The sequence below is a fragment of the Brevundimonas sp. genome, assembly GCF_003248455.1.
GTDB lineage: Bacteria > Pseudomonadota > Alphaproteobacteria > Caulobacterales > Caulobacteraceae > Brevundimonas.
Genome location: NZ_QFNM01000005.1, coordinates 111,401 through 167,550, shown reverse-complemented (window position 1 = coordinate 167,550; position 56,150 = coordinate 111,401). Strand labels below are relative to the sequence as shown.

Annotated in this window: 52 protein-coding genes (2 of these 52 running past the window's edge); 22 read left to right on the top strand and 30 right to left on the bottom strand. The window is 66.9% G+C overall.

What is annotated here, in order from left to right; genetic code table 11:
* Positions 1-485, top strand: the 3' portion of a protein-coding gene (locus DI624_RS03515; RefSeq protein WP_291536040.1) for a TIGR02466 family protein. Its footprint begins 127 nt before the window's first position; only the last 485 of its 612 coding nucleotides appear in the window; its start codon lies beyond the left edge, outside the window; it ends in the stop codon at positions 483-485.
* 165 nt (positions 486-650) lie between these two features.
* Here the strand turns inward: DI624_RS03515 and DI624_RS03510 are convergent, their stop codons facing one another.
* Together DI624_RS03510 and DI624_RS03505 are read right to left on the bottom strand one after the other, a co-directional pair.
* Complete coding sequence (locus DI624_RS03510; RefSeq protein ID WP_291536039.1) at positions 651-1,550, bottom strand: enoyl-CoA hydratase-related protein; 900 nt, start codon at positions 1,548-1,550, stop codon at positions 651-653.
* Positions 1,551-1,618: 68 nt separating this feature from the next.
* Complete coding sequence (locus tag DI624_RS03505; RefSeq protein WP_291536037.1) at positions 1,619-3,211, bottom strand: carboxyl transferase domain-containing protein; 1,593 nt, start codon at positions 3,209-3,211, stop codon at positions 1,619-1,621.
* A gap of 216 nt (positions 3,212-3,427) precedes the next feature.
* Between DI624_RS03505 and rpsF the strand changes: the two genes are divergently transcribed.
* The 6 genes from rpsF (at position 3,428) to alr (ending at position 10,225) form a co-directional block, all read left to right on the top strand.
* Positions 3,428-3,814, top strand: a complete 387-nt coding sequence (gene rpsF / locus DI624_RS03500) for a 30S ribosomal protein S6 (protein WP_291536056.1) — start codon at positions 3,428-3,430, stop codon at positions 3,812-3,814.
* Entirely contained in the window at positions 3,811-4,062 is a 252-nt protein-coding gene (gene rpsR, locus DI624_RS03495) for a 30S ribosomal protein S18 (RefSeq protein ID WP_291536055.1), read from the top strand. Before rpsF ends, rpsR begins: the two co-directional genes overlap by 4 nt.
* 1 nt (position 4,063) lies before the next feature.
* Positions 4,064-4,648 carry a 50S ribosomal protein L9 gene (rplI, locus tag DI624_RS03490; protein ID WP_055754943.1) on the top strand — a complete coding sequence of 195 codons (585 nt, stop codon included), beginning with the start codon at positions 4,064-4,066 and terminating at the stop codon, positions 4,646-4,648.
* A 329-nt stretch (positions 4,649-4,977) separates the two neighbouring features.
* A complete protein-coding gene (locus tag DI624_RS03485; RefSeq protein WP_291536035.1) occupies positions 4,978-7,461 on the top strand; it encodes a TonB-dependent receptor in 2,484 nt (827 codons plus the stop codon).
* A 173-nt stretch (positions 7,462-7,634) separates the two neighbouring features.
* Positions 7,635-9,125 (top strand): replicative DNA helicase, encoded by a 1,491-nt coding sequence (locus tag DI624_RS03480; protein ID WP_291536033.1) that lies wholly within the window; start codon positions 7,635-7,637, stop codon positions 9,123-9,125.
* A 38-nt stretch (positions 9,126-9,163) separates the two neighbouring features.
* Positions 9,164-10,225 carry an alanine racemase gene (alr, locus tag DI624_RS03475; protein WP_291536031.1) on the top strand — a complete coding sequence of 354 codons (1,062 nt, stop codon included), beginning with the start codon at positions 9,164-9,166 and terminating at the stop codon, positions 10,223-10,225.
* On the opposite strand, the gene DI624_RS03470 is transcribed toward alr, so the two are convergent.
* Complete coding sequence (locus DI624_RS03470; protein WP_291536030.1) at positions 10,219-10,848, bottom strand: Yip1 family protein; 630 nt, start codon at positions 10,846-10,848, stop codon at positions 10,219-10,221. The two genes, alr and DI624_RS03470, sit on opposite strands and share 7 nt — an antisense overlap.
* A 169-nt stretch (positions 10,849-11,017) precedes the next feature.
* Here DI624_RS03470 and radA point away from each other — a divergent pair, with 169 nt between their 5' ends.
* The 4 genes from radA (at position 11,018) to DI624_RS03450 (ending at position 15,485) form a co-directional block, all read left to right on the top strand.
* Positions 11,018-12,385 carry a DNA repair protein RadA gene (gene radA / locus DI624_RS03465; RefSeq protein ID WP_291536028.1) on the top strand — a complete coding sequence of 456 codons (1,368 nt, stop codon included), beginning with the start codon at positions 11,018-11,020 and terminating at the stop codon, positions 12,383-12,385.
* A gap of 173 nt (positions 12,386-12,558) precedes the next feature.
* Positions 12,559-13,155: a CvpA family protein gene (locus tag DI624_RS03460; protein ID WP_291536027.1), complete on the top strand. Its 597-nt coding sequence runs from the start codon at positions 12,559-12,561 to the stop codon at positions 13,153-13,155.
* Between the two features lie 26 nt (positions 13,156-13,181).
* On the top strand, positions 13,182-14,687 hold the full coding sequence (gene purF / locus DI624_RS03455; RefSeq protein ID WP_291536025.1) for an amidophosphoribosyltransferase: 1,506 nt from the start codon (positions 13,182-13,184) through the stop codon (positions 14,685-14,687).
* A 45-nt stretch (positions 14,688-14,732) separates the two neighbouring features.
* Positions 14,733-15,485, top strand: coding sequence for an SDR family NAD(P)-dependent oxidoreductase (locus DI624_RS03450; protein ID WP_291536024.1), 753 nt, complete (start codon positions 14,733-14,735; stop codon positions 15,483-15,485).
* 7 nt (positions 15,486-15,492) lie between these two features.
* Here the strand turns inward: DI624_RS03450 and DI624_RS03445 are convergent, their stop codons facing one another.
* The 8 genes from DI624_RS03445 to DI624_RS03410 form a co-directional block, all read right to left on the bottom strand.
* Entirely contained in the window at positions 15,493-15,957 is a 465-nt protein-coding gene (locus DI624_RS03445) for an NUDIX domain-containing protein (protein WP_291536022.1), read from the bottom strand.
* Between the two features lie 18 nt (positions 15,958-15,975).
* A complete protein-coding gene (der, locus tag DI624_RS03440; protein WP_291536020.1) occupies positions 15,976-17,595 on the bottom strand; it encodes a ribosome biogenesis GTPase Der in 1,620 nt (539 codons plus the stop codon).
* 31 nt (positions 17,596-17,626) lie between these two features.
* The gene (locus DI624_RS03435; RefSeq protein ID WP_291536018.1) at positions 17,627-19,006 is read right to left on the bottom strand and encodes a PQQ-binding-like beta-propeller repeat protein; all 1,380 of its coding nucleotides are present in this window, start codon (positions 19,004-19,006) and stop codon (positions 17,627-17,629) included.
* Between the two features lie 23 nt (positions 19,007-19,029).
* Positions 19,030-19,800 carry a tetratricopeptide repeat protein gene (locus DI624_RS03430; protein WP_291536017.1) on the bottom strand — a complete coding sequence of 257 codons (771 nt, stop codon included), beginning with the start codon at positions 19,798-19,800 and terminating at the stop codon, positions 19,030-19,032.
* 78 nt (positions 19,801-19,878) lie between these two features.
* Entirely contained in the window at positions 19,879-20,715 is an 837-nt protein-coding gene (gene panB, locus DI624_RS03425) for a 3-methyl-2-oxobutanoate hydroxymethyltransferase (RefSeq protein ID WP_291536016.1), read from the bottom strand.
* Positions 20,716-20,772: 57 nt separating this feature from the next.
* Positions 20,773-21,189, bottom strand: a complete 417-nt coding sequence (locus tag DI624_RS03420) for a hypothetical protein (protein WP_291536015.1) — start codon at positions 21,187-21,189, stop codon at positions 20,773-20,775.
* Positions 21,179-21,736 carry a sigma-70 family RNA polymerase sigma factor gene (locus DI624_RS03415; protein WP_291536013.1) on the bottom strand — a complete coding sequence of 186 codons (558 nt, stop codon included), beginning with the start codon at positions 21,734-21,736 and terminating at the stop codon, positions 21,179-21,181. Before DI624_RS03415 ends, DI624_RS03420 begins: the two co-directional genes overlap by 11 nt.
* A gap of 24 nt (positions 21,737-21,760) precedes the next feature.
* A complete protein-coding gene (locus tag DI624_RS03410; protein ID WP_291536011.1) occupies positions 21,761-22,156 on the bottom strand; it encodes a DUF6249 domain-containing protein in 396 nt (131 codons plus the stop codon).
* A 184-nt stretch (positions 22,157-22,340) separates the two neighbouring features.
* Here DI624_RS03410 and DI624_RS03405 point away from each other — a divergent pair, with 184 nt between their 5' ends.
* Both DI624_RS03405 and DI624_RS03400 read left to right on the top strand, forming a co-directional pair.
* Positions 22,341-22,580, top strand: a complete 240-nt coding sequence (locus tag DI624_RS03405; RefSeq protein WP_291536009.1) for a hypothetical protein — start codon at positions 22,341-22,343, stop codon at positions 22,578-22,580.
* 7 nt (positions 22,581-22,587) lie between these two features.
* Entirely contained in the window at positions 22,588-23,397 is an 810-nt protein-coding gene (locus tag DI624_RS03400) for an endonuclease/exonuclease/phosphatase family protein (RefSeq protein WP_291536008.1), read from the top strand.
* Here DI624_RS03400 and DI624_RS03395 read toward each other — a convergent pair.
* The 3 genes from DI624_RS03395 to DI624_RS03385 all read right to left on the bottom strand — a co-directional run bounded on the left by DI624_RS03395 (position 23,390) and on the right by DI624_RS03385 (position 27,229).
* On the bottom strand, positions 23,390-23,737 hold the full coding sequence (locus DI624_RS03395; RefSeq protein WP_291536007.1) for an arsenate reductase: 348 nt from the start codon (positions 23,735-23,737) through the stop codon (positions 23,390-23,392). The genes DI624_RS03400 and DI624_RS03395 overlap by 8 nt on opposite strands.
* A 77-nt stretch (positions 23,738-23,814) precedes the next feature.
* The gene (locus tag DI624_RS03390; RefSeq protein ID WP_291536006.1) at positions 23,815-24,531 is read right to left on the bottom strand and encodes a hypothetical protein; all 717 of its coding nucleotides are present in this window, start codon (positions 24,529-24,531) and stop codon (positions 23,815-23,817) included.
* A 64-nt stretch (positions 24,532-24,595) separates the two neighbouring features.
* Positions 24,596-27,229, bottom strand: coding sequence for a TonB-dependent receptor (locus DI624_RS03385; protein ID WP_291536005.1), 2,634 nt, complete (start codon positions 27,227-27,229; stop codon positions 24,596-24,598).
* A 215-nt stretch (positions 27,230-27,444) separates the two neighbouring features.
* Between DI624_RS03385 and DI624_RS03380 the strand changes: the two genes are divergently transcribed.
* Positions 27,445-28,533 carry an ABC transporter ATP-binding protein gene (locus tag DI624_RS03380; protein ID WP_291536004.1) on the top strand — a complete coding sequence of 363 codons (1,089 nt, stop codon included), beginning with the start codon at positions 27,445-27,447 and terminating at the stop codon, positions 28,531-28,533.
* A gap of 32 nt (positions 28,534-28,565) precedes the next feature.
* On the opposite strand, the gene DI624_RS03375 is transcribed toward DI624_RS03380, so the two are convergent.
* The 11 genes from DI624_RS03375 to DI624_RS03325 all read right to left on the bottom strand — a co-directional run bounded on the left by DI624_RS03375 (position 28,566) and on the right by DI624_RS03325 (position 45,679).
* A complete protein-coding gene (locus tag DI624_RS03375; protein WP_291536003.1) occupies positions 28,566-31,778 on the bottom strand; it encodes a discoidin domain-containing protein in 3,213 nt (1,070 codons plus the stop codon).
* 91 nt (positions 31,779-31,869) lie between these two features.
* A complete protein-coding gene (locus DI624_RS03370; protein WP_291536002.1) occupies positions 31,870-32,685 on the bottom strand; it encodes a carbohydrate ABC transporter permease in 816 nt (271 codons plus the stop codon).
* Positions 32,682-33,614: a carbohydrate ABC transporter permease gene (locus DI624_RS03365; RefSeq protein WP_291536000.1), complete on the bottom strand. Its 933-nt coding sequence runs from the start codon at positions 33,612-33,614 to the stop codon at positions 32,682-32,684. Before DI624_RS03365 ends, DI624_RS03370 begins: the two co-directional genes overlap by 4 nt.
* The gene (locus DI624_RS03360) at positions 33,611-34,879 is read right to left on the bottom strand and encodes a sugar ABC transporter substrate-binding protein (protein WP_291535999.1); all 1,269 of its coding nucleotides are present in this window, start codon (positions 34,877-34,879) and stop codon (positions 33,611-33,613) included. The genes DI624_RS03365 and DI624_RS03360 overlap by 4 nt, the downstream gene beginning before the upstream one ends.
* Positions 34,876-36,351 carry a glucoamylase family protein gene (locus tag DI624_RS03355; RefSeq protein ID WP_291535998.1) on the bottom strand — a complete coding sequence of 492 codons (1,476 nt, stop codon included), beginning with the start codon at positions 36,349-36,351 and terminating at the stop codon, positions 34,876-34,878. The genes DI624_RS03360 and DI624_RS03355 overlap by 4 nt, the downstream gene beginning before the upstream one ends.
* 76 nt (positions 36,352-36,427) lie before the next feature.
* Positions 36,428-39,481 carry a TonB-dependent receptor gene (locus DI624_RS03350; RefSeq protein ID WP_291535997.1) on the bottom strand — a complete coding sequence of 1,018 codons (3,054 nt, stop codon included), beginning with the start codon at positions 39,479-39,481 and terminating at the stop codon, positions 36,428-36,430.
* 50 nt (positions 39,482-39,531) lie between these two features.
* Positions 39,532-40,605, bottom strand: coding sequence for a LacI family DNA-binding transcriptional regulator (locus DI624_RS03345; RefSeq protein ID WP_291535996.1), 1,074 nt, complete (start codon positions 40,603-40,605; stop codon positions 39,532-39,534).
* A gap of 330 nt (positions 40,606-40,935) precedes the next feature.
* Complete coding sequence (gene mmsB, locus DI624_RS03340; RefSeq protein WP_291535995.1) at positions 40,936-41,835, bottom strand: 3-hydroxyisobutyrate dehydrogenase; 900 nt, start codon at positions 41,833-41,835, stop codon at positions 40,936-40,938.
* 30 nt (positions 41,836-41,865) lie between these two features.
* Positions 41,866-42,915 carry an enoyl-CoA hydratase/isomerase family protein gene (locus DI624_RS03335; RefSeq protein WP_291535994.1) on the bottom strand — a complete coding sequence of 350 codons (1,050 nt, stop codon included), beginning with the start codon at positions 42,913-42,915 and terminating at the stop codon, positions 41,866-41,868.
* Positions 42,912-44,048 (bottom strand): acyl-CoA dehydrogenase family protein, encoded by a 1,137-nt coding sequence (locus DI624_RS03330; RefSeq protein ID WP_291535993.1) that lies wholly within the window; start codon positions 44,046-44,048, stop codon positions 42,912-42,914. Before DI624_RS03330 ends, DI624_RS03335 begins: the two co-directional genes overlap by 4 nt.
* 128 nt (positions 44,049-44,176) lie before the next feature.
* A complete protein-coding gene (locus DI624_RS03325) occupies positions 44,177-45,679 on the bottom strand; it encodes a CoA-acylating methylmalonate-semialdehyde dehydrogenase (protein ID WP_291536053.1) in 1,503 nt (500 codons plus the stop codon).
* A 115-nt stretch (positions 45,680-45,794) separates the two neighbouring features.
* Between DI624_RS03325 and DI624_RS03320 the strand changes: the two genes are divergently transcribed.
* A complete protein-coding gene (locus DI624_RS03320; protein ID WP_291535992.1) occupies positions 45,795-46,685 on the top strand; it encodes a LysR family transcriptional regulator in 891 nt (296 codons plus the stop codon).
* A 99-nt stretch (positions 46,686-46,784) separates the two neighbouring features.
* On the top strand, positions 46,785-47,111 hold the full coding sequence (locus tag DI624_RS03315; protein ID WP_291535991.1) for a TonB family protein: 327 nt from the start codon (positions 46,785-46,787) through the stop codon (positions 47,109-47,111).
* Here the strand turns inward: DI624_RS03315 and DI624_RS03310 are convergent.
* The gene (locus DI624_RS03310; RefSeq protein WP_291535990.1) at positions 47,101-47,496 is read right to left on the bottom strand and encodes a MerR family DNA-binding protein; all 396 of its coding nucleotides are present in this window, start codon (positions 47,494-47,496) and stop codon (positions 47,101-47,103) included. The genes DI624_RS03315 and DI624_RS03310 overlap by 11 nt on opposite strands.
* 70 nt (positions 47,497-47,566) lie before the next feature.
* Here DI624_RS03310 and DI624_RS03305 point away from each other — a divergent pair, with 70 nt between their 5' ends.
* The 3 genes from DI624_RS03305 to DI624_RS03295 are packed head-to-tail and all read left to right on the top strand — an operon-like array spanning position 47,567 to position 50,978.
* Positions 47,567-48,313 carry a glutaredoxin gene (locus DI624_RS03305; RefSeq protein WP_291535989.1) on the top strand — a complete coding sequence of 249 codons (747 nt, stop codon included), beginning with the start codon at positions 47,567-47,569 and terminating at the stop codon, positions 48,311-48,313.
* Positions 48,310-50,049: a copper resistance system multicopper oxidase gene (locus DI624_RS03300; RefSeq protein WP_291535988.1), complete on the top strand. Its 1,740-nt coding sequence runs from the start codon at positions 48,310-48,312 to the stop codon at positions 50,047-50,049. Before DI624_RS03305 ends, DI624_RS03300 begins: the two co-directional genes overlap by 4 nt.
* Positions 50,046-50,978, top strand: coding sequence for a copper resistance protein B (locus DI624_RS03295; protein ID WP_291535987.1), 933 nt, complete (start codon positions 50,046-50,048; stop codon positions 50,976-50,978). The genes DI624_RS03300 and DI624_RS03295 overlap by 4 nt, the downstream gene beginning before the upstream one ends.
* Before the next feature lie 143 nt (positions 50,979-51,121).
* Here the strand turns inward: DI624_RS03295 and DI624_RS03290 are convergent, their stop codons facing one another.
* The 4 genes from DI624_RS03290 to DI624_RS03275 all read right to left on the bottom strand — a co-directional run bounded on the left by DI624_RS03290 (position 51,122) and on the right by DI624_RS03275 (position 54,380).
* Positions 51,122-51,928 (bottom strand): MetQ/NlpA family ABC transporter substrate-binding protein, encoded by an 807-nt coding sequence (locus DI624_RS03290; protein WP_291535986.1) that lies wholly within the window; start codon positions 51,926-51,928, stop codon positions 51,122-51,124.
* 15 nt (positions 51,929-51,943) lie between these two features.
* A complete protein-coding gene (locus DI624_RS03285; RefSeq protein WP_291535985.1) occupies positions 51,944-52,603 on the bottom strand; it encodes a methionine ABC transporter permease in 660 nt (219 codons plus the stop codon).
* Positions 52,603-53,592 carry a methionine ABC transporter ATP-binding protein gene (locus DI624_RS03280; RefSeq protein ID WP_291535984.1) on the bottom strand — a complete coding sequence of 330 codons (990 nt, stop codon included), beginning with the start codon at positions 53,590-53,592 and terminating at the stop codon, positions 52,603-52,605. Before DI624_RS03280 ends, DI624_RS03285 begins: the two co-directional genes overlap by 1 nt.
* Positions 53,593-53,849: 257 nt before the next feature.
* Positions 53,850-54,380, bottom strand: coding sequence for a hemerythrin domain-containing protein (locus DI624_RS03275; RefSeq protein WP_291535983.1), 531 nt, complete (start codon positions 54,378-54,380; stop codon positions 53,850-53,852).
* A gap of 413 nt (positions 54,381-54,793) precedes the next feature.
* On the opposite strand from DI624_RS03275, the gene DI624_RS03270 reads away from it, so the two are divergent.
* The 3 genes in view from DI624_RS03270 to DI624_RS03260 are tightly spaced (at most 17 nt apart) and all read left to right on the top strand, a layout consistent with a single transcriptional unit that may run on beyond the window.
* The gene (locus DI624_RS03270; protein WP_291535982.1) at positions 54,794-55,117 is read left to right on the top strand and encodes a hypothetical protein; all 324 of its coding nucleotides are present in this window, start codon (positions 54,794-54,796) and stop codon (positions 55,115-55,117) included.
* 2 nt (positions 55,118-55,119) lie between these two features.
* The gene (locus tag DI624_RS03265; protein ID WP_291535981.1) at positions 55,120-55,686 is read left to right on the top strand and encodes an SRPBCC family protein; all 567 of its coding nucleotides are present in this window, start codon (positions 55,120-55,122) and stop codon (positions 55,684-55,686) included.
* A gap of 17 nt (positions 55,687-55,703) precedes the next feature.
* Positions 55,704-56,150, top strand: partial view of a zinc-dependent alcohol dehydrogenase gene (locus DI624_RS03260; protein WP_291535980.1) — the 5' end (the start) only. Its footprint extends 732 nt past the window's final position; only the first 447 of its 1,179 coding nucleotides appear in the window; the start codon lies at positions 55,704-55,706; its stop codon lies off the right edge, out of view.

The window sequence follows — 56,150 nt, the reverse complement described above, 5'->3', positions numbered from 1 at the left end:
GCCGCCGCTGGTGCCGCGACAACGCCTATCGCGGCTACACCTCCTACGCCTCGCTGAACGACCTGCCGCAGCGGTTCCCAGAGTTCGCGGAGCTGAAGCGCCATCTGGATCGTCACGCCGTCGCCTACGCCCGGGCGCTGAACTTCGACCTGGCCAGAAAGCCGCGGCTGGACAATCTGTGGGTCAATATCCTGAAGCCCGGCGGCGGCCACACCGGCCATATCCACCCCCACGCTTTCCTGTCGGGCACAGTCTATATCGACGTGCCCGACGGCGCCTCGTCGCTGAAGCTGGAGGATCCGCGCCTGCCCTTCATGATGGCCCGGCCCGGCGTGACGGAAGACGCGGCCGAGGCCGAACGCCCCTTCGTCTATCTGCGGCCCCAGGCAGGCACGGTCCTGATGTGGGAAAGCTGGCTGCGGCACGAGGTGCCGACCAACCAGGCCAAGGCCGACCGCATCTCGATCAGCTTCAACTACGCCTGAACGAATTCACCCGTCATTCCGGGGCTGAGCGCAGCGAGGAACCCGGAAGCCAGGGGGCGGTCCAAACGCCGACCTCGTCATGCGCTGGTGAAAGCCCCCTGGGTTCCGGGTTCGTCCTTCGGACGCCCCGGAATGACGCCCTTCAAACTGTCGAACTGGCCCCGTTCAGGCCGTCCAGCTTGCCTTGCGCTTTTCCAGGAAGGCGGCGACGCCCTCGCGTCCCTCCTCTGAGACCCGCGCGCGGGCGATGCGTTTGGCGGTTTCGTCCAGCAGGCCGGTGTCGATCTTATGGTAGGCGATGTCGTTGACCAGGCGTTTGGCGTCGCCCATCGCGCCCGGCGCATTGCCGGTCAGGCTGTCGCTCAGCATGCCGATGAACTCGTCCACCGACCCTTCGGGCAGCACCAGGTCGATCAGCCCGGCGTGGGCGGCGTAGTCGGCGTCGAAGGCGTTGCCGGTCAGAAAAAGCTGGCGGGCGCGCCGGGCTCCGACGGCCTCGATCACATAGGGGGCGATGGTCGCCGGGATCAGGCCCAGCTTGACTTCGGAGAAGGCGAAGCGCGCGCCCTCGACCGCCACGGCCATGTCGCAGGCGGCGACGATGCCGGCCCCGCCGCCCATCGCATTGCCCTCGACCACCGCCACAGTGAGCGCCGGCACGTCATGCAGCGCCTTCAGCATCCGCGCCAGGCCCAAGGCGTCGTCGCGATTGTCGCTCTCGGACCAGGCCGCCGCGTCGCGCATCCAGTTCAGGTCGGCTCCGGCGCTGAAGGCGCCGCCCGCCCCGCGGATGAAGACCGCCCGCACACGGTCCGCGCCATGCAGCGTCTCGAAGGCCTCATGCAGGGCGGCGATGGTCGCGGCGTCGAAGGCGTTCTTCTTCTCCGGCCGGTTGATAGTGACGAAGACGACCCCGTCGGCGGTCGAATCGATCTGCACCAGGTCGTCGTTCGCATCCGGCGCAGCGTCCGGCACCAACGGCTGGGCGATGCTGTTGATCTCGGCCGCCTCGGCGTCGGTGACGTCCAGGGCGTTCAGGTCGGCTTCGGTCGGTTTATCGGTCATCGGGGGTTCCTTCGAAGGATCAAAGCACGAGGGGGATTTGGTGAAACGAACGGCTTTCTGAGCCGACCTTACATCCTGAACAGGCCGAAGGTGGTCTCCGGGATCGGGGCGTTCAGGCTGGCGCTGATCGCCAGGCCCAGGACGTCGCGCGTCTGGGCCGGGTCGATGACGCCGTCGTCCCACAGGCGGGCGGTGGCGTAATAGGGATTGCCCTCGTCCTCGTATTTCTGGCGGATCGGCGCCTTGAAGGCCTCTGCGTCTTCGGGAGACCAGGTCTCGGCGTCGCGGTGGACGGCGGCCAGAACGCTGGCGGCCTGTTCGCCGCCCATCACGCCGATGCGGCTGTTGGGCCAGGTGAACAGAAAGCGCGGCGAATAGGCCCGGCCGCACATGCCGTAGTTTCCGGCCCCGAACGATCCGCCGATCAGGACGGTGAACTTGGGAACCTCCGCCGACGCCACCGCCGTCACCAGCTTGGCTCCGTCCTTGGCGATGCCGCCCGCCTCGTATTTGCCGCCGACCATGAAGCCCGAGATGTTCTGAAGGAACAGCAGCGGGATTTTGCGCTTGCAGGCCAGTTCGATGAAGTGCGCGCCCTTCTGGGCGCTCTCCGAGAAGATCACGCCGTTGTTGGCCAGGATGGCCACCGGATAACCCCAGATGCGCGCGAAACCGCACACCAGGGTCGAGCCGTACAGCGTCTTGAACTCGTCGAACTCTGACCCGTCCACCAGCCGGGCGATCACCTCGCGCACGTCATAAGGCGCGCGCACGTCTTCGGGGATCAGCCCGTACAGTTCCTCGGGGTCGAAGGCTGGGGCGCGCGGCTCGCGCACATCCATCTCGACGGTCTTGGTCGTGTTCAGATTGGCGACGATGGACCGTACGATCTCCAGCGCATGCTCGTCGTTCTCGGCCACATGGTCGACCACGCCGGAACGGCGACCATGAGTCTCTGCGCCGCCCAGCTCCTCGGCCGATATGACCTCGCCCGTCGCGGCCTTCACCAGGGGCGGACCGGCCAGGAAGATGGCGCCCTGGTTCCTGACGATGATCGTCTCGTCCGACATGGCCGGCACATAGGCGCCGCCGGCGGTGGACAGGCCCATGACGCAGGCGATCTGCGCGATGCCCTTGGCGCTCATCCGGGCCTGGTTGAAGAATATGCGCCCGAAATGATCGCGGTCGGGAAACACCTCGGCCTGGTGCGGCAGGTTGGCCCCGCCCGAGTCGACCAGATAGACGCACGGAAGGCGGTTCTGCTCGGCGATCTCCTGGGCGCGCAGGTGTTTCTTCACCGTCATCGGGAAATAGGCGCCGCCCTTCACCGTGGGGTCGTTGGCGACGATCATCACCTCGCGGCCCGACACCCGGCCGATGCCGGCGATGACGCCCGCCGCCGGGGCCTCGCCGTCGTACATCCCGTGCGCCGCCAGTTGGCCGATCTCCAGAAAGGGCGAGCCGAGGTCCAGCAGGCGCTCGACCCGGTCACGCGGCAACAGCTTGCCCCGCGCCACATGGCGTTCGCGCGCCTTGTCCGACCCGCCGCGCGCGGCCTTGGCCACATGATCGCGCAACTCGGCGACCAGGGCGCTGTTGCGCGCGTGCAGGGACTTGTATTTTTCGCTTTGCGGATCGACCGCTGACGTCAGCTTCGGCATGCCGCTGGTTTAGGCGGGCGCGAGAAACGCCACAAGCGCCCAGCGTCCTTGCCTGATGCGTCCTTTTCCCCTATACGCGCCCGCTTTCCAGGGCTTCGGTCCTGTCGCGGAACACCAAAGGGTTGGACGTTCGGTCCGGCCGCCGCGTCAGGAGCCATCGTGGAGACCGACTTACCCGGTCGTTTCCGCGCCGACGCCGACAAGGGAGACTACCGCATGGCTCTTTACGAGCACACGGTCATGACGCGCCAGGACATCTCGGCGCAACAGGCCGAAGCGCTGAACGACACCATCAAGGACCTGATCGTGCAAGGCGGCGGCTCCGTCGCCAAGATCGAGTACTGGGGTCTGCGCAACCTGACGTACCGCGTGAAGAAGAACCGCAAGGCTCACTATTCGTTGCTGGCCGTCGACGCCCCTCCGGCCGCCATGGCCGAAGTCGAGCGTCAGCTGTCGATCAACGAAGACGTGCTGCGCTGGCTGACTGTCCGCGTCGAGGAACTCGACCTGGAACTGTCGCCGCTGCTGGCCCGCCGCGAGCGTGAACGCGAGCGCGAGCGCGAACGCACCCCGCGCGACGACGCCGCCGCCGACGCCGAATAAGGAGACCGGAACATGACCGATACGACTGCCCCCACCCCGGGCGCCGCCGCAAGGTCTGCCCGTTCTCGGGCGCCAATGCGCCGAAGATCGACTACAAGGACGTCAAGCTGCTCCAGCGTTACGTCTCCGAACGCGGCAAGATCGTGCCTTCGCGCATCACCGCCGTCTCCCAGAAGAAGCAGCGCGAACTGGCCAAAGCCATCAAGCGCGCCCGCTATCTGGCCCTCCTGCCGTATGTGGTGAAGTAAGATGAAGGTCGTTCTGCTGGAACGCGTCGAGAATCTCGGCGCCATCGGCGACGTCGTGTCCGTCAAGGACGGCTTCGCCCGCAACTTCCTTCTGCCGCGCGACAAGGCCCGCCGGGCCACCGCCGCCAACCTGAAGGCGTTCGAACTCGACCGCGCCGCCATCGAGCAGCGTAACGAGAAGAACAAGGCCGACGCCCAGAAGGTCGCCGACAAGATCGACGGCCAGACCTACGTCATGATCCGTCAGGCCGGTGAAACCGGACACCTGTACGGTTCGGTCGCCGGTCGCGACGTCGCCGAGGCCATCCAGGCCGAAGGCGGCAAGGTCGAGCGTTCGCAGGTCGTCCTGAACACGGCGATCAAGAGCCTGGGCGTCCACGAAGTGCCGGTCCGCCTGCACGCCGAGGTCCGCGCCACGGTCAAGATCAACATCGCCCGCTCAATGGACGAGGCCGAGCGCCAAGCCAAGGGCGAGGACGTGATCCGCAGCCAGTTCGACGATGAGCGCCAGGCCGCCGAGCAATCGGCCCAGGAACTGATCGAAGGCGGCGCCGGTCAACAGGAAGGCTTCGGCGACGAAGCCTGATCCGACCGGATCGCAGAAACATCTAGGGCGCGTTCCGCATGGGACGCGCCCTTTTTTGTTGTAAACGACCCCCGCACGTGTCTGCCCACCGGCGGCCCCATCGAATGACTATGACAAGTTTGCAACGCCCGCGACTCTGTGTGGGCCGCTTGCGGCTATTGCGCAAAAGTCTGTCTTGACCATGGCCATACGCGGTGAACACCCTCAAGCAAGGCCGTGATCTGTCTGTTCCGCGACGATTTCATTGCGCGGCAGCCGCCGGCCGGGGGCGGCGTCTCCGTGGCCGGTCGATGCCCCAGAACAAAGGCCGCTGACGTTTGGGGATTATCATGACGCTGTTTTCCGGCCGCGCCTTTCTGCTGGCCTTCGCCTCCACCAGCGCGCTCATGGCGGCACCGCAAGCCTTCGCCCAGCAAGCCACGCCCGCATCTGACGACGCTACCGAAGTCGGGGAAATCGTCGTCACCGGAACCCGCACCGCCGGCCGCAGCCGACTGGACAGCGTGGCGCCCGTCGACGTGATTTCGGGCGAGACTCTGACCCGCAATGGAACCGGCACGGAAACGGCTACCGCCCTCGCCGCCACCGCTCCATCCATCAACTTTCCTCGCCCTGCTATTTCCGATGGCTCGGACCACGTTCGCCCCGCAACGCTGCGCGGCTTGGCGCCGGATCAGGCCCTGGTTTTGATCAATGGCCAGCGTGGCCACGTCAGCGCCCTTGTCAATGTCAACGGCAACCTTGGGCGTGGTTCGACCGCTTTCGATCTGAACACCATTCCTTCGGTCGCGCTTGGAACCGTTGAAGTCCTCCGCGATGGCGCTTCGGCTCAGTATGGCTCGGACGCCATCGCCGGAGTGATCAATCTGCGTCTGCGCGAGGCCCGCGAAGGCGGCGGCCTGACGGTCAACTATGGCCGATACGACACCAGCTTCGACACTCTACGCGGCTCTCACGACCGCAAGGACGGAACTCAGAAATCCATCGCAGGCTGGATCGGCCTGCCGCTCGGAGGCGAAGGTTTTCTGACTGTTTCGGGCGAACTCCAGAGCCGTGACGCCACGAACCGATCAGACTATGCCGCACCGGGGGCTACGCCTAACGGCGCAACCGATGTCGTTCTAGGCCGTTTCGGGGATCCGGATGTCGAGGCCCAGTCGCTTTGGTTCAATGCAGGCCTGCCGATCAGCGGAACCTGGGAGGTCTATGCCTACGGCGGCGTCCAGAACAAGGAAACCGCCTCGGCCGCCACGGCTCGCGCCTACAACAATGCGAACAATGTCGTCACCGTCTATCCGAATGGATTCCTTCCCAAGATCGGCACTCAGATCAACGACTACAATCTGTACGGCGGCATGAAGGGCGAAGCCGCAGGGGTGCAGTGGGACCTTTCAGTCGGCTACGGCCGCAACGCCATCGACTATCGCGTCTTCGACAGCATCAACGCCTCCTACGGCGATCAGGGCGGCATGACCCAGAAGGAGTTCCGCGCCGGCGGGCTGGAGTATGATCAACTCACCGTTGGCATCGACGGGGTCAAACCGCTGGACGTCGGACTGTTTGAGCCCCTGAATCTGGCTTTCGGAGCCGAATATCGCACCGAAGGCTTCGCGCAGACGGCGGGCGAGCTCAAGTCCTACTATAAGCTGCCTGGAAGCACGCGTGGCGGCGGTTCGCAAGGCTTTCCAGGCTTCGATCCATCGAATGCGGTCGATGTTGATCGCAACAACTGGGGTGCCTATGTCGACCTGGAAGGGGAAGTCATCAAAGGCCTGACCTTGGGTGCGGCGGGCCGATACGAAGACTACTCGGACTCCGGCGACCAATTCACCGGCAAAATCTCCGGTCGCTACGACTTCTCGCCCGCGTTCGCCCTGCGCGGAGCCATTTCGACCGGCTTCCACGCCCCGGCGTTGCAGCAGCAGTATTTTAGCTACGTTGCGACCAATCTTGTGAACGGCAACCTCATATACTCCGGCACTTATCGGGTGGACGATCCAATATCGCTAGCCCTGGGTGCAAAGCCGTTGGAGCCCGAAACCTCTACCAACTATTCGCTTGGCGGCGTCTTCCGCGCCGGCGGCTTCGAACTGACGGTCGACACCTATCAGATCGAGATCAAGGACCGCATAATACTGTCCGAGAATCTCGGTCCGAGCCGTCCGAGCCAGTCCCCCGACACCACCAGCGCTGTGCTAGCCATTATTGGTCCGGAAGTCACCTCGGCCCGCTTTTGGACCAACGGTCTCGATACCACGACGAAGGGACTGGACGTGGTTGCGCGCTATCGTCTGCCGACAGACAACCTGGGACGTTTCGACTTCACGGTTGCTGGAAACTACAATGAGACGACGGTCGACAAAGTGCCGGGGATTCCGTCCGGTCTGGTTATCCCGGTCTCGCCCAACTTTCTGTTCGACCGTGCCAATATCCTGTCCTACGAGGAGGGCACGCCCAAAGTGAAGGTCGTCGGCAGCCTGGATTGGGCGTTCGGCGGATTCGGCGTCACCGCAAAGGCGACCTATTTCGACAGCGTCCTGGTGCCCAACAATGGCACAGTGGCGAACGCCGCCGTCTACGACTATTCCACCGGTGAACATACCCTGCTGGATTTGGAAGGCCGTTACGAGTTCCCGAACGGAGTCGGTATCGCGGTCGGGGTAAACAATCTGACCGACGAATATCCTGATCATGCCAATCTGGCAGTCACCAACGCGCTTCTTGGCGCGACGGGATCGGTCGGCTTCCCGCAATACTCGCCTTTCGGCTTCAACGGGCGGTTTCTCTATGGCCGATTGAGCTACAAGTTCTGATCGTCAAGATCGAGGACGGAAAGGGCTCTTCGGAGCGCCCTTTGTCGTGGCTGCGGGTGCGGGATTGTCATCATTCGACAATTCCGGTTCGTCCCCAAAGCCGGTCAATCTGTCCACCGGCCAGGGGCGTCCTGGCCTGACGCAGGCGCGTGCGAGGGCTAAACGTTAAGCCGATGAACGCCTTCGCCCCCCTGCCCTTCTCGTCCTCGCCGATGGATTCCAGCGGCGTCAGTTCGATGCCCCATAACCTGGAGGCGGAACAGGCCCTGCTGGGGTCGCTGATGTTCGACAACGCCGTGTTCGAGCGGCTCAGCGACCGGCTGCGCGGCTCGCACTTCTACGAGCCCTTTCACCAGCGGCTCTACGACGCCATCGAGGACCATATCCGCCAGGGGATGCTGGCCGAGCCGACCATTCTGATGGAGCGGTTCAAGCAGGACCCGGCCTTTCAGGAGTTCGGCGGCCTGCGCTATCTGGCCGATCTGGTGGACCGCGCCCCGCCCGCCGCCAACGCCCCCGACTATGCCCGCGTCGTCTATGACCTGGCCCTGCGTCGCGATCTGATCCGCATCGGCGGCGAGATCATCAAGGAGGCGCCCAATCCCGAGACGCCCGCCGACGAGCAGATCGAACAGGCCGAACAGACCCTGTATTCCCTGGCCGAGACGGGCAAGCCCTCGTCCGGCTTCGTCAGCTTCTCCCACGCCCTGTCCGGCGCCGTGCAGATGGCGGCCGAGGCCTATCAGCGCGACGGCAAGCTGGCGGGTCTGGCCACCGGCCTTCACGACCTGGACCGGAAGCTGGGCGGCCTGCACCCGTCCGACCTTCTGATCCTGGCGGGCCGTCCGTCGATGGGCAAGACCGCCCTGGCCACCAACATGGCCTTCAACGTGGCCCGCGCCTATCAGTGGGAGCCGACGCCGGAGGGGCGCAAGACCGTCAGCGGCGGGGTCGTCGCCTTCTATTCGCTGGAAATGAGCGCCGAACAGCTGGCCATGCGCATCCTGGCCGATGCGTCCGGCGTGTCGTCGGACAAGCTGCGCAAGGGCGAGATCGACGCCTCGGACTTCGGCAAGCTGCGCGACGCGGCGGTCGAGATCGGCGAAAGCCCCCTCTACATCGACGCCACCGGCGGCCTGTCCATCTCCAAGCTGGCGGCCCGCGCACGCCGGTTGAAGCGGATGGAGCACGGGCTGGACCTGATCATCGTCGACTATCTGCAACTGGTGACGACCGGCGACGGGAACAGCCAGAAGAACCGCGTGCAGGAGGTGTCGGAGATCACCGGCGGACTGAAGGCCCTGGCCAAGGAGCTGTCGGTGCCGATCATCGCCCTGTCGCAGTTGTCGCGTCAGGTCGAACAGCGCGAGGACAAGCGGCCGCAACTGTCCGACCTGCGCGAATCCGGCTCGATCGAACAGGACGCCGACTGCGTGATGTTCGTCTATCGGGAAAGCTACTATCTGGGCCGGGCCGAGCCGCGCGAGGGCACCGAGGAACACTTGCAATGGCAGCAGGACATGGACCGGCTTCAGGGTCAGGCCGAGGTGGTCATCGGCAAGCAGCGCCACGGCCCCATCGGCATCGTCAAACTGGCCTTCGACGCCGACACCGTCCGCTTCGGCAACCTGGCGCATGGGTATGAGGAAGTCAGCTACGAGTAGCCTCTTCCATCGGCGCGGCGTTGGCGCATAAGGGCGTCATGACCGATCCGACCGCCGCCCCCGCCGTCCTGTCCGTCGATCTGGACGCCGTGGCCCGCAACTATCGCACCCTGGGCCAGGTCAGCGGCCTGCCGGTGCATCCGGTGGTCAAGGCGGACGGCTATGGCCTGGGGGCGCAGGTCGTGGCGACGCGGCTGATGGCCGAGGGGGCCAGGACCTTCTTCGTGGCGCGTGTGACCGAGGGCTTGCGTCTGAGGGACGCCTTGGGGTCGCAATCCGCGGGCGGGCCGGTGATCTATGTGCTCGACGGCTGCCGAGCGGGCGAAGCGGGCGCGTTGAGGGCCGCGGATCTGCGGCCCGTGCTGAACCATCCGGCGCAGATGCAGGACTGGACGACGGCAGGCGGCGGCGCCTGCGGTCTTCAGATCGACACCGGCATGAACCGGCTGGGCTTCCGGCCCGAGGACGCGCCCGAGACCTTCGATGGGCTGGCCCTGGTCCTGACCCACCTGGCCTGCGCCGACGATCCGGCCAATCCGATGAACCGGCGCCAGCGCGACCTGTTCGCGGGCGTGGTCGGCCGCTATCCGGGCGCCATCCGGTCCTTCGCCAACTCCAGCGGTTGTTTCCTGGGGCCGGACTTCGCCTTCGACGCCGTGCGGCCGGGCGTCTGCCTGTACGGGGGCGGACCCGAAGGCCGGCCCGATACGCGGATCGCGCCTGTCGCCACATTGACCGCCCGCGTGCTGCAGGTGCGCGACGTGCCGGCGGGCGAAAGCATCGGCTATTCCCAGGGCTATGTCGCCGACCGCCCGATCCGGGTCGCCACGGTGGCGGCCGGCTACGCCGACGGCGTGCTGCGGGCCTATTCGCCGGCGGGCGCGGTCTGGATCGCCGGCGAGACGCGCCCCCTGCTGGGCCGGGTGTCGATGGACGTCTGCGCGGTGGAGATCACCGGCCTGGACGTCGCCTTGGGCGATCCGGTCGAACTGTTCGGTCCGAACCGCCTGCTGGACGATGCGGCGGCGGCGGCCGGGACCATCAGCTACGAGTTGCTGACCTCGATCACGCCGCGCGTGCCGCGCGCCTATTCTCAGTAACCGCGTCCCAGGGCCGCGATCCCGGCGGTGGACGCCACGAAACTGACGGCGATGGCCCCCAGGACCGCCATCATGATCATGGCCAGAACCACGCCGGCGATCAGGACGACGACATAGTAGACGATCTTCTTGTCCTCGGGCGTCTTCATCAGGATCGGCAGGCCCAGGAACAGCAGCACCAGGCTGTAGACGCCCCCAATGATGGTCAGGGCGCCCAGGGCCGGGATCAGGTGGAACACCCCCGCGATCCAGGAGGCGGTCATGGCGTAGACCGCCAGCTTCATCGCCTGCACCGGATTCGGCGTCGAACCGAAGCTGGAGGCCAGGGCGTTGATGATCAGGCCCAGCAGATACACCCCCGCCAGGTTCAGGCCGTAGGAGACGATGGCCAGCACCAGGGCGCTGACGATCGACGCATGCCCGAACGCCACGCTGCCGATCAAGGTCGCCACCGGACCGATGGCGGCCAAGATCATCGCGTAGCGGGTGAACAGGGTCTTGATCGTGGCGAACTCGCCGTCGATCACCCGCCATTCCGAGGCGGGTTGCAGCAATATGCCCTTGACCCGCGCGGTCAGGGCCGGATCGACGGCGGGTTGCGAGGGGGACGTCGGATCGGTCATGGGGCGCCTCTGGGATTCGAGCGAACAGGGTATCGGCGTCCCCGGCATTTGAAAAGCAAGGGTGTGCGACAGGTTCTCAATACCTGACTATTGCAAAGGTTGCGCATACGTCCGGCTTTGTCGTGGCGATGGCGCAAGCGACGCCGGCCCCGACCTGCTAAGGAAGCCCATGGCTCGCGATTCCGCCCTCTATGTCTGTCAATCCTGCGGCGCGGTTCACGGCAAATGGTCGGGCCAATGCGGCGCCTGCGGCCAGTGGAACACCCTGAGCGAGGAAAACCGCTCGGCCCCGCCCGGCGCCATCAAACCGTCCGCCGCCTCGGCGCGCTCGCGCGGAATCCAGTTCGAAACCCTCCAGTCCGACGCGCCCGAACCGCTGCGCATCGCCACGGGAGTGGCCGAGTTCGACCGGGTCTGCGGCGGCGGGGTCGTGCCGGGCTCGGCCATCCTGCTCAGCGGCGATCCGGGCGTGGGCAAGTCCACCCTCTTGCTGGAGGTGGCGGCCAAAGCGGCCCTGCGCGGCGCCCGCGTGGCCTATATCTCGGGCGAAGAGGCGGTCGAGCAGATACGCGCCCGGGCCAAGCGCATGGGTCTGGCCCAGGCGCCGGTCGAACTGGCGGCGGCGACGGCCTTGCGCGAAATCCTGGGCACGCTGAAGCGCGAACGGTTCGACATCGTCATCGTCGATTCGGTCCAGACCCTGTGGTCCGACATGCACGACAGCGGCCCCGGCTCCATCACCCAGGTCCGGGCCTGCGCCGGCGAACTGGTGCGCCTGGCCAAGAACGACGGCCCTGCCATCGTCCTGGTCGGCCACGTCACCAAGGACGGTCAGGTCGCCGGCCCGCGCGTGGTCGAACACCTGGTCGACGCCGTCATGACCTTCGAGGGCGAGCGCGGCTATCCGTTCCGCATCCTGCGGGCCGGCAAGAACCGCTTCGGCGCCACCGACGAGATCGGCGTGTTCGAAATGGGCGACAGCGGCCTGCGCGAAGTGGCCAATCCGTCGGCCCTCTTCCTGGGCGAGGGCAAGGAGCGGGCGCCGGGCGCCGCCGTCTTCGCCGGGATCGAAGGATCGCGGCCGGTGCTGGTCGAGATGCAGGCTTTGGTGTCCAAATCCGCCTATGGCACCCCGCGTCGGGCAGTGATCGGCTGGGAGACGGGGCGTCTGGCCATGGTGCTGGCGGTGCTTGAGGCGCGCTGCGGCTTCGGCTTCGGCGATCAGGACGTCTATCTGAATGTCGCAGGCGGCTTGCGCATCAACGAGCCCGCCGCCGATTTGGCGGCGGCGGCGGCCCTTATCAGTTCGGCGACCGGCGTCTCCCTGCCTCAGGGTTGCGTCGTCTTCGGCGAGATCGGCCTGTCGGGCGAGGTCCGCAGCGTCGGCCGCGCCGAGGCCCGCCTGCGCGAGGCGCAGAAGCTGGGCTTCGATCAGGTTCTCGCCCCGCCCCTGACCGCCAAGACCAAGGGCGTGAAGGTCACATCCGCCGCCCGCCTGACGGATGTGGTCGAACGAATCTCGCAGAACCGCTATTAAGAGATCGATGATCGCGCCTTCATCTCAGTTCGTCATCCTCGCCCTTGTGGCGAGGATCCATGGACTCCGTCGAGGACGGGGCTCGCCGGCGGCGGCCGGCGCATGGATCCGGGGCCTAGCCTAAGGATGACGGGCCGAGGGGTTGGCGAGGCGCATTGGAGAGCAAGGCCTACGTGACCGGATACGACGTCTTCGCCATCGTGGTGATCCTGTTCTCCGTCGCCGCCGGCTGGGTGCGGGGCGGGGTGCGCGAGATCATCACCCTGCTCAGCGCAATCTTGGCCGCCCTGGTCGCCCTGATCGCCCTGCCCTGGACCGCAGGGTTCGCCCGCGCCTTGGTCGATCCCGAATGGGCCGGGTCGATCCTGGCCGCCGTCCTGACCTTCTTCGTGATCTATTTCGGCCTGCGCTTGATCGGCGGAATGCTGTCTAAGGGGGCCAGGGACCATCCGCATCTGGGGGTGGCGAACCGGGTCTTCGGTTTCGTGATCGGGGGCTTGCGCGCCCTGATCCTGATCGGGGCGGTGCACCTGGTCGTCGTCGCCGCCCTGCCGGGCGAGCGTACGCCGCGCTGGCTCTCCGGCGCCGCCCTCTATCCGATCAGCGCATTGGGCGCGCGAACGATCCAGATCGTCCTGCCCAGCATCGGTCGGGGCGCCGACGCCATCACGCCCGTCGTCGATTCATCCGTACGCAGGGGGTTTTCCGACGGCGAAGCCTTGCCCCCGACGCAATCAGAGCCTAACTCGCGCCGCGAAGCCGCCCCTTAAGTTTCCCCAGGTCATCGGAGCCCACGATGCGCCACCAAATCGCCGATCCCGTCGTTCACCGCGAACACTGGCGCGAGCCGGAGGACGATCAACTCCGGCTGGAGTGCGGCGTTTGCGGCGTCTGGGGCGCCGAAGAGGACGAGGGCTCCGCCGTCGTCGCCCTGGGCCTGCACGCCTTGCAGCATCGCGGCCAGGAGGCCTGCGGCATCGCCAGCATCAAGAACGAGCGCTTCTACACCGAACGGCACCAGGGCCTGGTGGGCGAGGCCTTCGGCGGCGCCGACCTGATGAAGCGGATGCCGGGGCGGGCGGCCGTCGGCCACACCCGCTACTCCACCGCCGGCGGCAGCTTCCTGCGCAATATCCAGCCGATGTTCGCCGATCTGGACCAGGGCGGCATCGCCATCGCCCACAACGGCAATCTGACCAACTTCAAATTCCTGCACAGCCAGTTGGTCGGCGAAGGGGCCATCTTCCAGTCCACCTCGGATTCCGAAGTCATCCTTCATCTGATCGCCCGCAGCCGCAAGGCCAAGATCGTCGACCGCTTCATCGACGCCCTGGCGCGGATCGAGGGCGGCTACGCCCTGGTCGCCCAGACCCGCCACAAGATGATCGGCGCGCGCGACCCGCTGGGCATCCGTCCCCTGGTGCTGGGCCAGATCGGTCAGGCCTGGGTGCTGGCGTCCGAGACCTGCGCGCTGGATATGATCGGCGCGACCTTCGTGCGCGACGTCGAACACGGCGAGGTCGTGGTCATCGACGAGAACGGCCTGGAATCGATCAAGCCCTTTCCCGCCCGCGCCGCCCGCCCCTGCCTGTTCGAGTACGTCTATTTCTCACGCCCGGACTCGGTCGTGAACGGCCGCTCGGTCTATGAGGTGCGCAAGGAGATGGGCCGGGGCCTGGCCCGCGAACTGGGGGTCGAGGCCGACATCGTCGTGCCGGTGCCCGATTCCGGCGTCCCCGCCGCCCTGGGCTACGCGCAGGAAAGCGGCATTCCCTACGAAATGGGCATCATCCGCAGCCACTATCTGGGGCGCACCTTCATCCAGCCCAGCCAGGGCGCCCGCCAGAAGGGCGTTCGAATGAAGCACAGCCCCAACAGATCGGCCCTGGCGGGCAAAAGAGTCGTGCTGATCGACGATTCCATCGTGCGCGGCACGACCTCGGTGAAGCTGGTCCGCGCCGTGCGCGCCGCCGGCGCCACGGAAGTCCATCTGCGCTCGGCCAGCCCGCAGATTCTCTATCCCGACTTCTACGGCATCGACATGCCCGAGCGCGCCCAGTTGCTGGCCGCCAACAAGACCCTGGATGAGATGCGCGAGTTGCTGGAGGTCGATTCCCTGGGCTTCCTGTCCATCGACGGCCTTTACCGCGCCATGGGCGAAACCGGCCGCGACAACGCCAACCCCCAGTTCACCGACCACTATTTCACCGGCGACTATCCCACCCGCCTGCTGGATCGCGAGATCGAGGAAGGCGGCCGCGAGTTCGGCGCCAGGCAACTGTCCCTGCTGGTCAGCGCCTAGGTCCCGGCTCTTGGCTTGAAGGGGCGGGCCGCGCTATCAGCGGCCATGTCCGAACTTCCACTGAACGACCGTATCGCCCTTGTCGTCGGCGCCTCGCGCGGCATTGGCTACGAGAGCGCCCTGGCGCTGGCCAAGGCCGGGGCGCACGTCATCGCGACGGCGCGCACCCAAGGCGGTCTGGAAGAGCTGGACGACGCCATCTTCACCGCCACCGGTCGCCACGCGACCCTGATCCCGTTCGATTTGGTAGACGGCGGGGCCATCGACCGGCTGGGCGGCGCCATCTTCGAACGGTTCAAGCGGCTGGACATCTGGGTTCACGCGGCGGCGACCATGGGGCCGTCGGGCCTGACGCCGGTCGCCCACGCCGACCCGCGCGAGTTCGCCAAGGTCGAAAAGACCAACTTCACCGCCGTCTATCGCCTGATCCGCTCGCTGGAGCCGCTGCTTCGCGCCTCGGACGCCGGGCGGGCCATCCATCTGACGACCAGCGTGGCGACCGCGCCCCGCGCCTTCTGGGGCATGTATGCGGCGACCAAGGCCGGCGCCGAGGCTCTCATGAAGGCCTGGGCCGACGAGGTCGAGAGCACCCCGATCCGCGTCAGCATCGTCGATCCCGGCCGAATGCGCACCGCCATGCGCGCCCAGGCCTATCCGGGCGAAGACCCGTCCGCCCTGCCCCATCCCTCCGAGATCGCTCCCCTGATCCTGGACCTGGCCCGCGCCGACGTTCAGCCGCCCCTGAGCGTCAGGTTCCGCGACTGGCGGGCCGGTCCGACGCCCGACGCGCTGATCTGAACGGCTCCTAGCCGAGACCATCCAGCATCTCGGCCAGTTCCGTGGGCCAGATCGTTTCATTCGACGCCCGGATGTCGGCGACATCCCACCATCGGTGTTCGACCAGCACCCTTTGCTCTTCCTCGGTCCAGCCCTCGGGCGACAGGTCGAAATCCCGGGTGCGCAGCAGGAAGAAGCGCTGGTCCACATTGGCCATTCGCCCGTCCGGAAGGCGAAAGCGCACACGGACGCGCGCCACCTGCGGCCCCGGATCGGCGACGCTCAGCCCTGTCTCTTCGAACAGTTCACGCCGGGCGGCGTCCTCATAGGTTTCGCCCGGTTCGCAGCCCCCGCCGGGCGTGGCCCAGAAGGCGGTCCCCGTCAGCGGCCCTTCGGCATAGACGAAGCGAAACAGCAGCACCCGCCCCCGCCTGTCCAGGATCAGCCAGCGCGCGGTTGGCCGGTCGGGCAGGACGGTGGACGCTTCGCTCATGGGATCAGCGCGCGACCCTCAACGCTTGACGCCGCCCTTCTGGCCGGTGCGGACGCGGCCCGAGCGCGAGACCTGGCGGGCGCCGCCGCGGGCGCCCTTCTGGACCGCCACGGACGAACCCGCCTTTTTCGACGCGCTGGCCTTCAGGCCGCCCAGCATCTTGGGTTGCGCCTTACGCGCCTTCTTCTGCTCCAACGCCTTGCCGGGCAGGCGGGACAGGGCCTCCTCCTTTTCCGCCTTCTGCACGCGGCGGGGGGCGGTCTTGGCCGCGCCTTTGAACCGTTCCGGCCCCGACTTTGCGCCGCCCTCGGCATAGGGGTTGTTCCCGCTGGACTTGACGTTCAGCCGGATCGGCGTGCCGGGCAGGTCGAAGCTCTCGCGGATCGAATTGACCAGATAGCGTTTGTAGTGCTCTGGCATCGCCTCGGCCCGGTTGGCCATCAGCACGAAGGTCGGCGGCCGCGCCTTGGTCTGGGCGATGTATTTCGGCTTGATCCGCTTGCCGTCCACGGCGGGGGGCGGGTGCCGCTGGGTCGCCATGGACAGCCAGGTGTTCAGATCCTTGGTCTTCACCTTGACCGACCAGGTGTCATAGGCCTGGAGCACGGCGGGCATCAGCCGTTCGACGCCGCGGCCGCTGTGCGACGACAGGGCGACGAAGGGCGAACCCTTCAACTGCGGCAGCTTGTCCTCGGCCATGGCCTTCAGCTTGGCCATGCGGGACTGGGGCTCTTCCTCCAGGTCCCATTTTGACGCGACATAGACCAGGGCGCGGCCCTCGCGCTCGACCAGATCGGCCAGTTGCAGGTCCTGGGTGTCGAAGGCGTCGTCCTTGTCCATCATCAGGATGACGACTTCGGCGAAGGTGATGGCCCGGATGGTGTCGGCGACCGACAGCTTCTCCAGCTTCTCCTGCACCCGCGCCTTGCGGCGCATCCCGGCCGTGTCGACCAGACGGATGTTCTTGCCTTCGAACTGCCAGTCGACCGAGATGGAATCGCGGGTGATGCCCGCTTCCGGCCCGGTCAACAGCCGGTCGTCGCCGATCAGGCGATTGATCAGGGTGGACTTGCCGGCGTTCGGCCGACCGATGACGGCGATGCGGATCGGCTTGTCCGGCTCGTCGATCTCCTCGACGAAGATGTCCTGCGAGGCGTTTACGATGGCGGCGTACAGATCGGCCATCCCCTCGCCGTGCTCGGCGGAAATGGCGACGGGCTCGCCGAAGCCCAGGGCGTGCGCCTCGCCGACGCCGCCGCCGCTCTCTCGGCTTTCGGACTTGTTGGCCAGCAGGATGACGGGCTTGTGGACCTTGCGCAGGCGCTCGGCGAAAATCCGGTCCAGCGACGTCACGCCCTCGCGGGCGTCCATCATGAACATGATCAGTTCGGCGTCGTCCAGCGCGGCCTCGGTCTGCTCGCGCATCCGGGCCTCCAGGCTTTCGTCGGCGACGTCCTCGTAGCCCGCCGTGTCGATCAGCGTCAGGTCCATGTCGCCGATATTGCCGTCGGCGTAGCGCCGGTCGCGGGTCACGCCGGGACGATCGTCGACCAGCGCCAGACGCTTGCCGACGAGGCGGTTGAACAGGGTCGACTTGCCCACATTGGGGCGGCCGACGATGGCGACCTTCAGAGCCATGTCGGCTTTCTAGCTTAGTTCGGGCTGAAAATCAGCGGATGCAGATCAGTTGGCCGTTGTCGGTCAGCACATAGAGGGCGCCGTTGTAGGCGGCCGGGGCGATATAGGCGGGGGCGCCCAGCTTCAGCGTGGCCTGGGCGGCGCCGGTCTTGGGATCGAACGCCACGGCCTCGCCGAACGAATTGACCATCACCAGACGATTGGAGGCCAGGAGCGGCCCCGACCATTGCGGACGGATGGTGCGGCGGCCGAAGGTCAGGAAGCCGCCCTCGCGGCGTTCGCGGCCCTCGTTCAACTCGCGCGTCCAGTAGATCTGGCCAGTGTCGCGGTTGACGGTGATCAACTGGCCCGCCTTGGAAACCACGAACACCGCGTCCCCGACCGGCAGGGGCGCGTTGACGCCCGTCACCGGCAATTGCCACTTGGGCTGGCCCGAGCGCAGGTCCAGGGCCGACATGACGCCGGAGTGGCTGACGCCATAGACCATGCCCCGGCTGATGACGGGGCGGCCCGCCACGTCGCGAACCTCGGACAGGGCGCTGGTGCGGCTGGTGCGCGACAGGGTCTCTTCCCACACCGCCTGGCCGTTCAGAGTGCTCAGCGCGACCAGCTGGCCCGAGGCGAAGGGGGCGACGACCGTGGTGCCGCTGACCGCCGGGCTTGAGGCGCGCATCACCCGCGCCGGCTCGGCGATGCCGCGATAGGTCCAGTCCTGGGCGCCGGTGGCGGCGTCGAAGGCGAACAACTGGCTGTCCACGTCGACGACGAAGACGCGGTTTCCAGAAACGGTCGGGGCGCCGTGGATCGGGGCGTCCACCTGCTGGGTCCAGATCACCGCGCCGGTGTTGGCGTCCAGCGCCGACATGGAGCGATAGCCCGACGAGACGAACACCTTGCCCGCGCCGACGGCCACGCCGCCGCCGAACCCGCCGTTGCGGTCGCGATCCGCGTTCTTGACATTGACCTTCCACAGCACCGCGCCGGTGTCGGCCGACACCGCCGAGACAGTCGATTCGCCGTCCAGCACGAAAACCTTGCCGTCCGCCGCCACGATGGGCGCCATGACGTTGCCGACGCGCGCCGAGCCGGAGCCGACGCCGCGCTTCCAGGCGATCTGGAACTCGGGGGCGGCGATGACGTGTTCGACCAGGTTCTCGGCCGTGCCGCCGGGCTGGGTCCAGGCGGTGACGGCCTGCGGGCCGGGCAGGAAGAAGTCGCGGCCGGATAGGGCGGCCGACGGCGCCAGCTGCTGATCGAACTCCAGCACCGAAATCCGGTCGCCGGCCGAGGCCGTCGCCTTGGCGTCTTCCTTGCCGCCCAAGCCGAAGGGCAGGTTGCGGCGCACGGTGCCGCACGACGCCATGGTCGCGGCGACGCCGCAGATCAGCGCGACTTTCAGAACTCGGTTCATCTGGGGCGTCCTAGAAGGGGTCGTCACTGTTGGGCGGACGCGGCCGCAGGGGCCGCGGAAGCCGCAGAGGGAGTCGGCGCGTTGGCGGCGCCGACGGCGGGCGGCGTGGCCTTGGCGGCGGCGTCGATGATGGGCTTCAGCGCGCCGACGGTTCCGGCGTCGATGCTTTCCACGGCGATCTGAGCCCGCTGACGGATCGAATCCGGCACGTCCTGGCCCAGTTGCAGCTGGACGAAGACCTCGCGCGCCTCCTTGGTCTTGCCGTGTTGCAGGCGGGCCAGGGCCAGGGCTTCCTGGGCGAAGGCGTGCAGCGGGCGCTTGTCCTCGGCCAGCGGCTCCAGCCGCTTCTCGATATCGGCCAGCGGCGCGGTGTCCATGATCAGGAACGCGGCCTTCAGCGCGGGCGGATCGGACAGGATCGGATCGCTGGACGCCTTGGACGCCTCGTCGAACAGACGCACCGCCTCGGGGAATTTGTTGGCGCTGACGGCCAGGCCGGCCTGCTGCTGCAGCGCCAAGGTCTTATAGGCGCCGTTGCCCTCCTTGACCGCCTCCTCGAAGGCGGCGCGGGCGTCCATCGGCTTGTCGGCGCGCAAGGCCTCCATGCCGCGATCATAGGCTTCGGCGGCCTTGGCGGCCTTGTTGGAGTTCAGGCTGTCCCAGCCCCACCAGCCCAGGGCGCCGATCAGGGCGACCGCCAGCACGACGCCGGCGACCGGCAGCCAGGTGCGGGCGAGGCGCTTCAACTTCTCGGAGCGAAGCTCCTCCTCGACCTGCTCGAAGACATCAACCACTGAAACGTCGCCCCAAAATCGCGAATGCAAACCGGCGCGGACCCTAGAAGGTCGGCGCATGGGCCGCAACGTCGTCCGTTACTGCGACGCCGGCTTTTTCGAGAAGTAGGTCTCGACTTCGGCAGGAAAACGGCGGGTTTTCACATCGGCGGCGAACGCGGCGGCGGCCCGGTCGATCTCGCTGCGCAGATCGGCGTATTTGCGTACGAACCGGGGCGTCCAGTCGAACATCCCCAGCATGTCGTTGACCACCAGCACCTGGCCGTCGCAGGCAGCCGAGGCCCCAATGCCGATGGTCGGGACATCCAGCGTCTCGGTGATCTCGCGCGCCAACGATTCGGCGACGCCCTCGATGACGATGCAGAAGGCGCCGGCCTCCGCCGTGGCGCGGGCCTCGGCCAGCACTCGGTCACGCTCGCCGTCGGTCCGTCCCTTGGCCTTGAACCCGCCCTCGGCCAGGATCGCCTGGGGACGCAGGCCGACATGGCCCATGACCGGGATGCCGCGCCGGACCAGAAAGGCGACGATCTCGGCCAGTTCGACGCTGGTCTCCAGCTTCACCGCCTGGGCGCCGGTTTCCTTCATCACCCGCACGCAGTTGGCGTAGGCCGTCTCCTTGCCGCCTTCGTAGGAGCCGAACGGCATGTCCACGACCACCAGGGCGCGTCGAGCGCCCCGCATCACCGCCTGGCCGTGCAGGATCATCATCTCCAAGGTCACGCCGACCGTATTGGGCAGGCCGTGGACGGCCATTCCCAGGCTGTCGCCGACCAGCAGCACGTCGCAATGCGGGTCCAGCAGCGCCGCCATCGGCGCGTCATAGGCGGTCAGGCAGACGATCGGCTCGCCTCCCTTGCGCCCCGCGATATCGGGCACGGAGAAGCGTTTGACGGTCTCCTGAACGTGAACGGACATCTTGGGGCCTCCCTGGCGTAAGGGCGTCAGATAGGCCGGCGTCCGCCCGGTGTCACCTCACACGTCCTGCGACAGCTTCATCATGCCCGCCGCCAACAGGGCGATCACGGCCCCGGCGGCGATCCAGAAGGTCAGCACCCCCGAACCGCCGATCAGGTCCAGACCGCCCAGGCCCAGATCGCCGAAGCCCAGGGCTTGCAGCCCGGTCCGGGCCGCCCCCTGCGCCGTCATCGCCGCCGCGTGCGCCGCCTGCGACAGGGTGGTGTCGCCCTCGGCCGTGAAGTTGAAGTTCACGCCCTCGCGCACCGCCAGGCCCCCGCCGACCAGTCCGGCCGCCGTCAGGGTCAGGGCGCGCCAGCGCGAGCGTTTCTCCAGCCTGGCCTGGAGCGTGGCCAGGAACAGCGCCTCGTCGGCCAGTCGCGGCGTCTGCGCGAACAGCCGTTCGATCGCCGGATCGAATTCGTCAGCCGACATGGACCGACCTCCCGCCTGAGCCGTGCGCCGGCGACAGCCGCGCGCGGAGTTTATCCAGACCACGTTTGACATGGGACTTCACCGTGCCGAGCGGCAAATTCATGGCCGCAGCGATTTCGGGATGGGACATCCCCGCGCCGTGGCACAGGGACACGCAGACACGCTCGCTCTCGCTCAGGGTCTTCAGCGCCTCGTCCAGGTCCATCAGGCCGCCGTGGTCAATCCCGACATCCGCCCGTTCGGCCTCGGCCTCGGCCACATAGCGGGCTTCCTTGGCCACTCGTTTCAGATACAGGCGCGCGGCGATCTTCTTGATCCAGCCCGCAAACGTCCCCTGCCCGCGAAACTCCGAACATCGCTGGAAGCCCTGCAGGAAGGCGTCTTGGGCCACGTCGTCGGCCAGGGACGGCGCGGCCCCCATGCGGCGCAACAGGCCCCGCACCGCCGAGCCGTGCCGGCGGACCAGTTCGCCATATTCCCGCCGTCCGCCGGCGGCCGCCTGGGCCGCCAGCTCGACGTCGTGGAAATCGCGCAAGGATTTGCTCATGACGTTTCCCCCTTCAGGCGAACGTCAGGCCTTGTTCGGGTTGAAGAAGCCCAGGACGATGAAGGCGATCCCGATGGCTACGGGAATGCAGGCGACGCCCAACAGAGGGTTGGCGATCCCGCCGTTCCATTCGTTTCCGCCCAGGTCGCTGAGCAGACCGAAGCCGCCGACGCCCACGCCGGCCGCAAGGCTCAGCACGCCCTTGCGGATGTCCTTGGTGCGAGAGGGCAGCCCCTTCTCCACGTCCTTGGTCATGGCGTCGATCAGTTCGGGCGGCAGGGTCTGGCCGTTGTCTACCGCATGGCGGACCGTCAGCTGCATCTCGCGCCGCTCGCGGTTCTTCAGGAAGGACGGGCCCACGATCACGCTGACGATCGAGGCGAAGACGATGAAGACGATGATGATGGGGGTCAGATCCATGACGCGGTCTTTCTTGATCGGTTGCAGCAGCCTGATGCGGCGGCCTTCTGACGACAAGAGGCTGCGGGACGCGAGCACGGATGCGCCGGAGGATGTGAAATCTTCGTAAGGTGACGCTCGCCGCATGGTTTGCCTCGCGGCCGGTTCGGTCTAACGTCCGGGATCGTCTGCAAAGGAGCGCCGCATGGCCCATGTCACCTATCGCATCGTCGAACACGACGGCGGCTGGGCCTACCAGTTCGGCGGCACCTATTCAGAAACCTTCGCCAGCCACGACTCCGCCAAGGCCGCCGCCGTGCGCGCCGCGCGCGAGCAGAAGGTGCCCGACCAGACCGCCGCCATCGAATACGAGACTGCGAACGGCCAGTGGGTCACGGAAAGCGCCGACGGCCACGACCGGCCCAGCACCGAGGTCGAGGACTGATCCCCAAATGATGGCGCGCCGCAGCCTGCTGGGCGCCGTGGCGCTGACGCCGCTCGCGGCCTGCGCCGCCGTCCCGCCAATCCGTCCGGCAGTCGAACTCAAGCTCGTCACCTTCAACATCTGGCACGATCAGGGCGACTGGGCGGCGCGCCGTCCGTTGCTGGTCGCGGCGCTGAAGGCTCAGGACGCCGACGTCATCGCCCTACAGGAGGTGTTGCAGGACTCCGCCGTCGGGTTGGAAAATCAGGCGGCCATGCTGGCGCGCGAGCTGGGCGGCTATCGCGTCGCCTTCGTCTCCACCGACCCCGAGGGCGCGCCTCGCCGTTACGGCAACGCCCTTCTCACCCGCCTGCCCGTTCTGACCGAGGCCTCGACCCGGCTTCAGCCGCTGGACGACTATCGAACCGCCCTGCGTCTTCGCGTGACGGTCCAGGGTCGCCCCGTCAATGTGGTCGTCACCCATCTGGCCTGGCAGGACGACGCCGGCTCGGTGCGGGCGCTCCAGATCGCGTCCCTGCTGGACTGGCTGCCGAACGACGGCGCGCCCCTGGTGATTCTGGGCGACTTCAACGCCGCCCAGGACGACTCCGGCCTGTCTGTCCTCATCGGCCCCCGGTTCTTCAGCGCCCTTCCGCGCGGTTCGGTCGCCACCACCCTGAACCCGGCCAGGGGCCATCCGAACCGCGTCATCGACCACATCTTCGCCGAGCGATCGGCCTTCGCGCCTGTCGCTGCTCATCTGTTCGGCGACACGCCCACGAACGGCGAATATCCGTCCGATCATTTCGGCGTGGCGGCGACGCTGCGCCTTATTTGAAGGCGGCCTCGTAAAGCTCGGGCTTGAACCCGACCAGCCGCCTGTCGCCCAGGTCCAGCACCGGCCGTTTGATCATCGACGGCTGGGCCAGCATCAGGGCGACGGCCTTGGCCTTGTCGATTCCGGCCTTGTCGGCGTCCGGCAGTTTCCTGAACGTGGTCCCGGCGCGGTTCAGCACCGTCTCCCACCCATGTTCGTCGACCCATTGGCCCAGCCGGCCCGCATCCGCCCCGGCCTTCGTGTAGTCGTGGAAGACATGGTCGACCCCATACTGCTCCAGCCAGACCCGCGCCTTCTTGACCGTGTCGCAGTTGGGAATGCCGTAGAGGGTGGGGTTCATGCGATGCTCCTCGATGCGGCGGACGTAGCTCAGGCGCCGACTTCACCCAAGCCGCCCCCTTAAAGCGTCGCCCGCCTTCAGGCCAACAAGCCCGCCAGAACGCCCACGCCGGCGATCAGCAGCGATCCAACCATCATGACGGCGCTGATGGCGATCTGGAGCACCAGAGCCTTGCCCAGGCCGACGGCGCCCCCGCGATACCAACGCCCCCGGCCCATCCTCAGGAAGGTCGCCACGCCTAGAAGGAACAGGACGATGCTGCCGATCATCGCAACGGGCCCCGTGCCGAAGACGAACCAGAACAGCGGCGTCATCGGCACGGTCCAGGCGTTCAGATAGGCGAAGGCGGCGCGAAAGCCTCGACGCCAGCCCAAGTCCTCGGCGTCCCAAAGACGCAGGAACGGCAGGGCCGCCAGGGCGTAGAGCGGCGCCATCAGCGGCACGGTGACGAACGACATCCAGCCGTCGGCCGCAGCCATGAAGGCGTCGCGCGACTTGCCCGACTGGGTGATCAGCGACGTCAGCAGGTCCGGCGGCAGTTGATCCAGAACCCCGTCGATTCCGCCCCGCAGAAACACGATCAGCATCAAGATCGCGTTCAGCCCCAGATACAGCTTCAGCGGCTTGGCGTAGACCCCGCCGCCGGTCGGCCCCTCGATCATCCAGGCCTGAAGCACCAGGCGCGGACGAATCAGCAGATCCCGCACCGTGCGGATGTCGACGCCGCCAAAGCCCAGGGCGTCCTCGGACAGGTCCTTGAGCGCCTGTTTGCGCGTCTCGCCGTCGGTCGTCATGGATCGTCCCCTTGCAAGGGGCATGCATACACCGACCGATTGCGGGCGCAAACGCGCCCTGGCCTCAGAACCGCTTGGTCAGGGCGACGCTGAACACCCGCCCGCGCGGATCGGCGACGACGGGATCGTAGCCCAGGGCGAACTGGGCCAGGGGCGGCGCCTTGTCGAACACATTGACCACGCCCAGCGCCAGGTCGATATCGGCGCCGAGGGTGCGGCTGTACAGCATATCCGCCGTCGTCTGGCTGGCGATGGTCGTATCGGTTATGCCGCTGCGGTCGTTGCGATAGCCGTCGGTATAGTGGACCAGGGCCGTCAGGGCGCTCGTCCCGCCGCTCCATCCCAGGGCGAACTCTCCGCGATTGCGCGGCAGGGACCGGCCGATATTGCTCAGATTGGTCGAGCCGACGCCCGATGTCCTGGCCGCCCCGTCGTTCAGCCGGATGTCGTAGCGGTCGACATAGGTCCAGGTCGCCGACGCCGTCGCCCGCCCGCCCCACAGGTCGCGGCCATAGCGCGCGGCCAAATCAAGCCCCTGCGTCTCGATGGACGAGGCGTTGATGAAATACAGCTGCACGAAGGTCAGGGCGCCGCTGGGCGAGCGGGTGATGCGCGCCTGCGCCGGGGTTCCTGTCCGCCCCGCCGCCGTATCGGCCGCCGCCTGGTCGATAAGGCCTTGCGCCGACTCCTTGATCACCTGGTCTGTATAGTCGAAGCGCCAGGCGTCAACGCTAAGCTCCAACCCGTCCAGCGGCCTCCACAAGGCGCCCAGGCTCAGGCTCTCGGACTTCTCGGGCTTCAGCCCCGCATCGCCCGAGGTCAGGGTGTTGACGAAGACGAAGGCGCCCCGGTCGAACACCGACGGCTGCGACGCCTGGGCGCCGGACTGGGCGTAGACCGACGGCGCGCGGAAGCCCTGGCCCCACGAGGCCCGCAGCGCCAGCCTGTCCGTCGCATCCCAGCGGATGGCGGCCTTGGGACTGAACCGTCCCTCCCCGTCGTAGGATTCGTAGCGGCCGGCCAACTGCCCCTCGATCCGCTCGCCCAGATGGAGGCGCGCCTCGGCGAAGGCGGCCAACGCCTCCTGATCGCCCTCGAAGTCGGGCGAATAGCCGGCCGTCAGCAGGTCTCCGGCGTTGACCAGATCGCTCCAGTCGTGCCGGAAGCCGCTGCGGCGATACTGGACGCCCAGCGCCATATCGAGCGCCCCGCCGTCCCAGGCCAGGGCCTGACCGCTGGTCGCGGCGTCCGCCGTGGTCAGGCTCGCCGCGCCCCGCAGGCCGGTATAGCCGATCAGGCTGTCGATCAGGGCCGCGCCATTAGCCGTGCCGGTCCCCAGCCAGGCGCTGCCGAACGGATTGAAATACTGGCAGGCGCCGACGCCCGCCGTCCCCGTCGCCGGATCGCAGCCCGCCCCGCCGAAGCCGTTCAGCGCACTTTGCAACGCGCTGCCGATCGTATCGGGCTTGTCGTATGCGACGTGCTGGCGGCTGCTGTTCGCGGCCAGGGTCCAAGTCCAGCCATTGGCGAACCGTCCGTCCAGGCCCGCTGACAGTCGCCAGGTCTCGTATTCGAAATCGGCCGCCGAGGCCCCGGCCTCCGCCCCCAGCAGCCGCCCCCGAAACAGCACCGCCTCGCCGAACGGATTGTCGGGGTGCGAGGCCGGGACCGTCAGCGATTGCGCCAGGATCGGCAGGGACGGCGTCTGGCGCGCGCGGGTCCGGGTCGACGACCAGGCCGCTTGCAGCGACAGGTTCATCTGTCCGATGGGCCGGCGCCAGTCGGCGAACGCTTGCGTCCGGATCTCCTCCGGCGCCAGGTCGAAGAAGTCCGAATAGTCCAGCCGGCAGAAGGCGTCGCTCGGCGTGTTCAGATAGGCGCTGGCGAAGGCCGGGTCTCCGCAGGCCGGGTCGGGCGAAAAGCCGTTGCGGCTGGGCCGGAAATAGGACCCCGGCTGGCCATAGCTGGTCACGGCCGTCCAAGCCGCCCGGCCGTAGCGTTCGGCCTGGGTGAAGTCCCGTTCGTCCGATCCCAGGGCCGACCGGTGGAAATGCGACGCCGCCAGCGTCAGATTCCCGCCCAGCAGGTCCAGTCCGCCGATGGCCTGGATCACGCTCTCTTCCGACCCGTCGGCGCCCGCGTATTTCGCCGAAACTTCGGGCCGGCCCACGTCGTGACGCGTGATGAAGTTGACCACGCCGGCCACCGCATCCGAGCCATAGACGGCCGATGCCCCGTCCTTGACCACCTCGACCCGCTGAAGCGCGATCATGGGTACGAGGGAGTTGATGTCCACGAAGGCCGAGCCGTCGGTTGCGACCACGGCGCTGGTCGTCCAGCGCTGGCCGTCCACCAGGACCAGGGTCGAACCGAGGCCGAGATTACGCAGATTGAACTGGGCCGTGCCCGAGCTCTGGGGCTGGTTCAGCTGATCGACCTGGGCTTCCGATCCCGCATTGGCCGTGACCAGCCGCACCAGTTGCGAGGCATCGGCGACCCCCGCCGCGTCCATGACGATGCGCCCGACCGTCTCGACCGGCGCGATCCGGTCCCCGCCGGCGATGCGGGAGCCGGTCACGACGACATCGTCCACCTGCGCCTGGTCCTGAGCGCCGTCTTGCGCCTGGGCGGGAGCGCTCGCAGCCGCCGCCAGCCACGCGCCCGAAACGGTCGCCATCAAAAGCCTGCGCTGCGCCATCGTCGTTCCCCCGCGGTCGGTGGCGGCTTCTAGCCAGCGCGGCCGTTTTGCGAAAGACAAATTTTGCAATTTTGCAATTTTTGTCGCCGGCCAGGCGATCTTGCCCGCCACGCCGCGCCGGCCGCGACGGATTGCGCAGACATCACGGGCGCCATTGATCCGGCGATGTAACCGGTTACGGTGCGCCAAAATAGAAACGGCAGGAAACAGGAAGCATGGCGAACGTTCGTCTGATCGACGTGAAGAAGGCGTTCGGCGCCGTAGAGGTGCTGAAGGGCGTCGATCTGGAGATCGCAGACGGCGAGTTCGTGGTTTTCGTCGGCCCCTCGGGCTGCGGCAAGTCCACCCTGCTGCGCACCATCGCCGGGCTGGAAGAGGCGACGACGGGCGGGGTCTTCATCGGCGATCGCAGGGTCGACGACCTGTCGCCGTCGGACCGGGGCATCGCCATGGTGTTCCAGTCCTATGCGCTTTATCCGCACATGACGGCCTACGAAAACATGGCCTTCGGCCTGAAGCTGGCCAAGACGGACAAGGCCGAGATCGACCTTCGCGTCCGCGCCGCCGCCGAGGCGCTCGGCATCACCGACTATCTGGACCGCAAGCCCAAGGCCATGTCGGGCGGCCAGCGCCAGCGCGTCGCCATCGGCCGCGCCATCGTGCGCGAGCCCGAGGTCTTCCTGTTCGACGAGCCCCTGTCAAACCTGGACGCCGCCCTGCGGGTGCGGATGCGCTACGAGTTCGCCCGGCTGCACGCCGAACTGAAGACCACCATGATCTACGTCACCCACGACCAGGTCGAGGCCATGACCCTGGCCGACCGGATCGTGGTGCTGAACGCCGGCCGGATCGAACAGGTCGGCGCGCCGATGGACCTTTACGACCATCCGGCCAATCTGTTCGTCGCAGGGTTCATCGGCAGCCCGAAAATGAACCTGCTGGCGGCCGAGATCGTCGAGGCCGCTCCGACCGGCGCGACGGTGAAGACCGCTGCGGGCGAGACGATTTGCGTCGCCGTGGATGCGGGAACGGCCAAGGCCGGCGACGCCGTCACCCTGGGCGTCCGTCCCGAACATCTGAACATGACCGGTGACGACGATGCCCTGACCGCCGAGGTCATGTTCGTGGAAACCCTCGGTGCGACGACCATGGCGCACCTGAAGCATCCGGCGTCCGAAGACACCCTGACGATTCAGCTGGCGGGCGACCTGCGGGCCAAGGCCGGCGCGCGGTTGACGCTGCACGTCCCGGCCAAACAGGCCCACCTGTTCGACGCGAACGGTAAAGCGTTCCGAAGACTCTGATCCCTCTCCTACCGGGAGAAGGAAGCCGTTCTTCAACGCATCTCTACCCGCCGCGCGCCCACCGGTATCGTCAGTTCGTCGCCTGACCACGCCGCCGCACGACCGTCGATCCGCACCCGTTCGGGCCGCCCCTGCCCCGCCGGCCATTGCAGCACGAACCCGCCTGGTGGGGTCGCCCCGTCGCCCAGGGTCAGCACATACCCCCGCCGTTCCTTGCGATAGGCGTAGGTCAGCGGGCCATAAGCGGTGCGAAGATCGCGCACCCCGACGCCCTCCCGCGTATCCAGCCACCGCTCCGGCACGCCCGCCGCCAGCACCAGGGCGTGGTCGCGGTCCCGCTCGTAGGCGAACAGGTCCAGCGCCGAGCGGATATAGTCGGAACTGATCCAGGCGTGGGGCATGTCGCCGATGAAGCGCGGCTCGCGCTTTTCGCGACCCACGACCTCGGCCCAGCCGTTCCAGGCCTCGGGCCGGCGGTCGGCCATCAGGAAGTCCAGCACCGCCAGCGCCCGCTCCTTCTGGCCCAGCCGCACGAAGGCCCCGACCAACCGCCATTCATAGGGGGTGTAGTCCTTCCACGCCGTGCGGTTGCTCAGCCGGTTCTGGGAATTCTCCCAATAGAGGTCGAAGGTTCGCGCCATCAGCTCTGGCGGCAGATTATCCTGCTCGCCCGCCGGCGACAGGGCGATGGTGGTCGAGGTGGCGTCAAAGTCGCCCCGATCCGCAGCCCCGGCGATCCAGTCGATTCCATGATGCGCCGCCGTCGCCGTGATCGAGGCGCGGATGTCTGCGGCGAACTGATCGCGCGCCGCCGCATAGCGGGCGGCGGCCTCCGCATCGCCCAGGGTCTCGGCGATGAAGACCGCATCCCTGTAGCCCAGCAGCCCCCAAAAATCGTCCCAGTAGGAATAGGCCGCCTTGTCCGAATAGCCCTCGTGGCTGATCGTCGGCGGCAGCAGGCCGTACAGGTGACGCTGCTCCGGCGCCTCGAAGGCCGCCGTCCGTGTCGAGGCGCGCAGTTCGTCCATATAGGCGATGGCCTCCTGCACCTGCGGCCAGACCTGACGAAGCAGGGCCTCATCCTTGGTGTAGCGATAGGTCTCGGCCGCCAGGAAAACGAACTCGCCGTGGCTGTCGTTCTCGGGCACCGGATCGGCGCCGCGCGCATCGACGCAGCAAGGGACCTTGCCGTTCTCGAACACATAGGGGGCGTACCAGCGCAGATAGTCGGCCGAATGCTCGGCCATGCCCAGCCGGTTCAACCCCTCGGCCATCATGGCCCCGTCGCGGATCCAGGAGCGGTTGTAGCTGCGGGTGCCGGGCTGCAGGATCGGCCCCTGACGCGACATCAGCATATGGGCCAGGGACGACTTCAGCGCGTCCTCGATCCGCTGGGCGGCGGGCGGCAGGGTCAGTTCGACCCGATCAAGTTTCGTGCGCCATTCGGCCGCCAGTCGGGTCTCAACCGTTTCCAGCACAGCCGCCGCCTGCCCCATCGGCTCAGGCGCGAGGGCGTTGCCGGACAGGGGCGACACCCAACCCACGGTGCGCGTCTCGCCGGGTTGCAGCGTCACCTTATAGGTCAGGGCGGCGGCGGCCAGACCCGTGGCGTCCGTCGTCGCCGCAGGATCGCCCGCTGGACGCAGGGCCGACGGCAGGACCAGAGACTGCGGATCGCCGCCCGTATCGAAGGTCGCCAGCGCCACCTGATCCGGCGTCGCCAGCGGCTGCACCCGAACCACGTCGTTCAAGATCAGCTGGCCGCCGTCCCAGGCGATATTCTCGACCGGGCTGACCCCGCCGGGAATGGCCAGGAACTGGCGCGGCGCGTTCACCTGCATGGGCCGTGCGGCCAGGGCCAGGGTCAAGGTCAGTGGACGGGGCGAGGTGTTGGTCAGATCGTAGCGCCCCCACAGCTGCGCCTGATCCGGCGCGCCATCGGCGAAGCCGGTGATCTTCAGCGTCCAGTCGTCGGCGGTCCATGTGACCGTCGGGATCGGCAGGTCGCCGTCCCTCAACCCCTGTTCGATGCCGACGTCGGCCCAGGTGATCAGCCGGCCGTTGTCGATGACGAAGGGTTCGATGCTGGGTCCGGCGCGACGCAGTTCGATGGCGCCGTCCTCGCCGATCAAACCGCTCTCCCCGCCCCCGTCGACGCCGACCAGCGTCCAATAGGACTGCTCCCCTGAGAAGCCGCGCGGATAAAGGCCGCGTCGGTTCTCCTTGGCCACCGCCTCGACAAACACCGTCGCGTCGGCGCCGAAAGCCAGCGGCTCGACCTCGATCTCGTTTAGCGCATAGGTTGTCGCTTGGGCCGCGCCCAGCCGCTGGCCCGCGCCGGACGAACCGACGACATCGGATGGGGCGACCGGCTTCAAAGGCTCCAACCGCAGCCAGCGGGCGGTCGCCTCCGGCGTCCTCAGCCAATCGACGCCGCCGTTTCCGCCCGCGACCATCGCCAGTTCGCGCCAGTCGCGCCCGTCCAGCGAGGTCGAGACGCGATAGTCCGCCGCCGCGCCCCGCTCGCCCCAGCGTAGGATCAGGCCGCCGAACTCGCGCTCGTAACCCAGATCCAGGGTCAGGACCGGGCTCCCGTCGATCGGCGGGGCCCAGGCGGTCCTGGCGTCCAGGTCCACGGCCCGCGCCGCGGTCGATGCGGCCAAGCCGTCGCTGGCGACCGGCTGGGGCGGGACCGCCGGATCGAGCGGCAATTCGCGAATCGACAGCTGATCGATGTCGATGAAGCCGCGACCGCCCTCGACCGCCACCACGACGAACTCGACCCGCTCGGCGCGGCGCAGTTCGGTCTCGGGGCTGGGGCCCCACGCCTTGGACACCTGGCGCCGCTTGATGACGAACCGGGTCCAGCCGCCGGGGAAATCATAGCGGGCCGTCTGTTTCCACCAGACGTTCTCGGCCGAGGCGTCGGTGAACTTGACCTCGAAGGTGTTGGTCGGCCCCGCGCCGCGCACCCAGAAGCTGATCTCATAGTTGTCGGGCAGGTCGAACGGCAGGGCGCGCGCCGCGAAGGCGTAACCCGCCTTGCCGTTGAAGTCGTAGGTCAGCCGCACCGCCCGCCCGTCATGCCCCGCGACCGAAGACACGGTCGAGGACACGTCGGTGGAGGCATCGGCCGTCCAGGCGGCGGCGTCCTCCATTTCATCCAGCACCTTCGTCTGCTGGGCGAAGGCGGGGGCGGCCATCAGGGCGACGCCGAGGGCGATGGCCGAGGTCAGAGAACGCATTCGGATTACTCCAGATTCAGTCTCCTCTCACCGTCATCCTAGGCCTTGTGCCTAGGATGACGAACTTGAAGCGGAGGAACGGCTTCGAAGATCACCCCTTCACGCTGCCCGCAAGCATGCCGCGGATGTAGTAGCGTTGCAGGGCGAGGAAGAGGATGAGCACGGGAGCGACCGTGACGACGGCGCCGGCCATCATCAGTTCGATGTCCTGCACATGCTCGCGCGACAGGGCCGCCAAAGCGACCGGCAGGGTATAGTTCGACTGGTCCGTCAAAATGATCAGCGGCCACAGGAAATCGTTCCAGCTGCCCAAGAAGACGAACAGGCCCAAGGTCACGATGATCGGCTGAAGCGTCGGCAGGACCACGCGGCGGAAGATCTGGCCCTCGCCGGCGCCGTCGATCCGGGCGGCCTCCAGCATCTCGTCGGGAATGCTCAGCGCATATTGGCGCACCAGGAACAGGCCGAAGATGGATGCCAGCCAAGGCACCAGCGCCCCGGCATAGGTGTTCACCAGCCCCATCCCCTTCAGCATCAGGAACAGCGGCAGGGTGCCGATCTGGGCCGGCACCACCAGGGCGGCGGCCAGGAACTGAAACAGCCGTTCGCGTCCCCTGAACCTCAGCTTGGCGAAGGCGTAGCCGGCCGGGACCGTGAACCCCAAGGCCAGGATCGTCGCCAGGGTCGCCAGGGCGAAACTGTTCCACAGATAGCGGCCCATGCCCTGGTTCAAAAACAGGTCGCGATAATGCTCCAGCGTCCAGGTCTTGGGCCACAGCGGCGGCGGGAAGACAGCCGCTTCGCCGGGCGCCATGAAGCTGACCGACACCATCCAGACCAGCGGGAACAGCACCACCAGGGCGATGAAGGCGACGGCCAGATTGAGCAGGATTGTGCGGATTTTCACTGATACGCCCCCACCCGCTTGGCGACGGCCAGCTGGACCAGGGTGATGGCCAGGATGCACAGGAACAGGACGAAGGCGACGGCGCTGGCGGAGCCCAGGTTCCACCATTTGAAACCTTCCTCGTACATGAAGTAGAGCACCGTCACCGTGCTCTGGGCCGGCCCGCCCTGCGTCATCACATAGGGCTCGGCGAACAGCTGAAAGAAGCTGGCCACCGAGATGATCGAGACCAGCAGCAGGGTCGGTGCGATGGCCGGCAGGGTGACATGGCGGAACTGCTTCCACGGCCCGGCGCCGTCGATGCGCGCGGCCTCGTACAGGTCGTCCGGCACGGTCTGCAGCACAGCGAGAAAGATCAGCATATTGTAGCCGAAGATCTTCCAGACCACGAACATCAGGATGGCGGGAATGGAGGTGGAGGGGTCGCCCAGCCAGTCGATTGCGGGCAGGCCGATGCTCTCAAGCCCCCAGTTGATCACGCCGTAGCGGGTGTGCAGCAGATAGCGCCAAACCACCGCCGTCGCGACCAGGGTGGTGACGTAGGGCGCGAAGAACATCACCCGCCAGATCGGCCGCCACTTCACCACCCGCGCATTCAGGATCACCGCCGCCGCCAGCGACGCCGCGATGGACAGCGGAACGCCCAGGACGGCGAAGGTCAGGGTGTTCTTCATCGCCCCCCAGAACAGGGGGTTGGTCAGCAGCCGCTCATAGTTCTGCAGCCCGACGAAACGCAGGTTGTCCAGGTCGGCCAGGGCGTAGATGTCGAAATCGGTCAGGCTGAGCAGCAAGGCCGCGAGCACCGGAATGGCGAAGAACAGGCCGATGGCGATCAAGGCCGGTGCCAAGAAGGCCCAGGCCGCACGCTCGCGGGCGCCGACGCCTCGCGCCCGTCTGGCCGGCCTGACTGTGGGATTGGCGGCGGTCATGCGGCCCTGCCCTGCTCCATCATCCAGCGGCGCTTTTCCAGCAGCCGGTCGGCGCGGCGGTCGATCTCGGCGGCGGCGCTCTCGGGCGTATGTTCGCCGCGCACCATCCGCTCGGCGACGATCTGCATCTCGGTGACGATCCGTTCCCATTCGGGAACCTTGGGCACGGCCCTCGCCCGTTCCAGCTGCCCCTTGAACGGCGCCAGCATGGGGTCGCGTTCGACCTGGGCCAGGCCCCAGGCGCTCCGACGCGCCGGCAGGTCGCCGACGATGGCGTTGAAACGCGCCTGGACGGCAGGCTCCGACAGGTATCGCACCAGAGCCCAGGCCGCGTCCTGATGCCGGGACGAAGAGAATACGGCCAGGCTGGACCCGCCCGGCGCCGACGCGCCCGGCCCCTTCGGCCCCGGCACCCCGGCCGTAGCCCATTGCGGCTGGAACGATGCCGGCAGCTTGCTGCGGAAATCGCCCACGCTCCACGGGCCGGAAAAGTAGAAGCTGAAATAGCCCTTGGCGAACTCGGTCCAGACGTTGGAAATCTGCGTCGAAGACGCCAGCGGCGCCAGGCCCTCGTCGAACAGGCTCTTGTAGAAGGCCAGGGCCGAAACGAAGCCGGGGCTGGAGAAGTTTCCGCGCGTGGCCCGGTCGCGCAGCAGGGGTTCGTCGACCTGAAGCCCGAAGGTCAGAAGCTGCTCGAACTCGTTGAGCGGCAACAGGATCGCATAGTTTCCCTGACCCGCCGCGCGCTTGACGCCGTGCATCGCCCGCTTCCATTCGGCCCAGTCCTGCGGGGGCGCCCCGAACCCGGCGCGGGCCAGCAGATCCTTGCGATAGAACAGCAGCCGCGTATCGACATACCAGGGCGTCGTCATGGCCCGGCCGCCGATCTCGTTGGTCTCCAGCACCGCCGGAAATTGGTCGCTCAGCAGGTTCGCGGCCTCGGGCGGGGTCGGTGACAGGGCGCCGATGGCAGTCAGTTCCGCCACCCAGCTGTTGCCGATCTGGCTGACGTCCGGCAGCGAGGCCCCGGCGTAGGCGGTCAGCAGCTTCTCGTGCGCCGCTGTCCACGGCAGGGGCTGAACCTCGACGCGGACGCCCGGATGGCGCCGCTCGAACTCGGGCGTCAGCTGGCCCACCGTCCCACCCTCGTTGCCCATGGCCCAAAAACGCAGCACGATCTCGCCTGATCGGCGCGGGGCGCAGGCCGCCGCCGCCCCGCCCGCCATCAGGGCCAATGCGCCGCGTCTATGGGGCGCCAGGTTCATCCGTTCATCCAGCCGCCGGTGAAGCCGGCGATGTCCAGCGCCCGCCGCAGATTCGGCTCGCCGCGCATGTAACGCCAGACGAACTCGGACCTGTGGTTCTCGGTCATGATGACGATCGGCCCCTGGTCGATGCCCAGATAGTCGCCGTCCACCCAGCCGACGCCATCCACGATCCGGCCGTGCTGCAGCGGCCCGTCCCGCACCGTCAGCGTCGGGTTGAAGCTGTCGAGGAAGCCCCATTCCGTATAGATGGCCGAACCGTATTTCGCCTTCATCGCCTTGACGCAGGGCACGACGATCTCGGGCGCGAAGGCGATGGAGCTGGCCGCCGCCGTCGGCGCTAGGGTGCCGTCGTCGCGTTCGCCCGGCCCGCGCGCGGAATAGCTGAAGAATTCGCGTTCCTTGCCGTCGATCAGCTGTTTGAAATCGCCCGGCCCGTCGCACGCCGTCAGCCCCCAGACCTCGGACGTATAGCCCGCCCAGCCGCCCGGGTTGTCGTGGGCGTATTTCTGCTGGGCGTAGACGGCGCGGCGGCTGTTCTCGAAATAGTCGAGCTGCTCGCCCAACTGAGCCGACTGGCCGCGCATCCAGGCGTCCTGGATGCCGCGGAAGTCGATGAACATATGGCTGTACTGATGGCCGAAGATGGGGGCGAAGTTCAGGTGCCAGCTGCCCCAGCGGTCGGTCCAGCTCTCGTCGTAGCTGGCGGCCCATTCGTGCCAGACATTGACCGACACCGGATACGTCGGGCTGCCGATGGCGAGCAGCAGCACCAGCATCCCCTCGTTATAGACGTGCCAGTCCGAGGGGATGAAGCCGCTTTCGGGATGCCAGCCCATGGTGATGCGGTTGTCGCGGATCACGGCCCACGGCCATTCGATCCGCTCGTAGAGGGCCTGGGCCTTCTGGCGGATTTCCGCCTCGTCGGCGTGGCGGCCGTCGAAGTATCGGGCGGCGAACAGCATGCCGCCGATCAGCAAGGCGGTGTCGACGGTGGACAATTCGTTCTGCGCGAACCGCAGCCCGGTCTCCATGTCCAGGAAATGATAGAAGAAGCCCTTGTGCCCCGCCGTTCCGGTCGGCTCCGGCCCCTGGGGCAAATCATGGAAGAAGCGCAGCGTGGTCAGGGTGCGCTCGCGCGCCTCGGCCCGGCTCATCCAGCCGCGCTCGACGCCCACGGGCCAGCAGGTCAGGGCAAAGCCGACGGCCGCCACCGAACAGAAGGACGGCGTGGGCCAGCGGTCCGGCGTCAGCCCGGTCCGGCGATCCGTGACCTTCTCGAACCAGCGGAACGTCCTCTCCTGAAGCTCCTCGATCTCACGGTCCAGCCGCAACGGACGCCGCTGCGTCCCGTTGACCGCTCCCGTGACCGCCGAATTCGCCGCCTGTTGCGCTTCGGCCATAACCGGAACCCCGACCGCCAGAGCCGCCGCACCCGCCGTTGTTCGCATCAGGAAGTTTCGGCGGTTCATGGGCACGCTCGCACAACAGAAAACGTAAAAGAAGGGGCCGCCTTCCGACAAGCGAAAGACGGCCCAGGCTCAGGTCTTAGAAGGAGTAGCGCAGACCGACTTGGAAGCTGCGCGTCGGCAGGAAGACTTCGGTTCCCGCGCCATAGCGGGGGCTGTTGAAGCCCGTGTCGAAGGACTTGTAGTTGGTGAAGTTGAAGATGTTGATCGCGTCGGCGATGAACTCCACCCGCTGTCCGCCGAAGACATCGAAGCCCTTGGTCAGGCGTAGATCGACCTGGCGATAGGCGAAGTTGAGGCCAGGCAGGAAAGCTCGCTTCTCGGGGTTTCCTGCGTTCCAACAGATGTTGGGGCCGCCGGCCGGCGCGTCCGGACAATCGTTGATGTTGTACGGCAGTCCCGAACCCAGGGTAACGATGCCTGACAGCAGGAAGTCAGCGGGCAGACCCAGCGTACCGGAGGCCACGATACGATGACGCTCGTCGGTCGACGACCGATACTTGGGCGACAGGGCCGGCACATTGTAGTCGAAGTCGAAAGCGCCGTAGCCGTTGTCCCGGCTGCCGTTCTGGGTCGCGTCCATATAGGTGTAGGCGACGTTGAAGCCCCAGCGGTCTTCGGCGTTATAGGGTTTGTCGGCGGTGATGTAGATCGCCTTGTACTCCCGTTCCTTGTCCGTGTTCTGGAAGAAGATGGCGTTTCGGAACTGGGGGAATCCGACCGATGTCGGGTTTGGACCGTTGAAGCGGCCTCCGGTCTCGTTCAAGGCGTTGGCGATGTACCAGGCGGACTCGCCCTTGGTGCGACCGGCGGCGAGGGTCAGAGCCGTCTGCCAGGCGCCGAATTTCTGGCGTACGCCGAGGTTGAACTGATCGGTGCGCGGCGGTTCGAAATCGTTCTTGACCAGGAACACCTCGCCTGAACCCGGGCTCGCCGCCAGCAGAGGGTCGAGACCGGCCGGCGTCAGATAGGACGCATTCCACGCCACGGTGTTGGTGAAGGTCGGATTACCCGACCCGTCCGTGCCCGTTTGAATCGGCGACCCATCACGCGTGAAATAGATGGTCTTGTTGAACTGGAACGGCTTGAAGCGCTCGTCGAAGGCGAAGTTGAAACCGATCCGATCATAGTAGCGGCCGGCTCCGCCGAAGACGACCGTCCGTTCGTCCCCGAAGACATCGTAGGAGAAGCCAAAGCGGGGCTGGAACGCGCCCTTGAAGGCCTTGCGATCACCGTCGGAGATGTAGTCGTTCGGATTGAAATAGGACGGGAAATCGTAACCTGGCAGATTTTGGATCGCAGCCAGCATGTCCCGGATCGAATCGGGCGTGCGATAGTCGTTGTTGACGGCGTTGTCCTCGTAGTCCCACCGGATGCCGAGGTTGATTTCCAGCTTGTCCGTGATCTGCCAGTCGTCCTGAATGTAGAGGCCGATGACGTTGTTATCCACATCGGCCGGCGGCACGGCGACGCCGAGATCCACGGCGACGGGAATCTCACGGCTTCCATTGATTTCGGGCCGGGCGTCGATGTCGTAGGTGAAGGTCGGATTGCGACCGAAATCCTTCTGAACGAAATAGTTCTGCATCGAATATTTCGCACCCATCTTGATGGTGTGCGTGCCCATCCATTCCAGGTCCGGTATGGTCAGATCGTTGCGGATCGTCGTGCTTTTCTGTTCCAGAAATTGAGCGTCGGCGCGCCCGCCGGCGGTAAAGACGGTCGAGTTCCGATTGTTGACATTATACTGGAAGCCCGCGCTCGCCGGGTTGGAGGGGCTGTCCGGCAGGTTGTCGTTAAAGATCACATACTGGCGGCCGTAGTCGCCGCCGTTGATCACCGACTGCTCGTAGCTCGACTTCAGATAGTCGATCGAGAACTCGTTCAGGAAATGCTGGCCCTGGAACTGGTGACGCAGGTTGAAGGCCTGGGTCTCGCCATTGTTGCGAGCGGCGCGGCTGGGCGCGTTCTGGCCGCTGGCGCCGCGTATGTCCTCTTCGGTCTTGTATTCGGTGCTGAGTTCCAGACGCTGACGGTCGTCGATCTGCCAGGACAGCTTGCCGAAAAAGACGTCCTGCTCGTAGGGCGTCGAGACGGCGCCGAGGTCCCCCGCGAAGAAGTCGCTGTATTCGGTCCGGTTCAGGAACGACTGGGCGACCCGGTCCTCGTCCTTGCGCTCATAGGCGCCGAAGAAGTGCAGGCGATCCTGGATGATCGGCCCGCCCAGGCTGGCGCCGTATTGCAGACGACGCACCGGGGCCTTTTCGGCGCCGCGACGCCGCGAAACCTCGTCCTGCTCGACCCAGTCGGGGTCTTGGTAGAAGACGAAGGCGTCGCCGTGGAACTCGTTTGTGCCCGAGCGGGTGACGGCGGTGATGATCGCCGAACCGGCCTGTTCGTACTCGGCCTTGAAGTTCTGGCTGATGACGCGGAATTCCTGCACGGCGCCCTGTGGGAAGGGCGTGCCGCGGCTGTCGTCCTGACCGGCGACGCCGCCGTCGTTGATCAGCGATTTGCGGTTCTGACCGTCGATGAACACATTGATCGCCTGGGCCGTCTGGCCGCCGGCCGAGATGGTTCGTTCAGTGTCGTCCTCGGTCACGCGCAGGCCGGGGGCCAGGGCGGCGAAGTTCAGGAAGTTGCGGCTGATCTGCGGCAGGTTGTTGATCTGCTGTTGGGTGACGTTGGTGGCGACCTCGGGCGTGCGCACCTCGAACACGCGACGCCCCGTGACGACGATGTCGCTCAGTTCCGTCGCGCCCTCCGTAGCCGCGCCGGTCGCGCCGGTCGCGCCCACGTCGAGATTCAGCGTGCCCACCTGGCCGAGCGAAAGGGTCACGGTTTCCTCGGCCGTCTGACCATCTGCGCTCGTCACCTGCACCCGATAGGTCCCTGGGCGCAGGCCCGATAGCACGTAACGCCCGTCGGTTCCGACGCGCGATCGGGTGGCGTAGCCGGTCGATACCTCGGTCGCGACCACGGTGGCGCCGGCCTCGGCCGTCTGCCCGTCGAAGACCGCGCCCCTAAGCGTAGTGGTCGCGTTCTGCGCCTGTGCGCCGCCGACGACCGCCAAGCTTATGGCGATGGCCGAGGCGGCGGCCAAGGCGGCCTTGCGTGTAGTGAACGGGTTCATCCTGAGTTCTCCCCTCCTGATGGGATCGGCTGGCGTCGGCATGACGGCCCTCACCCTTTGTTGAACCTGGCGGACGAAGCCGCCGCGGTGGACTGGCGCTCGACCAGGATCGGCCGAACGATTTCGCAAGCGGTGTCCTGGGCGTCGACGCTCTGGCCGGCCTGCACCAGGCCGATCAAGCGTTCGACGCCTCGGCGGCCGATTTCCGCGATATTGACGCGCATGGTGGTCAGCGCGGGCCGCATCAGGGCGGCGATAGGCACGTCGTCGAAACCGACCACCGCGATGTCTTCGGGACAGCGCACCCCGGCCTCCTGAAAGGCCAGCAGGGCGCCGACGGCCATCATGTCGTTGGCGGCGAAGACGGCGTCGGGGCGCTCGGACATGGCCAGCAACCGGGTCGCCGCGCGGTGGCCGGACGCCTGCGAGAAGTCTCCCTCGACGATGATCGGCGCCTGGCCGTCCAGGGCCGCGACATAGCCGGCGGCGCGGGTGTCGGCCTCGACGTTGCCGCCGGCCCCGCGAATATGGGCGATGCGGCGACGACCGCCGCCCAGCAGATGCCGGACCGCCGCGACCGCGCCGCCGTGATTGTCGATGACGATGGAGCCGCGCCCCGCCTCGGCCGTTCCGCCGTTCATCAGCAGCACGGGCATCCGGCCGGCGAACTCCGAGGCCAGGTTGGCGGCGCCGAGATGAGGCGACAGGACGATCATCCCGTCCACCCGCCCGCGCATGGAGCGCACGGCGGCGAGGGTGTCGTCGGCGCCGTCATGCGAACTGGACACGATCAAATGCTTGCCGTGCGCCCGCGCGGCCAGGTCCATGCCTCGGATCAGCTCCGAAAAGAACTCGCCGAACAGGTCCGGCAGGATCACGCCGATGGTGTCGTTCTTGCTGGTCGACAGGCTGCGCGCGCCGAAATGGGGGACGTATCGCAGATGTTCCACGGCATCGAGCACGCGCTGACGCGTGGCGTCGGAGGTGACGCCCAGGCCGTTCAGCACGCGAGAGACCGACGCCACCGACACCTGGGCGCGCTCGGCCACGTCGCGCATGGTGGCGGCCTTGCCGAGAGGCGACCTTTCCCGCCCGTTGGACGACGCGGCGGTCGGTGCGGCCATGTCCAATCTTCGTCTCCCTTACCCTATCGTCCCGGCCTCTTATCGAAGATCCGTCGATATGAATGTAAGCGGTTACATGACACAGGAGTCATCATGGCCGCAAGCGGGCGAGGGTCGCAATTCAACCAATTTGCGGCAGCGACAGCAGGGCCGATGAGGCGCCGGGACATAGCCGTCGCAGAACCGGCCTGAAATCTTGTTTCTTTTCAATCGCCTTGTCGACACCCATGGCCAGACGCCCATGCCGCCCGCGCGGCTTGGTCGCAGGCGCCCCGCCATAAGCCGCCGCAACCGCCGTTCGGCTTCAGGTCGCGAAGAATCGAAACTTCTTCAAACGTCCAGTTCTGAAAGTCGCCCGCGCAGGAGTTGCAGCACGGCCGAAAAATCCCGCCCGCCATGGCCGATGCCGTCGAACAGGGCGTAAAGGGCTTCGGCCTGGGCGCCCAGCGGCGTCGATGCGCCCGACTTGGCGGCCGCGTCCTGGGCCAGTTTCAGGTCCTTCAGCATCATGGCCGCGGCGAAACCAGCCTGGTAATCGCGGTTGGACGGCGCGGTCGGAACCGGGCCCGGCCAAGGATAGTAGCTGGTCACGCTCCAGCACTGGCCCGAGGATTTGGACGCGATCTCGAAGAACCGTTCGGTGTCCAACCCCAGTTTCTCGGCCAGGGCGATAGCCTCGCACGTTCCCAACATGGAAATGCCCAAGAGCATGTTGTTGCAGATCTTGGCCGCCTGGCCAGCGCCATGATCGCCGGCGCGGATGGCGATGCGGCTCATCGGCGCCAGGGCCGTCTCGACGCGCGCGAAATCCCCCTCGTCGCAGCCGACCATGAAGGCCAGGGTTCCGGCGTCCGCCGCCGCCGTTCCGCCCGACACCGGCGCGTCCGCAAAGGCGTAGCCCGCGCCCTTGGCCAGGTCCGCCACCTTTCGCGCCGTCTCGACGTCGATGGTGGAGCAGTCCAGCAGAAGGGCGCTGCTGGGCGCCGCGCCCACGATCTGTTCGGAATAGACCTTCAGCACATGGGGCCCGGCGGGCAGCATGGTGATCACCACCTCGGCGTCCTTGACCGCCTCGGCGACCGAACCGACAGGCGCGCAGCCGACCGAGGCGGCCCGCTCCAGCGCGCTGGGCGACAGATCGAAGGCGGCGACGGCATGTCCGGCCCTGGCCTGGTTGGCGGCCATGCCGCCACCCATGTTGCCCAGGCCGATGAAGGCGATCTTGGTCATGGTCTGTCTCCCTTTAGGTGGGCGCCGCCGTCAGGGCAGCGGCGTCCATTTTTCATTGTCCGGCAGGGGCGCGAACAGCTCGTCCAGCGTCGAGGCCTGAACGCCCGCCAGGTCCGCCGGCGACCATCGCGGCGCATTGTCCTTGTCCACGATCACGGCTCTTACGCCTTCCTGGAAGTCGTGCGTGGCGCCGATCCGGCCGCTGATCGCATATTCGACGGCCATATTGTCGCTGAACGACGCGGCCTTGGCGCCTTGGCGAATGTGGCGCAGCGTGACCTTTAGAGAAGTCGGCGACTTGGTCTTCAGCGTCGCCAGTTGCGTCGAAGCCCAGTCCGACCCATCGGCCTCAAGCGCCGCAAAAATCTCTTCCACCGTATCGAAGGCGAACAGTCGGTCGATAGCCGCGCGATGCGGCGCCAGCGGCGCAGGTCCTGCGTCCTTGGCGTGGCGCGCGGCCACGGCGGCCGGATCGCCGGGGGCGGCCAGCAGATCGGCCTTCAACGCCTCGACGCCCTCGCTGGGCGTGAAATGGGTGTGGATGCCCAGGGCCACTGTGTCCGCCGCCTTCAGCCGCGCGCCCGTCAGGCCGATCCAGACGCCGGTCTGGCCCGGCAGGCGCGGCAGGAACCAACCGCCCCCGACCTCGGGATACAGACCGATGCCGGTCTCGGGCATGGCGTAGGTGGTCCGTTCAGTGGCGATGCGGACCGCCGCCGGCTCCGAAATCCCGACCCCGCCGCCCATGACGATGCCGTCCACGATGGCTGTGATCGGCTTGGGATAGCCGAACAGCAGGGCGTTCAGCCGATACTCCGCCAGGAAAAAGGCGCGCGCATCCACGCCGTCGCCCGCCCCGCTGTCGGCAATCATGCGGATATCGCCGCCCGCGCAGAAGCCGCGCTCGCCCGCGTGGTCGATCAGAACGGATTGCACTGTCGCATCATAGCGCCACGCCAGCAGCGCCGCGATCATCGTCTCGCACATGGTACGGTTCAGCGCATGGATCGCCTTGGGGCGGTTCAGAGTGATGCGGCCGACGCCATTTTCGACGCGGGTGATGACATCCGCTTCGCTCATTTCGCCATCTCCCGCGCGACGATGACGCGCATGATTTCGTTCGTGCCCTCCAGGATGCGGTGGACCCGCAGATCGCGCACGATCCGTTCCAGCGGATAGTCCTTCAGATAGCCGTAGCCTCCGTGAAGCTGCAGCGCCTCGTCCGCGATGTGGAAACAGGCGTCGGTGGCCATCCGCTTGGCCATGGCGCACCATTTGGTCTTTTCGGGGTGATCGGTGTCGATGGCCCAGGCGCCGCGCAGCACCATCAGACGCGCCGCCTCCAGGTCCGTCGCCATGTCAGCGAGACGGAATTGCAGGGCCTGGAACTCGCCGATCGGGCGGCCGAACTGCTTGCGGTTGGCGACATAATCTTGCGCCGTCTCCAGCGCCAGCCGCGCCCCGCCGAGCGAACAGGCGGCGATGTTCAGACGCCCGCCGTCCAGACCGGCCATGGCGTATTTGAAGCCCGCCCCCTCTTCACCCAACAGATTGGCGACCGGCACGCGGCAGTCGTCGAACTGGACGATGGCGGTGGGCTGGGCGTTCCAGCCCATCTTCCTCTCCTGCGCGCCGAACGACAGACCGGGCGTTCCGGCCTCGACGACGATGGCGGAAACGCCCTTCGCCCCCTCCCCGCCCGTCCGGACCATGACGACATAGACGTCCGACACGCCTGCGCCGGAGATGAAGGCTTTGGACCCGTTCAGCACATAGTGGTCGCCGTCGCGCACCGCCGTGGTCCGCAGCGCCGCCGCATCCGACCCCGAACCCGGCTCGGTCAGGCAATAGCTGGCGATCTTGTCCATCGTCACCAGCGACGGCGCGAACTGCCCGCGCAGGTCGTCCGAGCCGAAGCGGTCGATCATCCAAGTCGCCATGTTGTGGATCGAGATGAAGGCCGCCGTCGCCACGTCGCCGCGCGACAGCTCCTCGAAGATCAGCGCCGCCTCGACCCGGCCCAGGGCCATGCCGCCGTGTTCCTCACCCGTATAGATGCCGCAAAAGCCCATCTCGGCCGCCTGTTTCATCACTTCGATGGGGAAATGCTTGTCCTCGTCCCAGCGGGCCGAATGCGGCGCCAGTTCGGCGTCGGCGAAGACGCGCGCCGCGTCCTGAATGGCGCGTTGGTCGTCGTTAAGGGCGAAATCCATAGCCACCTCAACTCGTCATCCTAGGCCTTGCGCCTAGGATCCATAAACCCAGACGCCTGGGGGCCTACTCCGACCACCGGGCGTCTGGACCCTCGCCACAAGGGCGAGGGTGACGGATCGTATTTGGATCAGCGCATCGTCGGAATGACGAACGACGAATCCGCGTGTTCCAGTTCGCTGTCGGGCCAGCGCGCCGTCACGGTCTTGGTCTTGGTCCAGAAGCGGAGGCCCTCCATGCCGTGCTGGTTGATGTCGCCGAAGGCCGACCGCTTCCAGCCGCCGAAGGTGTGATAGGCGACCGGCACCGGGATTGGCACATTGATCCCCACCATGCCGACATTGACGCGAGCGGCGAAGTCGCGGGCCGCGCGGCCGTTCTGGGTGAAGATGGCGACGCCATTGCCGTACTGGTGGTTCGACGGCAGGGCCAGCGCCTCCTCGAAGGTCTCGGCGCGCACGATCTGCAGCACCGGGCCGAAGATTTCCTCCTGATAGGACGACATCTCGGGCTTCACATGGTCGAACAGCGACGGCCCGATGAAATAGCCCTTCTCATGTCCCTGCAGGCTGAAGTCGCGGCCGTCGACGACCAGTTCGGCGCCTTCCTGGACGCCTTTCTCGATCCACCCGGCGATGCGATCGCGATGCTGGGCGGTGACGACGGGACCATAGTGGGCGCCCGCATCGGTCGAGACGCCGACCCGCATGGTCGGGATTTCCGCCACCATCCGCTCGCGAAGTTCGTCCGCCGTCTTCTTTCCGACCGGCACGACCACCGGCAGGGCCATGCAGCGTTCGCCGGCCGAGCCATAGGCCGCGCCCGACAGGTCCTTGATGACCTGATCCATGTCGGCGTCGGGCAGGACGATGCCGTGGTTCTTGGCCCCGCCCATGGCTTGGACGCGCTTATGGTTGGCGGCGCCGGTCTGATAGACATAGTGGGCGATGTCGGACGACCCGACGAAGCTGACGGCGTGCACCAGCGGGTGGGTCAGGATGGCGTCAACCGCCGTCTTGTCGCCATGCACCACGTTCAGCACGCCGTTCGGCGCCCCGGCCTCCAGCATCAGTTCGGCCAGACGCACCGGCGCCGACGGATCGCGCTCGGACGGCTTCAGCACGAAGGTGTTGCCGACCGCGATGGCCACGCCGAACATCCACATCGGGATCATGGCGGGGAAGTTGAACGGGGTGACGCCCGCCACCACGCCCAGCGGCTGGCGCATCGAATAGACGTCGATGCCGGGCCCGGCCCCTTGCGTGTATTCGCCCTTCAAGGCGTGGGGGATGCCGCAGGCGAATTCGATCACTTCCAGCCCGCGCTGGATGTCGCCCTTGGAGTCCGCGACGACCTTGCCGTGCTCGCTGGACAGCAGTTCGGCCAATTCGTCGATGTTCGCCTCCACCAGGCGCTTGAAGTCGAACATGACGCGGGCGCGGCGCTGCGGATTGGTCGAGGCCCAGCCGTCGAAGGCGTTCTGCGCCGCCTGGACTGCGCGATCGACCTCGCCGACGCCGGCCAGTTGAACGCGCGCCTGCACCTCGCCGGTGTTGGGGTCGAACACATCGGCGAAGCGCCCGGACGCGCCGTTGAAGGCGGCGCCGTCGATGAAATGGCGAATGTCGCGCATGGCCTGGATGTCTCCCATGATCGTTTTTCTTGTGTCCGCCTTGCTAGCATCGCCAAGCCGGGCCCGATAATGCGAAGTTGCAGGAACCGATCTGCATTTTTGCGGGGCATGGACCGTGTTCGACTGGGACGATCTGCGCATCTTCGTGGCGGCGGCCAGGGCGGGGTCGCTGGGCGGCGTGGCGCAGCGGTTGGGAGTGGATGCGGCGACGGTGGGCCGTCGCGTGGCGCGGCTGGAGTCGGCGCTGAAATCGACGCTGGTGGTGCGCTCCACCACAGGCCTGCACCTCACGGCGGCCGGCGCCCAGCTTCTGGATATCGGCCTTCAGGCGGAGGGCGCGATGGAGGCGGTCGCCCGCGTGACCCAGCCGGAAACGCTGGCCGGAGTGGTCCGCATCAGCGCCTCCGAGGGGTTCGGCGTGACGCTGCTGGCCCCGGCGCTGGCGGACCTGCGGCGCGCCGGTCCAGGCCTGAGAATCGAACTGGCCGCCAACGCCGGGTTTCTGTCGCCCAGCCGCCGCGAGGTGGACATGGCCATCACGCTGGCGGCGCCGGATGCGGCGCGGCTGATCGTCGAGCCGCTGACGCCCTATCAATTGGCCCTTTACGCCGCCCCCGACTATCTGGCGCGCCGAGAAGCGCCGCAGACGGTGGAGGCGCTGAGCGGCTTCGACATCGTCGGCTATGTCGACGATCTGATCTATGCGCCGGAACTGCGATACCTGGACGAGATCCGGCCCGGCCTGACGCCGCACCTGGCCTCCTCCTCGATCCAGGCGCAGAGGCAGATCATCGCAGCGGGCGGCGGCATCGGCGTCCTGCCCTGTTTCATGGCGACGGGCTTGGAGCGGGTGCTGCCCACGATCCTGCTCGAGCGACGGTTCTGGCTGGCCACCCACCGCGAGGTCCACGACACCGCCCGACTCCGCACGGTGCGCGCCTGGTTAAAGACGCTATGCGCCGAACGCAGCGACGCCTTGAGGCCCCATTCGTGGGCGGCCGGCTGAGGCGATCTGTGCCGCGCAGGACACGCCCCGAACACAGTTCATCGGTCGGTGGAACATTGGTCGCGATCAAATCTTAATAGGGCGTAAGCGAGACACGCCATGACCCTGATCCTCGGCCTGACCCTGATGACGACCCTGCTGGGCGCGCCCACCGACGCCCTGCCCCGCGACTTGGCCGATCTCAAACCGGCGCAGGTTCAGAAGGCCTCGACCGTTCCGCAGGAGCGGTTCAGCGTCCGCCTGCGCTGCACCGCTCTGGCGTCAGGCCATGTGGCCGACTGCGTCGTGCTGGAAGAAAGCAAGCCAGGCTATGGCTTCGGCGAGGCGGCGTTGGCGTTGATGAACAACGCCGAGGTCACGCCGATCACGGAAAACGGCCGCCCCGTGGACGCTCCCTTCGAACGCACCATCGACTTTACGCCGTAACGGTCTGTTCGAACGCCTTCAGGATGGGGCAAGGCCCCTCCTGGCTGCGCGCGCAGTCCGACGCCAGCCGCTGCAGCGCCGACCGCGCGCCCTGCAACTCCGCAATCTGACGGTCCAGTTCGGCGATCCGACCTTTAGCGATGGCGCGGACCTTGGTGCGATCCGTCCCGGCGTCCAAGGTCAGCAATTCCCCGATCTGCGCCAGGGTGAAGCCCGCCGTCTGCGCCTGGCGAATGAAGCGCAGGCGATCCTGATCGGCGGGTTCATATCGCCGGGTCGTCCCCTCGCCCGAGGGCGTGCGTAGCAGACCACGCCGCTGATAGTAGCGAATCGTCTCCACCCCTACTCCGCCGGACTTGGCCAGTCGGCCGATCGTCATCACCATCGCTTGACTCCGTACCACGGTACAGACCGTACACGGGCGAAATCCCCTTGTCAGCCTTTCCGGAAAGTCGATGCCCGCAGCCGAAAAGACCGCCACCCTGTATCGGATGGTCATGCCCGAGCATGTCTGCCCTTACGGCCGAAAATCCCTGTGGTTGTTGAAGCGCAAAGGCTACCGGGTCGATGACCGCCACCTGACCAGCCGCGCCGAAACCGACGCCTTCAAGGCCGAACACGACGTCAGAACCACGCCCCAGACCTTCATCGACGGACAACGGATCGGCGGGCACGACGATCTGCGCCGCTTCTTCGGTCAGAAGGTCCCCGAGCCCAGCGCGACCAGCTATACGCCCGTCCTGGCCGTGTTCGCCGTGGCCCTGCTGATCGCAGCGGCAATCGCCTGGCTGAGGTTCGGCACCCTGGCCAGTCTGTCGATCCTGCCGAACTTCATCGCGACGGCCATGTGCCTGCTGGCGATGCTGAAGCTGCAGGACGTCGAGAAATTCTCGACCATGTTCCTGAACTACGACCTGCTGGCGCAGAAACGGCCGAGCTACGCCTATGTCTATCCCTTCGCCGAGCTGGGCGCGGGCGTTCTGATGCTGGCTGGCGCCCTGACCTGGCTGTCGGCCCCGGTCGCCCTGTTCATCGGCGGCGTAGGCGCGGCCTCGGTGTTCAAGGCGGTCTATATCGACCGGCGCGTGCTAAAATGCGCCTGCGTCGGCGGATCGTCGAACGTGCCGCTGGGCTTCGTCAGCCTGACCGAAAACCTGATGATGATCGCCATGGCCGTCGCCATGCTGGCGATGGCGATATGAGACAGGCTTCACTGGATCGCCGCAGCCTGCTGCGCGGCGTCGCCGCCGGCGGCGGGCTGATGGCGCTGCAATCCGCCCTGCCGGCCTGGGCGCAGACGGGATCGTCGGGCATCGGGGCCGATCTGCCGACCCTGACGGGTCCGAACATCGACCTGACGGTCGGGCATTCCACGTTCACCGTCGGCGGCCGCACCGGCCATGCGGTTACGGTGAACGGAACCCTGCCCGCCCCCCTGATCCGGCTGCGCGAGGGCCAGAAAGCGCGCCTGAGCGTGACCAACACCCTGGACGAGGACACCTCGATCCACTGGCACGGCCTGCTGCTGCCCTTCCAGATGGACGGGGTGCCCGGCATCAGCTTCCTCGGCATCAAGGCCGGCGAGACCTTCGTCTATGAATTCCCGGTCAGACAGGCGGGGACATACTGGTATCACAGCCATTCGAACCTGCAGGAGGCGATGGGCCATTACGGCCCGCTCGTCATAGACCCTGCGGGCGCCGATCCGGTCGCCTATGACCGCGAGCATGTGCTCGTGCTGTCGGACTGGAGCTTTCTGCATCCGCACCAGATTCTGGACAGGCTGAAAAAGAGGCCAGGTTATTTCAACCGCCAGCGCACCACTCTATCCGGCCTGATCGACGGCTCGGACCGGATGGGCCTGCGTGAACGACGGATGTGGGGGTCGATGCGGATGGACCCGCGCGACATCCTGGACGTCAGCGGTTCGACCTACACCTATCTGGTCAACGGTCACGGGCCTCAGGAGAACTGGACCGGCCTGTTCCGGCCCGGCGAGCGGGTGCGCCTGCGCATCATCAACGCCTCGGCCATGTCGATCTTCAACGTCCGCATCCCCGGCCTGGCCATGACCGTGGTGGGCGCCGACGGCCAGAACGTCCGCCCGGTCGAAACCGACGAGTTCCAGATTTCGGTCGCCGAAACCTATGACGTCGTCGTCCGTCTGCCCGACGACCGCGCCTACACGATTGTGGCCGAGGCCATCGACCGGTCCGGCATGGCGCGCGCGACCCTGGCGCCGCGCCTGGGCATGACGGCGGAGGTTCCGGCGCTGAGACCCGTTCCGAACCTGACCCCGCGCGACATGGGGATGGGCGGCATGGACCACGGCGCAATGGCGGACATGGACCACGGCTCAATGGATCATGGCGCCATGTCCATGCGCGATCCGTCCAAGGCGCCGCCGGGCATGGCCGTGGGGGTCGGCGTCGACATGATCTCGCCCGCGCCCGCCGACCGTCTGGGCGAACGGCCTCTGAGCCTTCAGGACGCGCCGCACCGGGTGCTGGTCTATACCGATTTGGTCTCTCTTAGCCCCAACAAGGACCCACGCCCGCCGTCGCGAAGCCTGGAGATCCACCTGACCGGCAATATGGAGCGGTTCATGTGGGGTTTCGACGGGCGCAAATTCTCCGAACTGGTCGAGCCGATCCGGTTCGAGCGGAACGAAAGGGTGCGCGTGACCCTGGTCAATGACACCATGATGTCCCACCCCATCCATCTGCACGGCCATTTCTTCGAACTGGTGACGGGCGGCCCGGCTGGCCATAAGCCGTTGAAACACACGGTCAATGTGGCGCCGGGGTCCAAGGTCGCGTTCGACCTGACCGCCGACGCGCCGGGCGATTGGGCCTTCCACTGTCATCTGCTGATGCACATGCACGCAGGCATGTTCAATGTGGTGACGGTGCGACCGCTGGACGGAGACCTCTCATGAGCGGTCTTCTCCTGACCCTGACGTCCCTGGCGCTCGTCGCCCAGGCCCTGCCGTCGCCCCAGACCGTCGATCCTCACGCAGGCCATGTCATGACGCCGGCGCCGACATCGGCGCCGCATGATCCGCACGCCGGTCACGACATGGGCGGCATGGCGACGCCCGCGCCGGAAGACCCTACGTCCGCCGCCGCCCCGTCTGCCGCCGCCCTGTCCGGCCCCGCCCATGCCGCCGATGCGATCTTCGGCGCCGAGGCCATGGCCGCCTCGCGTCGTCTGCTGGTCGTCGAGAACGGCGACGTCCGCACGACCGCCGTCGTCATCGAGCGTGTGGAGGCGGGATTCGGCGACGGCCCCGACGCCTATGGGTGGGACGCCCAGGGCTGGACCGGCGGCGACATCCACCGTTTCTGGTGGAAGGCCGAGGGCGAAGGCGATCCGCACGGTCGGCTTCACGAGGCGGAACTCCAGGCCCTCTACAGCCGCGCCATCTCGCCGTTCTGGAATCTGCAGGCCGGCGTGCGTCAGGATATTCGTCCCGACGGGCCGGATACGACCCACGCCGTGCTGGGGTTTCAGGGTCTGGCCCCCTATTGGCTGGAAATCGACGCGGCCGCCTTCCTGTCCACCCAGGGCGATCTAACCGCCAGCGTCGAGACTGAATACGACCAGCGCATCACTCAACGGCTGATCCTGCAACCCCGCGTCGAGGTGGCGCTTTCGGCCCGCGACAATCCCGAACGGCGGATCGGCGCCGGCCTGTCGTCGATCCAGGCCGGGTTTCGCCTGCGATACGAGATCAGGCGCGAGTTCGCCCCCTATCTCGGCGTTGAATGGACCCGCGCCTTCGGATCGACCGCTGACATGGTCCGGGCGCATGGCGGCGACCGCGACGGCGCCCAAGTCGTTGTCGGCCTCAAGGGCTGGTTCTGACTACGGCGGCCAGGCTCAGGCCTAGATCGGACGTCGGATCGAGCGCAACTCGCGCCACAGACCGGGTGGAGGATTCGAAGCGCGAGCGGATTCGTTTGGCCCACAGTGTGATGTCGGCGAGAAGTGATAGGCTGGCGAAGTTATCATCGGGCCGGGACGACGGCGCCTGCGTAGGTGCGGTTGATGTAGTCCTTGATCGTCTGGCTGGTGAGGGCGGCGGCCAGAGCCCTGATGCGGGGATCGTCGCGGTTGTCGGCGCGGGCGACGAGATAGTTCACATAGGGGCTGTCGCCGCCCTCCAGCGTCAGGGCGTCGTTGCGGGGGCTGAGGCCGGCGTCCAGCGCGTAGTTGGTGTTGATCACCGCCAGATCGACCTGGTCCAGAACGCGCGGCAGGGTGGCCGCCTCCAGTTCGCGGAAACGGAACCCCTTGGGATTGCCCGCGATGTCCGCCACCGTCTGCAACGGATCGGCGCCCTTCTTCAGGGCGATCAGGCGCGCCGCCTTCAACAGCAACAACGAACGGCCGGTGTTGGATGCATCGTTCGGCAGGGCGATCTCGGCGCCGTTCGGAAGGGCCGCCAGGGTCCCGTGCTTGCGGGAATAGGCGCCGAGCGGCTCGACATGGACGCCGGCGACCGTGACCAGGTTCGCGCCGCGACCGGCGTTGAACTCGTCCAGATAGGGCTTGGTCTGGAAATAGTTGGCGTCCAGCCGCTTCTCGGCCAGTTGGGTGTTGGGCTGGACGTAGTCGTTGAAGACGACGATCTGCAGGTCGATCCCTTCCTTGGCCAGGATCAGCTTCACCTGTTCCAGGATCTCGGCGTGCGGCACGGCGGTCGCGCCGACTTTCAGCGGCCCCTGGCCGTCCGCCGCCTGGCGCCCGCAGGCGGCCAAGGCGGGAACCAGGGCCAGAGCCAGGGCGGACAGGAAAACGGAACGGCGCAGCATGGGAAAACCTTCGACCTAGCGGTGCGAGACTCTAGCCACCCAACGGTCGCCGAGCACTTGCAGAATTTGTACGATGACGAGCAGCAGAACTACCGTCACCGCCATGACGTCGGTCTGGAACCGCTGATAGCCGAAGCGGATGGCCAGGTCGCCCAGACCGCCCGCCCCTACGACCCCGGCCATGGCCGTGTAGCCGACCAGGGCGATGGCGGTGACGGTGGCGCCGGCGATCAGGCCCGGCAGGGCCTCGGGCAGCAGCACCCGGCGCACGATCTGCCACGTCGTGCCGCCCATGGCCTGGGTCGCCTCGATCATGCCGCGCTCCACCTCCCTGAGGGCCGTCTCGACCAGGCGCGCATAGAAGGGCGCGGCGCCGACAACGAGGGGCGGAATGGCCCCGGCTACGCCTAGCGACGTGCCGACCAGCAGCACCGTCGCCGGCAGCATGACGATCAGCAGAATGATGAAGGGCACCGAGCGCAGCACATTGACCACGAAGGACAGCAGGGCGTGGACGATGCGGTCCTCCAGAATCCGCCCCCGGCCCGTGACATAGAGGGCCACCCCCAACGGCAACCCCAGCAGGATCGTGATGACCAGCGAGGCGGCCAGCATCAGCAAGGTGTCGCCTGTCGCCTCGGCTATGGCGGTCCAGTCGATGTTGGATCCGAACATCACGACGCCACCTCCACCTCGACGCCCTCGGCCCTGAGCCGTTCGATCGCCGCCTGCGGATCGCCGCCCAGCAACGAAATCTCCAGCTGACCATAGGGCTGATCACGGAACCGGCCGATGCGGCCGGCCAGGATGGCGTGATCGACGCCCGTTTCGCGCGAGATGCGGCTTAGCACCGGCTGGAAGGTCTGCTGGCCGCGGAAGACAAGACGCGCGACCATGCCGCCGACAGGGCGCGGCGTCGCCGTGCGGGCTTCGCCCTCGGCCAGCAGGCTGCGCGTCGCCGGGGCGCCAGGATTAAGGAAGACATCGGCGGTAGCGCCCGTCTCGACGATCCGCCCCCCCTCCATCACCGCCACCTTGTCGCAGACACGGCGCACCACCTCCATTTCGTGGGTGATCAGCACCAGGGTCAGACCCAGGTCGCGGTTCAGCCGGTCCAGCAGGGACAGGATGTCCTCGGTCGTCTCGGGATCGAGCGCGCTGGTCGCCTCGTCGCACAGCAGGATCGACGGTTCGCAGGCCAGGGCGCGGGCGATGCCGACGCGCTGCTTCTGGCCGCCGGACAGTTGGGCGGGGTATTTACGGGCGTGCTCCGCCAGACCCAACCGCTCCATCAACTCATCGACCCGTCTGGCGATCAGGTCGCGGGGGCGGCCTTCCAGCGCCAGAGGCAGAGCGACGTTGTCGCGAATGGTGCGGCTGTGCAGCAGGTTGAAATGCTGGAAGATCATGCCGATGCGACGGCGTGCGGCGCGCAGTGCCGCCGGTTTCAACCCCATCAGGTCCTGGTCGCCCACCCAGACACGGCCGGCGTCGGGCCGTTCCAGCAGATTGATGGTCCGCACCAGGGTCGACTTGCCGGCGCCGGAGCGGCCCACCACGCCGAACACCTCGCCTGCCGTGACGGACAGATCGACCGCATCCAGGGCCGTGCGCTCCCCGGCGGCGGTGCGAAACCGGCGGGTCACGCCTTCCAGTCGGATCATTGAGTTTGCTGACATCGGGCCGGTCTAGTGCGACGCAGCGGCCGGGGTGGCAAGGAGAATGTCGGGCGACCACACATTCTCAGCGCGTCCCGATCCCGCCGATCCTGCGGCTTAGCCAGGGCGAACCCGCCAGGGTGAAGCGCCACGGCGTTTCCGCAGCTTTTCGTATCCGATCCGGGCGTGTCGCAATGATAGCTGGGCGGTGATCGGGCTCAGACAGGTAGAATAGCGAGCGGCCAGACGACGTCAGGCCGACCTCAAGCCGCGCCGGCGTAGCGGTGGAACTCTTCAAGATAGCGCTCGGTCAGGCGCGTCGGCTGTTCCGCCTTGTTCTTAAGGGTGAGGAACCAACCGCTCTCCTCCTCGAACATGTGGGTCAGAACCGCGCCCTCGATGTGTTCCCACTTGTCCATCCAGGCGGTTTTCGAAGGCGCGATGTTTTCGAGTTCGGCCATCTGCGCTTTCGCCGTCGTCTGCTCCAGATAGGCGTGCGCGGCATGAGCCTTTTCGCCCGCCTGGGCGAGCGCGGGATAGAGCACCAGTTCCTCGGCCAACGAATGCCCGTTGAGGACCAGGGCCAAGGCCTTCATGGCCGCTGTCCGTTCGGCCGCCGTCTTCGCTGCACGACCGACGGCGAAGGCTTCCCGAATCTGATCGTGATGGTCGAGAACTGCGGACAGCCAATCGCCTCGCGATGCGACGGCTCGGGCGTTTTCGGTGGCTTCGGCCCGCTTTTCGGCGGACGGCTGAGGCGTGATGGCGGCAAGGGCCTTATCGATCAGCGACATGAGTGCTCCGGGAGTTTCGACACTCAAGACCGCAGCGCCGCCTCGGTTCCGTCTGTCCGGTTTGCAACAGTTCGCGGGAGCGCTCCCCGACCCGTCCTGGCGCGGCCTTAGACGCCCCGGTCGAGGTCGCCGCAGCGAGCCGCCACGCCTATCCAGGGCGACAGCCCCCCAATCGTTCCGCGCCGATCCACGTCCGGCCCCTCGAGGCGCTCGAACCAGTAGAGAGAGAGCAAGTTCCAAGTGTTTTCCAATTGTTGCCGATGATGACGAGTCGCAAATCGGACACTGGAACCGTTGGTCCATCGAAGGATTGTTGCACTTCCGATGAAGGGTTCGGCGATGAATCAGGGCTATCGATGGACTTTGCGGCCTCGACGACCAGGCGGTTGGCGTGGCGAGGGCCAGAGGCGGTGATGCCCCGCCTACGCCTCAACGACGCGGCGGCGCTCGACGTCTTGGCGCGCCAGGGACTGACGCCCGACGCCAGGCCGTCATCCGGGCAGACCGTGATCCTGCGCACCACCGCCAACGCCGGGCGGGTGATCGGTTCGGGCGCCGTCCATATGGGCGATGGAGAGGCGGCCACCCACTCCGACATCGCCGAGGCCAAGGCTGATCGCGCCCTGTCGATCTTCGACGTCAGGACCCACGTCCTGTCGAGCGGAGACCGCTTCGATTTCGAGGCGCGCCGCCCGGCCTGCGGCTCAGACACCCCTCAGACAGTTCAGGAATCCTAGTCATGTCCGAACCCCTGTCCACCCACGCCGACGTGCAGAGCCCGGCCTTCACCGATGACGATCGGGTAGAGGGCGCATATGACGCGACCAGCGTACGCGCCGTCATGATCAATCGACCGCGGGACGCGCTCTACGCCTACTGGCGAAACTTCGCCAACCTCCCGAGCTTCATGGAAAATGTGAAATCCGTGGAAATTCTCGATGAGAAACGCTCAAGCTGGACCGTGGCCGGCCCGGCCGGCGTCGACATCGAACTCGTCAGCGAGATCACCGAGGAACGCCCGGGAGAATACATCGCCTGGCGATCAACCGAGGAAAGCGATGTCGACCACGAGGGCTGGGTCGAGTTCCGCGACAACCCCTTCGGTCGGGGCACGGAGGTCCGCGTGCTCATCAGCTACGACCCGCCCGCCGGCGCCGTCGGCAAGCTGGTCGCCAAGGTGCTTCAGCGCGAACCCCGGGTGCAGGCCCGGCGGGAGCTGCGCCGCTTCAAACAACTGATGGAGACGGGTGAGATCCCGACTTCGAAAGCGCCCGACGCCGCGCCCCGCGCCGACCGCCATTTCTGATCCCGAAGGAAGACCCCATGCGCGCTTTGACCTGGCACGGAAAACACAATGTTCAAGTGGACACCGTCCCCGATCCGCAGATCGTCAACCCGCGGGACGCGATCATCAAGATCACGGCCACCGCCATCTGCGGATCGGACCTGCACCTCTACGACAGCGTCATCCCCGGCATGTCGAACGGCGACATACTGGGCCACGAATTCATGGGCGAGGTCATCGAGGTCGGGAACGGGAACACCCGCCTGAAGGTCGGCCAGAAGGTGGTCGTCCCCTTCGTGATCGCCTGCGGCTCCTGCTTCCATTGCGGCAAGCAGCAGTTTTCCGCCTGCGACAACTCCAACCCCGCCGACAAGTCCGACGCCTCGGAAATCGCCTATGGCTATCCGACAGCCGGCCTGTTCGGCTACTCGCACCTGACCGGAGGCTACGCCGGCGGTCAGGCCGAATATGTCCGCGTCCCCTAT

Excerpts from the sequence above, each read along its gene's own strand:
- DI624_RS03510 (WP_291536039.1), bottom strand. The coding sequence starts at position 1,550 with ATGACCGATAAACCGACCGAAGCCGACCTGAACGCCCTGGACGTCACC.
- DI624_RS03505 (WP_291536037.1), bottom strand. The coding sequence starts at position 3,211 with ATGCCGAAGCTGACGTCAGCGGTCGATCCGCAAAGCGAAAAATACAAG.
- rpsF (WP_291536056.1), top strand. The coding sequence starts at position 3,428 with ATGGCTCTTTACGAGCACACGGTCATGACGCGCCAGGACATCTCGGCG.
- rplI (WP_055754943.1), top strand. The coding sequence starts at position 4,064 with ATGAAGGTCGTTCTGCTGGAACGCGTCGAGAATCTCGGCGCCATCGGC.
- DI624_RS03485 (WP_291536035.1), top strand. The coding sequence starts at position 4,978 with ATGACGCTGTTTTCCGGCCGCGCCTTTCTGCTGGCCTTCGCCTCCACC.
- DI624_RS03480 (WP_291536033.1), top strand. The coding sequence starts at position 7,635 with ATGAACGCCTTCGCCCCCCTGCCCTTCTCGTCCTCGCCGATGGATTCC.
- alr (WP_291536031.1), top strand. The coding sequence starts at position 9,164 with ATGACCGATCCGACCGCCGCCCCCGCCGTCCTGTCCGTCGATCTGGAC.
- DI624_RS03470 (WP_291536030.1), bottom strand. The coding sequence starts at position 10,848 with ATGACCGATCCGACGTCCCCCTCGCAACCCGCCGTCGATCCGGCCCTG.
- radA (WP_291536028.1), top strand. The coding sequence starts at position 11,018 with ATGGCTCGCGATTCCGCCCTCTATGTCTGTCAATCCTGCGGCGCGGTT.
- purF (WP_291536025.1), top strand. The coding sequence starts at position 13,182 with ATGCGCCACCAAATCGCCGATCCCGTCGTTCACCGCGAACACTGGCGC.
- DI624_RS03450 (WP_291536024.1), top strand. The coding sequence starts at position 14,733 with ATGTCCGAACTTCCACTGAACGACCGTATCGCCCTTGTCGTCGGCGCC.
- DI624_RS03445 (WP_291536022.1), bottom strand. The coding sequence starts at position 15,957 with ATGAGCGAAGCGTCCACCGTCCTGCCCGACCGGCCAACCGCGCGCTGG.
- der (WP_291536020.1), bottom strand. The coding sequence starts at position 17,595 with ATGGCTCTGAAGGTCGCCATCGTCGGCCGCCCCAATGTGGGCAAGTCG.
- DI624_RS03435 (WP_291536018.1), bottom strand. The coding sequence starts at position 19,006 with ATGAACCGAGTTCTGAAAGTCGCGCTGATCTGCGGCGTCGCCGCGACC.
- panB (WP_291536016.1), bottom strand. The coding sequence starts at position 20,715 with ATGTCCGTTCACGTTCAGGAGACCGTCAAACGCTTCTCCGTGCCCGAT.
- DI624_RS03420 (WP_291536015.1), bottom strand. The coding sequence starts at position 21,189 with ATGTCGGCTGACGAATTCGATCCGGCGATCGAACGGCTGTTCGCGCAG.
- DI624_RS03415 (WP_291536013.1), bottom strand. The coding sequence starts at position 21,736 with ATGAGCAAATCCTTGCGCGATTTCCACGACGTCGAGCTGGCGGCCCAG.
- DI624_RS03410 (WP_291536011.1), bottom strand. The coding sequence starts at position 22,156 with ATGGATCTGACCCCCATCATCATCGTCTTCATCGTCTTCGCCTCGATC.
- DI624_RS03405 (WP_291536009.1), top strand. The coding sequence starts at position 22,341 with ATGGCCCATGTCACCTATCGCATCGTCGAACACGACGGCGGCTGGGCC.
- DI624_RS03400 (WP_291536008.1), top strand. The coding sequence starts at position 22,588 with ATGATGGCGCGCCGCAGCCTGCTGGGCGCCGTGGCGCTGACGCCGCTC.
- DI624_RS03395 (WP_291536007.1), bottom strand. The coding sequence starts at position 23,737 with ATGAACCCCACCCTCTACGGCATTCCCAACTGCGACACGGTCAAGAAG.
- DI624_RS03390 (WP_291536006.1), bottom strand. The coding sequence starts at position 24,531 with ATGACGACCGACGGCGAGACGCGCAAACAGGCGCTCAAGGACCTGTCC.
- DI624_RS03385 (WP_291536005.1), bottom strand. The coding sequence starts at position 27,229 with ATGGCGCAGCGCAGGCTTTTGATGGCGACCGTTTCGGGCGCGTGGCTG.
- DI624_RS03380 (WP_291536004.1), top strand. The coding sequence starts at position 27,445 with ATGGCGAACGTTCGTCTGATCGACGTGAAGAAGGCGTTCGGCGCCGTA.
- DI624_RS03375 (WP_291536003.1), bottom strand. The coding sequence starts at position 31,778 with ATGCGTTCTCTGACCTCGGCCATCGCCCTCGGCGTCGCCCTGATGGCC.
- DI624_RS03365 (WP_291536000.1), bottom strand. The coding sequence starts at position 33,614 with ATGACCGCCGCCAATCCCACAGTCAGGCCGGCCAGACGGGCGCGAGGC.
- DI624_RS03360 (WP_291535999.1), bottom strand. The coding sequence starts at position 34,879 with ATGAACCTGGCGCCCCATAGACGCGGCGCATTGGCCCTGATGGCGGGC.
- DI624_RS03355 (WP_291535998.1), bottom strand. The coding sequence starts at position 36,351 with ATGAACCGCCGAAACTTCCTGATGCGAACAACGGCGGGTGCGGCGGCT.
- DI624_RS03350 (WP_291535997.1), bottom strand. The coding sequence starts at position 39,481 with ATGAACCCGTTCACTACACGCAAGGCCGCCTTGGCCGCCGCCTCGGCC.
- DI624_RS03345 (WP_291535996.1), bottom strand. The coding sequence starts at position 40,605 with ATGGCCGCACCGACCGCCGCGTCGTCCAACGGGCGGGAAAGGTCGCCT.
- mmsB (WP_291535995.1), bottom strand. The coding sequence starts at position 41,835 with ATGACCAAGATCGCCTTCATCGGCCTGGGCAACATGGGTGGCGGCATG.
- DI624_RS03335 (WP_291535994.1), bottom strand. The coding sequence starts at position 42,915 with ATGAGCGAAGCGGATGTCATCACCCGCGTCGAAAATGGCGTCGGCCGC.
- DI624_RS03330 (WP_291535993.1), bottom strand. The coding sequence starts at position 44,048 with ATGGATTTCGCCCTTAACGACGACCAACGCGCCATTCAGGACGCGGCG.
- DI624_RS03325 (WP_291536053.1), bottom strand. The coding sequence starts at position 45,679 with ATGCGCGACATTCGCCATTTCATCGACGGCGCCGCCTTCAACGGCGCG.
- DI624_RS03315 (WP_291535991.1), top strand. The coding sequence starts at position 46,785 with ATGACCCTGATCCTCGGCCTGACCCTGATGACGACCCTGCTGGGCGCG.
- DI624_RS03310 (WP_291535990.1), bottom strand. The coding sequence starts at position 47,496 with ATGGTGATGACGATCGGCCGACTGGCCAAGTCCGGCGGAGTAGGGGTG.
- DI624_RS03305 (WP_291535989.1), top strand. The coding sequence starts at position 47,567 with ATGCCCGCAGCCGAAAAGACCGCCACCCTGTATCGGATGGTCATGCCC.
- DI624_RS03300 (WP_291535988.1), top strand. The coding sequence starts at position 48,310 with ATGAGACAGGCTTCACTGGATCGCCGCAGCCTGCTGCGCGGCGTCGCC.
- DI624_RS03295 (WP_291535987.1), top strand. The coding sequence starts at position 50,046 with ATGAGCGGTCTTCTCCTGACCCTGACGTCCCTGGCGCTCGTCGCCCAG.
- DI624_RS03290 (WP_291535986.1), bottom strand. The coding sequence starts at position 51,928 with ATGCTGCGCCGTTCCGTTTTCCTGTCCGCCCTGGCTCTGGCCCTGGTT.
- DI624_RS03285 (WP_291535985.1), bottom strand. The coding sequence starts at position 52,603 with ATGTTCGGATCCAACATCGACTGGACCGCCATAGCCGAGGCGACAGGC.
- DI624_RS03280 (WP_291535984.1), bottom strand. The coding sequence starts at position 53,592 with ATGATCCGACTGGAAGGCGTGACCCGCCGGTTTCGCACCGCCGCCGGG.
- DI624_RS03275 (WP_291535983.1), bottom strand. The coding sequence starts at position 54,380 with ATGTCGCTGATCGATAAGGCCCTTGCCGCCATCACGCCTCAGCCGTCC.
- DI624_RS03270 (WP_291535982.1), top strand. The coding sequence starts at position 54,794 with ATGCCCCGCCTACGCCTCAACGACGCGGCGGCGCTCGACGTCTTGGCG.
- DI624_RS03265 (WP_291535981.1), top strand. The coding sequence starts at position 55,120 with ATGTCCGAACCCCTGTCCACCCACGCCGACGTGCAGAGCCCGGCCTTC.